This window comes from Dyella silvatica (assembly GCF_026283955.1).
GTDB lineage: Bacteria > Pseudomonadota > Gammaproteobacteria > Xanthomonadales > Rhodanobacteraceae > Dyella_C > Dyella_C silvatica.
This window is the reverse complement of sequence record NZ_JAPDPE010000035.1, coordinates 1-40,746: the sequence shown is the minus strand read 5'-3', so window position 1 is coordinate 40,746 and position 40,746 is coordinate 1. Positions and strand designations below refer to the sequence as shown.

At 61.1% G+C, this 40,746-nt stretch carries 34 protein-coding genes, 1 tRNA gene and 1 riboswitch; of the genes, 14 read left to right on the top strand and 21 right to left on the bottom strand.

Translation table 11 applies throughout. The features are described 5' to 3' along the window. Positions 1 to 2: 2 nt before the first annotated feature. Positions 3 to 1,871 carry a molecular chaperone HtpG gene (gene htpG, locus OUZ52_RS09180; protein ID WP_266158085.1) on the top strand — a complete coding sequence of 623 codons (1,869 nt, stop codon included), beginning with the start codon at positions 3 to 5 and terminating at the stop codon, positions 1,869 to 1,871. Positions 1,872 to 1,981: 110 nt separating this feature from the next. On the opposite strand, the gene pnuC is transcribed toward htpG, so the two are convergent. From pnuC to OUZ52_RS09165, 3 genes are all read right to left on the bottom strand, one after another. After that, positions 1,982 to 2,563, bottom strand: a complete 582-nt coding sequence (gene pnuC, locus OUZ52_RS09175; RefSeq protein ID WP_266158084.1) for a nicotinamide riboside transporter PnuC — start codon at positions 2,561 to 2,563, stop codon at positions 1,982 to 1,984. A 3-nt stretch (positions 2,564 to 2,566) separates the two neighbouring features. Further along, complete coding sequence (locus OUZ52_RS09170; protein WP_425493824.1) at positions 2,567 to 4,762, bottom strand: TonB-dependent siderophore receptor; 2,196 nt, start codon at positions 4,760 to 4,762, stop codon at positions 2,567 to 2,569. A 55-nt stretch (positions 4,763 to 4,817) separates the two neighbouring features. Next, positions 4,818 to 4,914, bottom strand: a riboswitch (TPP riboswitch). Between the two features lie 107 nt (positions 4,915 to 5,021). After that, positions 5,022 to 6,158, bottom strand: coding sequence for a phosphotransferase enzyme family protein (locus tag OUZ52_RS09165; RefSeq protein ID WP_266158083.1), 1,137 nt, complete (start codon positions 6,156 to 6,158; stop codon positions 5,022 to 5,024). Positions 6,159 to 6,254: 96 nt separating this feature from the next. Between OUZ52_RS09165 and OUZ52_RS09160 the strand changes: the two genes are divergently transcribed. Further along, positions 6,255 to 7,157, top strand: coding sequence for an AEC family transporter (locus OUZ52_RS09160; protein ID WP_266158082.1), 903 nt, complete (start codon positions 6,255 to 6,257; stop codon positions 7,155 to 7,157). Position 7,158: 1 nt separating this feature from the next. Here the strand turns inward: OUZ52_RS09160 and OUZ52_RS09155 are convergent, their stop codons facing one another. Then, positions 7,159 to 7,608, bottom strand: a complete 450-nt coding sequence (locus tag OUZ52_RS09155) for a hypothetical protein (RefSeq protein ID WP_266158081.1) — start codon at positions 7,606 to 7,608, stop codon at positions 7,159 to 7,161. 68 nt (positions 7,609 to 7,676) lie between these two features. On the opposite strand from OUZ52_RS09155, the gene OUZ52_RS09150 reads away from it, so the two are divergent. Beyond that, positions 7,677 to 8,102 (top strand): RNA-binding S4 domain-containing protein, encoded by a 426-nt coding sequence (locus tag OUZ52_RS09150; protein WP_266158080.1) that lies wholly within the window; start codon positions 7,677 to 7,679, stop codon positions 8,100 to 8,102. A gap of 65 nt (positions 8,103 to 8,167) precedes the next feature. On the opposite strand, the gene OUZ52_RS09145 is transcribed toward OUZ52_RS09150, so the two are convergent. The 9 genes from OUZ52_RS09145 to OUZ52_RS09105 all read right to left on the bottom strand — a co-directional run bounded on the left by OUZ52_RS09145 (position 8,168) and on the right by OUZ52_RS09105 (position 19,906). Then, entirely contained in the window at positions 8,168 to 9,478 is a 1,311-nt protein-coding gene (locus OUZ52_RS09145) for a carbohydrate porin (RefSeq protein ID WP_266158079.1), read from the bottom strand. A 46-nt stretch (positions 9,479 to 9,524) separates the two neighbouring features. Then, entirely contained in the window at positions 9,525 to 11,048 is a 1,524-nt protein-coding gene (locus OUZ52_RS09140) for a CoA-acylating methylmalonate-semialdehyde dehydrogenase (RefSeq protein ID WP_266158078.1), read from the bottom strand. Between the two features lie 26 nt (positions 11,049 to 11,074). Continuing rightward, positions 11,075 to 11,887, bottom strand: a complete 813-nt coding sequence (gene iolB, locus OUZ52_RS09135) for a 5-deoxy-glucuronate isomerase (protein WP_266158077.1) — start codon at positions 11,885 to 11,887, stop codon at positions 11,075 to 11,077. Then, positions 11,884 to 12,801: a myo-inosose-2 dehydratase gene (iolE, locus tag OUZ52_RS09130; RefSeq protein WP_266158076.1), complete on the bottom strand. Its 918-nt coding sequence runs from the start codon at positions 12,799 to 12,801 to the stop codon at positions 11,884 to 11,886. The genes iolB and iolE overlap by 4 nt, the downstream gene beginning before the upstream one ends. Continuing rightward, on the bottom strand, positions 12,791 to 14,725 hold the full coding sequence (iolD, locus tag OUZ52_RS09125) for a 3D-(3,5/4)-trihydroxycyclohexane-1,2-dione acylhydrolase (decyclizing) (RefSeq protein WP_266158075.1): 1,935 nt from the start codon (positions 14,723 to 14,725) through the stop codon (positions 12,791 to 12,793). The genes iolE and iolD overlap by 11 nt, the downstream gene beginning before the upstream one ends. After that, the gene (locus tag OUZ52_RS09120) at positions 14,722 to 16,692 is read right to left on the bottom strand and encodes a bifunctional 5-dehydro-2-deoxygluconokinase/5-dehydro-2-deoxyphosphogluconate aldolase (RefSeq protein WP_266158074.1); all 1,971 of its coding nucleotides are present in this window, start codon (positions 16,690 to 16,692) and stop codon (positions 14,722 to 14,724) included. Before OUZ52_RS09120 ends, iolD begins: the two co-directional genes overlap by 4 nt. Positions 16,693 to 16,791: 99 nt before the next feature. Continuing rightward, positions 16,792 to 17,622 carry an ATP-binding cassette domain-containing protein gene (locus tag OUZ52_RS09115; RefSeq protein WP_266158073.1) on the bottom strand — a complete coding sequence of 277 codons (831 nt, stop codon included), beginning with the start codon at positions 17,620 to 17,622 and terminating at the stop codon, positions 16,792 to 16,794. A 10-nt stretch (positions 17,623 to 17,632) separates the two neighbouring features. Continuing rightward, positions 17,633 to 18,781: an ABC transporter permease gene (locus OUZ52_RS09110; RefSeq protein WP_266158072.1), complete on the bottom strand. Its 1,149-nt coding sequence runs from the start codon at positions 18,779 to 18,781 to the stop codon at positions 17,633 to 17,635. A gap of 81 nt (positions 18,782 to 18,862) precedes the next feature. Further along, the gene (locus OUZ52_RS09105; protein ID WP_266158071.1) at positions 18,863 to 19,906 is read right to left on the bottom strand and encodes a sugar ABC transporter substrate-binding protein; all 1,044 of its coding nucleotides are present in this window, start codon (positions 19,904 to 19,906) and stop codon (positions 18,863 to 18,865) included. 336 nt (positions 19,907 to 20,242) lie between these two features. Here OUZ52_RS09105 and OUZ52_RS09100 point away from each other — a divergent pair, with 336 nt between their 5' ends. From OUZ52_RS09100 to OUZ52_RS09090, 3 genes are all read left to right on the top strand, one after another. Beyond that, positions 20,243 to 21,109, top strand: coding sequence for a MurR/RpiR family transcriptional regulator (locus OUZ52_RS09100; protein ID WP_266158070.1), 867 nt, complete (start codon positions 20,243 to 20,245; stop codon positions 21,107 to 21,109). After that, positions 21,102 to 22,130 (top strand): inositol 2-dehydrogenase, encoded by a 1,029-nt coding sequence (iolG, locus tag OUZ52_RS09095; protein WP_266158069.1) that lies wholly within the window; start codon positions 21,102 to 21,104, stop codon positions 22,128 to 22,130. The genes OUZ52_RS09100 and iolG overlap by 8 nt, the downstream gene beginning before the upstream one ends. 122 nt (positions 22,131 to 22,252) lie before the next feature. Continuing rightward, positions 22,253 to 23,272, top strand: a complete 1,020-nt coding sequence (locus OUZ52_RS09090) for a Gfo/Idh/MocA family oxidoreductase (RefSeq protein ID WP_266158068.1) — start codon at positions 22,253 to 22,255, stop codon at positions 23,270 to 23,272. 87 nt (positions 23,273 to 23,359) lie between these two features. On the opposite strand, the gene OUZ52_RS09085 is transcribed toward OUZ52_RS09090, so the two are convergent. After that, positions 23,360 to 24,802: a catalase gene (locus OUZ52_RS09085; protein ID WP_266158067.1), complete on the bottom strand. Its 1,443-nt coding sequence runs from the start codon at positions 24,800 to 24,802 to the stop codon at positions 23,360 to 23,362. A 346-nt stretch (positions 24,803 to 25,148) separates the two neighbouring features. On the opposite strand from OUZ52_RS09085, the gene OUZ52_RS09080 reads away from it, so the two are divergent. Next, entirely contained in the window at positions 25,149 to 26,132 is a 984-nt protein-coding gene (locus tag OUZ52_RS09080; RefSeq protein ID WP_266158066.1) for a TolB-like translocation protein, read from the top strand. Between the two features lie 18 nt (positions 26,133 to 26,150). Here OUZ52_RS09080 and OUZ52_RS09075 read toward each other — a convergent pair whose 3' ends face one another. Continuing rightward, positions 26,151 to 26,753 (bottom strand): TetR/AcrR family transcriptional regulator, encoded by a 603-nt coding sequence (locus tag OUZ52_RS09075; RefSeq protein ID WP_266158065.1) that lies wholly within the window; start codon positions 26,751 to 26,753, stop codon positions 26,151 to 26,153. A 120-nt stretch (positions 26,754 to 26,873) separates the two neighbouring features. On the opposite strand from OUZ52_RS09075, the gene OUZ52_RS09070 reads away from it, so the two are divergent. After that, complete coding sequence (locus tag OUZ52_RS09070) at positions 26,874 to 27,503, top strand: glutathione S-transferase family protein (protein WP_266158064.1); 630 nt, start codon at positions 26,874 to 26,876, stop codon at positions 27,501 to 27,503. 76 nt (positions 27,504 to 27,579) lie between these two features. On the opposite strand, the gene mutS is transcribed toward OUZ52_RS09070, so the two are convergent. Then, entirely contained in the window at positions 27,580 to 30,090 is a 2,511-nt protein-coding gene (gene mutS, locus OUZ52_RS09065) for a DNA mismatch repair protein MutS (RefSeq protein WP_266158063.1), read from the bottom strand. Positions 30,091 to 30,225: 135 nt separating this feature from the next. Here mutS and OUZ52_RS09060 point away from each other — a divergent pair, with 135 nt between their 5' ends. From OUZ52_RS09060 to OUZ52_RS09035, 6 genes are all read left to right on the top strand, one after another. Further along, complete coding sequence (locus OUZ52_RS09060; protein ID WP_266158062.1) at positions 30,226 to 30,735, top strand: CinA family protein; 510 nt, start codon at positions 30,226 to 30,228, stop codon at positions 30,733 to 30,735. 123 nt (positions 30,736 to 30,858) lie between these two features. Then, positions 30,859 to 31,893, top strand: coding sequence for a recombinase RecA (recA, locus tag OUZ52_RS09055; RefSeq protein ID WP_266158061.1), 1,035 nt, complete (start codon positions 30,859 to 30,861; stop codon positions 31,891 to 31,893). A 90-nt stretch (positions 31,894 to 31,983) separates the two neighbouring features. After that, positions 31,984 to 32,478: a regulatory protein RecX gene (locus OUZ52_RS09050; RefSeq protein ID WP_266158060.1), complete on the top strand. Its 495-nt coding sequence runs from the start codon at positions 31,984 to 31,986 to the stop codon at positions 32,476 to 32,478. 63 nt (positions 32,479 to 32,541) lie between these two features. Then, complete coding sequence (gene alaS / locus OUZ52_RS09045) at positions 32,542 to 35,181, top strand: alanine--tRNA ligase (RefSeq protein ID WP_266158059.1); 2,640 nt, start codon at positions 32,542 to 32,544, stop codon at positions 35,179 to 35,181. 253 nt (positions 35,182 to 35,434) lie between these two features. Then, complete coding sequence (csrA, locus tag OUZ52_RS09040; protein WP_114847253.1) at positions 35,435 to 35,641, top strand: carbon storage regulator CsrA; 207 nt, start codon at positions 35,435 to 35,437, stop codon at positions 35,639 to 35,641. Between the two features lie 76 nt (positions 35,642 to 35,717). After that, positions 35,718 to 35,810: transfer RNA gene (locus OUZ52_RS09035), tRNA-Ser, on the top strand. Between the two features lie 434 nt (positions 35,811 to 36,244). On the opposite strand, the gene OUZ52_RS09030 is transcribed toward OUZ52_RS09035, so the two are convergent. From OUZ52_RS09030 to OUZ52_RS09010, 5 genes are all read right to left on the bottom strand, one after another. Further along, positions 36,245 to 37,126 carry an alpha/beta hydrolase gene (locus tag OUZ52_RS09030; protein ID WP_266158058.1) on the bottom strand — a complete coding sequence of 294 codons (882 nt, stop codon included), beginning with the start codon at positions 37,124 to 37,126 and terminating at the stop codon, positions 36,245 to 36,247. A gap of 104 nt (positions 37,127 to 37,230) precedes the next feature. Then, a complete protein-coding gene (locus OUZ52_RS09025; protein WP_266158057.1) occupies positions 37,231 to 37,959 on the bottom strand; it encodes a UDP-2,3-diacylglucosamine diphosphatase in 729 nt (242 codons plus the stop codon). 8 nt (positions 37,960 to 37,967) lie between these two features. Further along, positions 37,968 to 38,711 (bottom strand): peptidylprolyl isomerase, encoded by a 744-nt coding sequence (locus tag OUZ52_RS09020; RefSeq protein WP_266158056.1) that lies wholly within the window; start codon positions 38,709 to 38,711, stop codon positions 37,968 to 37,970. Between the two features lie 54 nt (positions 38,712 to 38,765). Further along, positions 38,766 to 40,283, bottom strand: a complete 1,518-nt coding sequence (locus OUZ52_RS09015) for a Ppx/GppA phosphatase family protein (RefSeq protein ID WP_266158055.1) — start codon at positions 40,281 to 40,283, stop codon at positions 38,766 to 38,768. Positions 40,284 to 40,418: 135 nt separating this feature from the next. After that, positions 40,419 to 40,746: polyphosphate kinase (locus OUZ52_RS09010; RefSeq protein WP_266158054.1), on the bottom strand; the 328-nt coding region annotated here is incomplete at its 5' end.

Below are 40,746 nucleotides of genomic sequence, written 5' to 3'. Positions count from 1 at the left end.
GCATGACTGCAACCACTGAAACCCGCAAATTCGAAGCCGAAGTCGCCCAGGTACTGCACCTGGTCACGCACTCGCTGTACTCGCACAAGGAGATTTTCCTGCGCGAGCTGATCTCCAACGCCTCCGATGCCTGCGACAAGCTGCGCTTCGAGTCGATCGCCAAGCCGGAGTTGCTCAGCGGCGACGCCGAGCTGCATATCGACGTCAGCTGGGATCCGGAGGCACGCACGATCACCGTTCGCGATAACGGCGTCGGCATGAGTCGCGACGAGATCGTGGCCAATATCGGCACCATTGCCAGCTCTGGCACCAAGCGCTTCCTCGAAGCGATGTCGAGCGAGCAGAAAACCGATGCCCGCTTGATCGGCCAGTTCGGCGTGGGTTTTTATTCGGCCTTTGTGGTCGCCGACCGGGTTACCGTGCTCAGCCGCCGCGCCGACCAGCCCGCGGCTGAAGGCGTGAAGTGGGAAAGCGACGGCAAGGGCGAGTACAGCCTGGAGCAAGTAGAGCTGGCCGAGCGCGGTACTTCGGTGATCCTGCATTTGAAAGCCGACGAGGATGAGTTCCTCAAGCCGTGGACGCTGAAATCGCTGATTACGCGCTACTCCGACCACGTCGCTTTTCCGATCCGCATGCCGAAAGAAGTCGAAGGCAAGCCGGGCGACGAATGGGAGACCAGCAACGCCGCGTCGGCACTGTGGACCAAGCCCAAGAGCGACATCAGCGACGAGGATTACCAGAGCTTTTATAAAGCGCTGGGTCACGACTTCAACGATGCGCTGGCCTGGACCCACAATCGGGTCGAAGGCAGCCAGAGCTTTACCACGCTGTTGTATCTGCCGGCCCAGCCGCCGTTCGATTTGATGATGGGTGGGCGCGACGAGCGCAAAGGCCTCAAGCTCTATATCAAGCGCGTCTTTATCATGGACGCCGCCGAAGAGTTGCTGCCGAACTATCTGCGTTTTGTTCGCGGGGTGGTCGACGCCGACGATCTTCCGCTCAATGTCAGCCGCGAAATTCTGCAGCAGAACCGCCAGCTCGATCGGATCAAGGCCGCTTGCGTCAAACGCGTGCTCGATCTGATCGAGAAGCTGGCGAAGGACGAGCCGGAGAAATTCGCCACCTTCTACAAGGCCTTTGGCAACACGCTGAAAGAAGGTATTGCCGAAGATCACGCCAATCGCGAGCGCATCGCCAAGCTGCTGCGGTTTGCTTCGACCAAGGGCGAGGGCAGTGCGCAGACGGTAGCGCTGGACGATTACATCGGCCGCATGCCGGTCGGCCAGGACACGATCTGGTACATCACCGCCGACAGCCACGCCGCCGCCATCGGTAGCCCGCAGCTGGAGGCATTCAAGGCCAAGGGTGTCGAAGTGCTGCTGATGTCCGATCGCATCGACGAATGGATGCTGGGCAGCCTCAACGAATACAGCGGCAAGAAATTGAAGAATGTCGCCAAGGGCGAACTGCCGTTGGATGAGGCTGACAAAAAGCAGCAGGAAGAGGCCAGCAAGGCTGCTGAGCCGTTGTTGAAAAAGCTCAAGGACCTGCTCGGCGATCGCGTCTCCGACGTGCGCGTTTCGCCACGGCTCACCGATTCGCCTTCATGCCTGGCGCTGAGCGATTACGAAATGGCGCCACATCTGGCCCGTTTGCTGCGCGAGGCCGGCCACGATATGCCCGAGAGCAAGCCGACGCTGGAGATCAATCCGCAGCATGCCTTGCTCAAGCGGGTCGAGGGCGAAGGCGACGCCGACAAGGCCAAAGATCTGGCGACGCTGTTGCTGGAGCAGGCGGAGATCGCGGCCGGTGCACCCTTGCCTGATCCGTCGGCCTTTGTGCAGCGGATGAACCGGGTGTTGCTGGGTTGATCTTGCGCGCTAGCTTGAGCGAAGTACGCTTCGCTCAAGCTAGCGATGATCGCTGGGGTGAGCCTTGCCTACTCCTTGACGGAGAAAGCCTGCGCTGTTTCGGCCAGCGATTATCTGCCGCGCGCAGCGGCCTGTTGCAAGGCCGCTGCTTGCCGCCAACTGCGCCAGCCCCATGCAGCCAGCGCGATGAAGCCGGTGTAAAGCACGGCGGTAATCGTCAGTGATTTGTACACGTAGACGCCGACATAGATCAGATCCACCGCGATCCACAGCCACCAACTGGCGATATGACGGCGTGCCTGCCACCACTGTGCGACCAGGCTGAAGGCGGTCAGTGCGGCGTCGAGCCAGGGCAATGCGGCATCGGTATAGACATGCATGACGGCGCCCAGCGCCAGCGCGCCGAGCGCGCCGACGGCTAGCTCGACGCATGCGCGTCGCGGCGACAACGCGGTAACCCGAACCCGTCCATCGTCGCCAAGATGCTGTCGCCAACGATGCCAGCCGTAGACCAGGAATACCGCGAAAAGTCCTTGCAGCAAGGCATCGGAGTACAGCTTGGCGTCCATGAAGATGCCGCCGTAAAGCGCGACGGCGATCAGCCCTACCGGCCAGCACCATGGATTGCGGCGGGCGGTAAGCCATACGCCCCAGGCACTGAGCAGCGCGGCGAGTAGTTCCAGCTTGCTCATGAGTTACAGCTCATAGCTCATCGACACGCGCGCCAGTCGCGGTGCGCCTGGAAACAAATAGCTGTCGCCACCCGAACTGCCGGTATCGCGCCAATAGAAACGGTTGAATACGTTGTCGATGCTAAGGCGCAAGCTCAGTTCATGTCCGTTCAAGCGGGTGCGATAGCGCAGGCCGGCATCGAATAGGTTGTAGGCCGGTACCCGCGTGCGCCCACTCGGCGTGGCAGCGTTGGGCGCCGCGTAGCGCCAGCCGCCGAGCAGGCTCCACGACGTCGCAAAGGGCAAGCGGTAATCGGCATAAACGCTGCTGCGCAGCTTCGGCACATTGACCACCTGGTGGCCTTCGTAGCTGGGCGTGCCGGTGTTTTGCGCCCGCGCATTGATCATGCTGATGCTGGCGATGACATGCAGCGAGTCGCTGACGCGGCCGTTCGCTTGCAGTTCGATGCCGCTATTCACCTGCTGGCCGCGCTGCACAAAAGTGAAGCCCTGGCTGGTGTTGTCCGGTTGCGCGTATTGATAGGGCAGGGCGATGCGAAAAACGGCGGCATCGAGTTGCAAGGCATCGTTGACGGCGTATTTCAGGCCGGTTTCCCATTGCCGTGATAGCAGCGGCGGCAGAAAACTTCCGCCATTAGCCGTCCAGTACGGCGCCTGGGTTCCCAGCGCCAGACCCTGCGCATAGCTGAGATAACCGGTGAGCTGGCTGGTGGGTTGCCATAGCAAGGCGGTTTGCGGCAGCCAGTGATTGAGTCGGATATGCCGCTGCGGTGCGCCGCTGGCGTCGTAGTCACGCTCGTCCAGTTGCACAAAACGGCCACCGGCCAGCACTTGCCAGTGCGGGCTTAGGCGAACGCGATCCATCGCGAACAACGCCCGCTGCCAGGTGCTCTGGCGCTGCTGCGAGGGGCCTGGCTGGTTCGGTGATGGCGCGAAATACGGTGGTTCGCCCTGGTCGCTTGGTGCCGTGCCGACGTAATCGTAGACATATGGTCGCTGATTGATGCTGCGGCGTAAGACATCTGCGCCGACGGTGAGGTCGTGGCTGATGGTCCCGGTGTCGAGATGGCCTTGCAACTGCGCGCGCAGCTCATCGTTCTGGCGGGTGTCGTCTGGGCTGCGGAAGTCGTAGACGTCATAGCTGCCATCCGGCGCAAAGAAATAACCAGGCGTGGAGCCACTGGCGCAGGCCGGTGCGTAAAAGCAGCCGTAGGCGAAGGCGACGTTATCGTCGATCACGCTGCGGCTATGACCGGCATCGACACGAGCCTGCCAATCGTCGTTGAACTGGTAATGGAAGCGCGCAGTGATATTGCTTGCGTGAATGCTCACCGGTTGCTGCCACGGCTGATAGCCGAGCATCAGCGAACGGCTTGGATGCGTCGGCAAAACGCTACCGCCAAGCAACTGATAGCCAGAGACCGAACGCTGTGCGCTGGCTTGGTAGTCGGCGTCCAGTTGCAGGGTAGCCTTGGGCGAGATCAACCAATCCGCCGCGATGGCATAGAAATTACGCCGACCGTTGGCGTGCTGTACGTAGGCATGGGTGTCTTCGTACGCGGTGTTGAAGCGCAGGCCGAAGGTGGGGCTGAGCCAGCGGCCAAGATCCAGTGCGCCATAGCGGGAACCATGCGAATCGGTGCCTAGGGTTGTCGTCTGTACGTTAGCCGCACGCTTGCCGACATAGTTGATGACACCGCCGGGGGCGAGCACGCCGGCATCGATGCCGGCGGCACCCTTGAGAATGTCGACTTGCTGGATGTTTTCAAAGGCAATCCGCTGTTCGCCGGTGATGCTGAGATCGTTGAAGCGATAGCCGGTAGCCAGATCCAGCGGAAAACCGCGAATCGCTATGTTCTGGTAGTAGCCGACCGGCGCATAGCTATCGCCCAGCGAGGCATCGCTGCGTGCCAGTTCACTCAGGCCGCGTGGCTGGCGGTCGTCGAGCAGGTCGCGGCTGAGCACGTTGATGCTGGCCGGAGTGTCTTGCAGCGAGGCTTGGCCAAAATTATTGACTTGGCTTTGGCTGACGACATAACCGTCACCGCTGCGCGCTTTCACCATGACCGGGGCCAGTGCAACCGAGGCGGCCGGAGGGGTATTCGCAGTCGTGGTGTTGCTGGCGTCTTGCGCGTGCGTGGCAGCGACTGCGCAAAGCAGGGCCGTGAGAACAAAAGGGGAGTGAGCTTGCCGGGTCATCGTCATCGTTGTGCAAAGAGAACGAAGCGACGGCGAATTGCGTGGAGTGAGGCTCCGCGCAACTGCTAAAGCTCCCTACGCCGGTGCTAACCGGATCAGGTTCCAAGGGACTCTCTCAGCCTGGCAAACGCCTGGCACCCCCGCTTCTAGAGGGCGTATTGAAGCACGGATGCGGTTCGGCTGCCCAAACTTAGGTCATTTCAGCTGACTTCAGGCCCTTCCGTGGCCATCGCACAGGCAGAGACAGGGGAGTCAAGCGTCAGGCACTGTCGTGCAGGGCTTCCAGCAGGGCGTGGCCCTGGGGGCCGCTGAACCAATGGGTATGGCCACACAGAAAGATGTCGTAAGCCACCGCCGTATTGGCAGGCGAACCGGTGATGGCGTGGAAATACTCCACTTCGGACAGCGCAAAATCCACATGCACCACGGGTAGCAGATCGGCTATGAGGTGCACTTGTGCCGCACTGAGCGGGGCGGTTTCCCGATATCCGGACAGCAGCGCCAGCGCGGTTTGCGGATAAGCCAGGGCCTGACCTTGCTCTAGGGTCAGCCATGCAATGGCGTTGCGCTCGATCGCGGTGGCCAGGTCGAACACCGCCCAGGTCGGCGAGGCCAGGCCCAGGTCCAGCACCGCACTGACCGTGGCCTGTGCTCCATGGGTATCCCAATAGAGATTGGAAACATGCCAGTCGTTGTGGGTCCATAGCGTGGTTTCACGCCGTAGCCGAGCGACCAGTGAGGCAGGCCGATGCTCAAACACCGCGCGCAGCTCACGCTGCCAATCGCGGCTACGTAGGTAGTCAGCCAGGCCGGGGCGCTGAGGGAGTTGGCCCGTCAGAGCCGCGACCGGATCACTGGCGGCGATCAGTTCATTGCGTGCGACCAGTAGATGAGTACTGCGTTGGCCCGCGGCATAACCTGCGGCGGCGCGGTGCAGTAGGCCCAGCGCCGCACCGGCTGCGCGCGCATGGGTCAGGTTGTGTAGCGGCGACCATGATTCGCTGTCGCGGTAGAGATCCACACCGACCGCTTGCTCGTGTACTTCGTAAGTCCATTCGCCCAGGGCGATGGCTGTCTCTCCCGCGGCATTGCCGAGTACGCGTGGCACCGCTGCGCCGGCGCGATGAAGATGTTCGATAAAACGATGTTCTTCGCCCAGGCTTGATGGCGTGCGTATGCGCTGGTGATGCCGCTTGACGAAGACGTCGCCGCTGGCGGTTTGCACCAGGCCGGCAGCGGACAGCGGTCGCGGGCTATGCCAGACGATGCCCTCCACGGCACCCAGGGCCGGGTAGCCTGCCAGCAGTCGACCTACCTCGTTGTCGAGCAGCGGCGGCCAGTCCGGCACGACCTGGTCGGCAGCCAGGCCATGCACGCGGTGGTGGGAGTGCGTCATTGCGAGTGAAAGGCAGGGCAGCGGAACAGGCCGCTATTGTCGACCATCACGATGGCTATGCGACGATGCGTGCAGCCAATGCAGTGATGTTTTCCCATGAGTGCTTTGTTGATGCTGTTCGTCTGCCTCAGCCTGGGCGCGCTGGTGCGGCGCTTTGCCAACCCGCCTGCCGGCATTGTGGCGGGGATCAACTGGTGGGTGATCTACATCGCGCTGCCCGCCTTGGTGCTGGAGTTGATTCCACGGGTGAAGTTCGATGGGCAGCTGTGGTTTCCGGTGGCCGCGATGGGCGTCGTCTTCGCCGGCGCATGGCTGCTGTTCGGTTTGCTGGGGCCGTGGCTGGGCTGGTCGCGTGAACGTATCGGTGGATTGATCCTGGTCTGTGGCCTGGGCAATACCTCGTTCATGGGTTACCCGCTGATGGAGGCCATGCACGGCAAAGAAGGTTTGGGGCTGGCGGTGGTTGCCGATCAACTGGGCTGTTTTCCGCTGCTGGCATCGGCAGGCATCGTGGTGGCTTCGCTATATGCCGGGCGCCAAGCGCAGCCGGCGCAAATCGTGCGGCGCAGTCTGAGTTTTCCGGCCTTTATCGCCTTGCTCATCGGCATGGCCGCCGCTGCGTTGGGCGGCTGGTCACCCTTGCTCGACAGCGTATTCGCGCCGATCGGCGCCAGCTTGACGCCGTTGGCGCTGTTTTCGGTGGGGCTGCAATTCAAGCTGCATGCCGATCAGCGGATGGCCGCTGCGGCCAGCCTGGGGCTGGGCTGGAAACTGCTGCTGGCGCCGTTGCTGTGCTGGCTGATCGGCCGTGCGGCCGGGGTGGGCGGCCTGACCCTGACGGTGGGGGTATTGCAGGCGGCGATGGCACCGATGATTTCGGCGGCGATTCTTGCCGACGAGTACGGGCTTGAGCCGGAGCTGGCCAATACCGTGCTGGGTGTGGGCATTGTGCTGTCGTTGCTGACGGTGCCGCTGGGCAATCTGTGGCTAAGAGCTTAGCTCAGCCGTGCGGATGAATGCGGCGGTCCATTGCTTCGACTGCGAGCTTGGCCTCTTTAAGGTTGCAGCCACTGCGTTGCCGATAAAGCTTGATCGCCTCGATCAGGCGCCTGGCGCGTATCTCCGCTTCGATATGGGCATCGCTGATAGGCGTGGGCGAGGGCGGTGGCACCACGCTGTAGGGCATGCCGTGAGGGTGGATATGACGAGTCATCGCTTCGACGGCCGATTTGGCCTCTTTAAGATCGCAACCGCTGCGTTGGCGATAAAGCCGGATCGCCTCCACCGTTCGTTTCGCGCGTATGGCGGCTTCGATCTCGGCATCGGTAATGTCGGTACGCAACGGCTGCGGCAGCGGCTCGTTCGATTTGCGGTAGATGTAGCGAGCAAGCAGAAACCCGGCCACGAAAGGCATGATCCAGGCAAGGGATGGGGTAAGGGTAAAGTCCATGGTCTGCTTGCGTGAGACTAGGTGGCGCGATAATGCCACCGATAAGCCACTTTGGGTTCAACGACAACATGTCTAAGGATGCTGGGTCTAACGACGCTGGGTTCAATAAACTCAGTGAGGTCCGTGCGGACGTCTGGTTATGGGCGGCGCGTTTTTTCAAGAGCCGCAGCCTGGCCAAGCAGGCGATCGAGGGCGGCAAGGTCGATGTCAATGGCGGCGGCTGCAAGCCGGCCAAGGCACTACACCTTGGCGACCTGCTGAAAATTACCCGTGGCGAGGAGCGGCTGGAGGTCGAGGTGTTGCTGTTGGCGGAGCAGCGTGGCCCGGCCAGCGTGGCGCAGACGCTTTATCGAGAAAGCGAGGCCAGCGTGGCTGCACGTTCGGCCTTACAAGAGCAGCGACGCTTGCTTGGCGGAGGTCTTTTCCGACCGTCCAATCGACCGGATAAACATGCTCGCCGTGAGCTGCGCCGATTGAAGGATCAGGGTGAATAGCGCGTCGCCATGATGGCCTCCTTACGCTGTCCGCCGCGAGAAGGAGGCCACCGATAGGCATCAAGCTAGAACGCGACGCTGGTCTTCAAGCCGAACACGAAGGCATTGCTGTTTTGCCGCGTGCCACCCGGGTGCAGGATGTATTGCAGATTCGGGCGCAGGTTGATCGAAGGAATCGGCGACCAGTTGTAGAACAACTCCGAGACGTATTCGTAACCGTTCTTGACCAGCCCCGGCGTAGCTGGATGGAACTGGTTGTACAGGCGCTGATATTCAGCCAGACGGCTATTGGCGTGGCTGGCGCCGATGGCAAAGCCGACCATATCGTTGCTGCGCTCGAACGGGCCTTTGTATTCCATGCCCATGGCGATTTGCCGGTCCGTGGCGGAGGTATCGCGATCGGCCTGGGTGGCATTGAAGAAGACGGTGGTGCCCTTGCCGCCGGCAACGCCGCTGACTTGTTGCTGGAAGTTGAGATAGCCGCCGTAGCGTGAGTCGCGCTTGAGTGCTTCGCCGCCGGTGATCGCCAGTGGCTCATGATTGACGTCGTAGTAGAGGTCCGAGCCGCCGGCGTTGTTATACCAGCCGCCCACTTTGTAGCTGCCGGGCAAGCCGTTGGCGATCGGGGTCCAGCCGAACTCCAGCGGGATCAAGGCGCCCTTGGTGCCGCCGGGGAAATCGGGCTTCCAGCCGTTGCGCCGTGCCCAGCGATCGTTGACGTAGTTCGGATTGATTTGATACGCGCCGATCTGCACATAGGTCTGGTCGGTGGTGTGCAGCTTGATGCGGGTAGCCCACTGGCTGGTCGGCCAGTTCACCCAGTAGTCGCCGACGATATTGCCGGGCGCCGCGCCGCAGAAGGTGAGGTTCTGAAAGTCGCAGGAGAAACTGGCGAAATCCTCGCCCACGGGCAGCCGGCCGATACGCCAGTCGAGTTTGCCGTCGAAGAATTTTTGATCCAGCGCAAAAACGGTCAGATGCCAGGTTTGCCCGCGGCCATACACTTCCTGGATCAGCTGGTTATTGCCGATATTCGCATCGGCGCCCAGATTGCGGCCGTTGCGATTGGTGAGCATCACCTGGAAGGTGCCACCGCTCCAGCCCCATAGTTTTTCCAGGTCGAGGGTGGAACCCAGTTTCCATTGATCGGTGTAGCGAGTGATCTGCTTGGTGCCGCCGGTGAAGTTATGCGCCACTTCGCTGCCGTAGCCAAAGTCGAAGCTGATGCCTTGCTCGGCCAGGCGCGTGCGCGTGCCGTTCCAGTCGCCAAACAAGTAGGGGCTGTCGGTGGCATGGCTTTGCGGCGCTACGGTGAGGCCCAGAAGGGCGAGCAGGCTGCAGGTCACAAGTGGCTTTTTATGCGCTCTCAGATCCATGGCGTGGCTCCGTTGGGGGCTTGATTTCTCGTTGTGGTGGGTTGCTTCAATGGGTCGGCATGGCAAATTGCGCACCGGCGTCGGCCTCGTTGGCCAACCAGCGTTGAGTAACGGCTTTTTGCCGGGTGTAGAAACGCACGGCTTCCGGACCGTGCGCGTGGTGATCGCCCATCAGGCTCTTCTTCCAGCCACCGAAGCTATGGAAGGCCATGGGCACGGGGATAGGCACATTGATGCCGATCATGCCTACTTGGACGCGATGGGCGAATTCACGTGCCACATGACCATCGCGGGTAAAAATCGCCGTGCCATTGCCGTATTCATGCTCGTCGATAAGCTTGAGCGCGCTGGCGAAATCCGGTACGCGTACGACGCACAGCACCGGGCCGAAGATTTCTTCTTTGTAGATGCGCATGTCCGGCGTGACACGGTCGAACAGGCTGCCGCCGAGAAAGAAGCCTTGTTCGCAGCCAGCGACGCGGTGACCGCGGCCATCCACCGCCAATTGCGCGCCAGCGGCCACGCCATCGTCGATATAGCCGGTGATCTTGTCGCGGTGTTGGGCGGTGACCACCGGGCCCATCTCGATCTGTGGATCCATGCCGTCGCCGATGCGCAACGCTTGCACTTTCGGGGTCAGCCTGGCGACCAGGGCATCGGCGGTTTTCTCGCCCACCGCGACGGCGACCGAGATCGCCATACAACGCTCGCCGGCCGCACCATAGCCGGCGCCGATCAGCGCATCGACGGTTTTATCGAGATCGGCATCGGGCATCACGATCATGTGGTTCTTGGCGCCGCCCAAGGCCTGTACACGCTTGCCGCGCGAGGTGCCGCGCGCGTAAATGTATTCGGCAATGGGAGTGGAGCCGACAAAACTGACCGCGCGCACCTTGGGATGGTCGAGCAAGGCATCGACCGCGGTTCTATCACCTTGCACGACATTGAACACGCCATCGGGCAGGCCAGCCTCTTTGAGTAGCTGAGCCAGCAGCAACGCGGTGCTCGGGTCGCGCTCGGACGGTTTCAGCACAAAGGTATTGCCGCAGGCGATCGCCATGGGAAACATCCACATGGGCACCATCGCCGGGAAATTGAACGGGGTGATGCCTACGCAGACACCGAGCGCCTGGCGCATGGTCCAGGCGTCGATACCGTTGGCGATCTGTTCGGTGTATTCGCCTTTGAGCAACTCGGGAATGCCGCAGGCGTATTCAACCACTTCCAGCCCGCGAACCAGCTCGCCCTTGGCATCGGAGAGCACCTTACCGTGCTCGCGGGTGATCGTCGCGGCGAGTTTGTCCAGGTCGCGTTCGATCAACTCCTTGAAGCGAAACATCACCCGCGCGCGCTTTAGCGGTGGCGTTTGTGACCAGGCAGAAAAAGCCGCCTCGGCGGCCTGCACGGCAAGATCGACCTCGTCGGCCGAGGCCAGTGCCACGGCACCAATCACCGTGCCGGTGGCGGGGTTGTAGGACGGCGCGCTGGCGCCATGGCCGAGCTGAAGGCGGCCGTTGATGTAATGACTGATCGGAGCGGCGGCGGTGGTGGGTGAAAGTTGTGCGGACATAGCGGATTCCTGTCGATAAGCGTGATTCAGCGCGGCATCAGCCAGTCGTGCGCCGGATCGTTCTTGAAATGCCATTGGCGATGGGGGCCAGCCATCACGTTGAGGTAGTAGCCGCGATAACCGTGCGGCATCACTACCGGGTGATAGCCGCGCGGCACCATCACGACGTCGTGATCGCCAACGGCCATCGATTCGTCGAGGTCGCGCGCATCGGTGTAGACGCGCTGGAAGGCGAAGCCTTGCGGCGGGTCGATGCGGTGGTAGTAGGTTTCCTCCAGCGAGCTTTCCACGGGAAGGTTGTCGGTATCGTGCTTGTGCGGCGGGTAGCTGGAGGACTGCGCGGCAGGCGTGACGACTTCGACCACCAACAGCGATTCGGCATCTTCGGTTTGCGGCAGGATGTCGCAAACGTAGCGGGTGTTGCTGCCTTGCCCGCGCACCGAACGCAGCATGCTGATGCCTGGGATCAGCCGCGCCGGATAACGGCCTTGCGCCGGCGCCGTGGCAAGCGCGAGTTCGCTGGCATCGTGTGCGCGAATTTCAAAGTGCGAGGAGGGTGGGGCATACAGCGCATCCGGCGAGCATTCATCGAAGACGCTGTGGCGGCCGCCGAGCTTGGCCCAGTGTTGCGGGGCTTGGCCCGGTTCGACCAGGCGTAACTCGATGCTGCCGGTGAGTATCACCAGGCAACCCTCGCGCGTGCCCGGTAGCGTGATTTGCAATGACTCGCCAGCGGCCAGGCGAAAGCCTTCAAAGCCAACGTGTTTCCAGCCCGCCGATTCCGGTGTGACTTTGACGATGTCACGCCCCTGCGGTTGCGCTTTCACCAGCAGTTTCATGCGGCCTCCTGCCGGGCGGTGCCGTCGACCAGCGCGCGCAGGGTGCGATAGCCGAGGCTGGCATAGGCGTAGCTGGGCGCTACGGCGGGGTCTTGCTCGGCCTCGACGATTAGCCAGCCCTGGTAACCGTTCTCACGCAGCAAGCCGACGATGGCGGCGAAATCGATGGCACCGTCGCCGGGTACGGTAAACACCCCATTCAAGACCGCGTCGAGAAAACTCCACTGGCGATTGCGTGCATGGCGGATGATGGCAGGACGCACGTCTTTGCAGTGCACATGGCAGACGCGATCGATGTGCTTGTGCAGTACCGCCAGCGGGTCACCGCCGCCAAAATAGGCGTGGCCGCTGTCGAACAGCAGGCCGACTTCATTGCCGGTGTAGGCCATCGCGCGATCGATATCCTGCGGGGATTCCACATAGGCGCCCATGTGGTGGTGATAAGCCAGCCGCACGCCGTGCTTCAGCAGATACCGACCGAATGCGGTAAGTCGCTCGCCGTAGTGTTTAAAGGCATCGTCGCCGTTGAAGCGTGGCCGTTTGTACAGTGGCACACCGCGCTCACCCTGGATCGAGTCGGCGACTTCGCCGTAGACCATCACCTTGCAGCCGTTGGCGGCAAGCAGGCGCAGATGGGGCTCGACGGCGGCGATTTCTTCTTCGACGCTGCGCTTGGCGAGGCGGCCGGAGTACCAGCCGGACACCACCTCGAGCTGGTAGCTTGCCATCAGCTGGCGCAACGCATCGGGATCGCGCGGAAATTTATTGCCTAACTCAAAGCCTTGATAGCCGATCTCGCGGCCCTCGGTCAGCGCTGTGGACAGCGGGGTTTCACCGCCCAGCGAGGGGAGATCGTCGTTGCTCCAGCTGATCGGGTTGATGCCGATCTTTACTTCAAAGGGATTACTGGCCATCGGTCTTGCCCTGCATGGATGTCGTTTGGTCTGGCGTCGAATGAGATAGCTGATGCTGCTTGGCCTGATCTTGTTTGGCGTTTTCGTATTCGCGCCGCGCCTGGCGCACCGATGCCTGCGTCGAAACCTCGGGCACGGCGACCTCCCACCAACAGCCGCCTGCTTCGGTGGTGCGGCGGTGATCGGTGTCGATGGAGATCAGGTAGGTACGTTTGGCGGCACGGGCGCGTAACAAGGCTTGTTCCAGTTCGGCGATGCCGTGCACATGCTCGGCCTCGGCACCCATGGCGCGTGCATGTGCGGCGAAGTCAATCGCCGGAGCGCCGTCGCTGCCTTGCAGGCAATCGTCCAGCATGTTGTTGAAAGGGGCGCCGCCACAGGCCTGTTGCAGGCGATTGATGCAGCCATAGCCACGGTTATCGAGCACGATGACGATCAGCTTGTGCCCCAGCATCACCGAGGTGGCGATTTCGGCATTTAGCATCAGATAGCTGCCATCACCGAGCATCACAATGACTTCGCGCTCGGGTTTGGCCATCTTTACGCCAAGTCCACCGGCGATCTCGTAACCCATGCAGGAGTAGCCGTACTCCATGTGATAGCCGCCGGGGGTGGCCGTGCGCCACAGTTTTTCCAGTTCGGCGGGTAGGGTGCCGGCGGCGCAGACGACGATGTCGTCGCGGCTGGAGTCAGGGTGTGAGCGTTGCACGGCGCCGATGATTTCACCGTCGTAGGGCAGGGTAGCTTCGGGCAGTTCACGCTGACCGGTAATCGTGCTCACTACGTTGCGCCAATCCTCAGCAGCATGCTCGGCACGCTGACGCCAGTCGTCGTCGCTGTGCCAACCATCAAGCGCCGCTGCCAGTGCTTGCAGGCCAAGCCGTGCGTCGGCGAGGATTTCCAGCCCGCCGCCCTTAAGTGCGTCGTAACTGTTGACGTTGAGGGTGACAATGCGTGCGTGACGATAAAGTGCATTGGAACCGGTGGTGAAATCTTGCAGCCGGGTGCCGACGGCCAGTACCAGATCGGCCTCGGCCAGCAGCGCGTTGGCTGCGGTGGAGCCACAGACGCCGGCCGGTCCCAGCTGCAGGGGATGATTCCAGGCCAGGCTACCTTTGCCCGCCTGGGTTTCGGCAACCGGCACGCCGTGCTTTTCTGCGAAGTTGCGCAATGTCTGGCTGGCGTGGGCGTAAAGCGCGCCACCGCCGGCAATAAGTACTGGCCGTTTCGCCGCACGCAACGCCCGGGCGGCGGCGTCGATCTCATCGTTGGCCGGAGGCGTGGCGCGAAAAGTGTGAATACGCTCGGCGAAAAACGCCGCGGGCCAGTCGTAGGCTTCGGTCTGCACATCTTGCGGCAGGGCCAGGGTGACCGGGCCGCATTGGGCCGGGTCGGTCAGCACCCGCAACGCACGTGGCAGCGCGGTAAGCAGCTGCTCGGGTTTGACGATGCGGTCGAAATAGCGCGATAGCGGACGAAAGCAATCATTGACGCTAAGCGTGCCGTCACTGAAATCCTCCAGTTGCTGCAAAACCGGATCGGGCGCACGGGAGACAAAAACATCCCCGGGCAGCAGCAATACCGGCAGGCGATTCACATGCGCCAGTGCGGCGGAGGTGAGCAGATTGGTGGCGCCGGGGCCGATCGAGGTGGTTACCGCCATCATGCGCCGGCGCATATGAGCCTTGGCGTAGGCGATGGCGGCGTTGGCCATGGCTTGCTCGTTGTGCGCGCGATAAGTCGGCAAACTGCCCTGTTGTTGATAAAGCGCCTCGCCCAGGCCGGCCACATTGCCGTGACCGAAGATGGCGAACACCCCACCGAATAGCGGCACTCGTTCGCCGCTATCGACACTCAGCGTGTACTGCGCCGCCAAATATCGGACCAGGGCTTGCGCCATCGTCAGTCGCAGGGTTTGGCTCATGCCGCGGCCCCCAGGTCTTTGCGTGAGGGCGGCGCTAACGCGGCGTGGCTGCGCGTTTGCCGCCACAGCGCGGCCAGCTCGGTGAATTGTTGGGCCGCGCGGGATACCAGCGCGGCATCGTCGATATCGCCTTGCAGCCAGGCGCGCGCCGGTTCCACGAACAGGCTGCGGCCTACGGCGAAACCGCGGCAGCTGGCGCTGTGTGCGGCGGCGGAGAAACCTTCAGCCAGTTCAGCGAACGGTGCATTGAGGCCGAGCAGCAAGACTCCGCGGCAGTAAGGATCGCGCTCGCTGATCAGTGCATCGATGGCGTGCCAGTCTTGCGCAGGCAGTGGCGCCAGCTTCCACCATTGCGGGCGGATGCCGAGGTTGTAGATACGCTTCATGGCGCGCAGAACGCGCTCACCCTGGCTGGCTTTTGCGTCGGGCCCCAGCGCTGTGGGTGGAATCACTTCGAGCAGCAATTCGTGGCCGCTCTGCTTTACCGCGTTGTAAAGCGTGTGCAGCTGGGTTTCCTGCTCCAGCCGTGACTCCGGTGTGCCATCCGGGTCGAACGGGACCAGGCACTTGACCACATGTTCAGCGGGCCAGTGCAGCAACTGGCTGCCGACTGAGCGACCGTGCTCGAATTCAAGCGGATTGGAGCCGGGCATCTCGACTGGGCGACCGATCCACCAGCCGCGGCCTGTCGCGGCGTGAAGCGCGTCTTCGCCGTAGCTTTGATCGATCAATACACCGACGCGGTTTTTCAGGCCTAGCTCGCGCTCGGTCTGCGCCACGGCCTCGACCAGCAGTTGCTTTAAACGCGGCAAGCGCGATTCGTCGCCGCCGCATGCACGCGCCAGTTCAAAAAACTGGCTGCGATGGTCAAAGGCGAAAATATGCAGATCGTCCCAATGCGGCCGGGCGATGCTGACGCGATGCAGATGCGTCAGTTCTTCATCCTCGTCGGGCCGTTGCAGCCGTTCGGCATGGGCGAGGAAGTAATCCAGCTCGGCCCGGCTCGGCATGGCGGGCGCGCAGCCATGGCGCGATACCACGATGGCACCGCAGGCGTTGGCGTAGGCGCAGCAGCGCTCGATAGCTTGATCGCGCAGCCAGCCGTAGAGAAAACCCGCCATGAAGGCATCGCCCGCACCCAGTACGTTAAGCACCTCGACCCGGCGGCCATGAAAGGTGGGGGCATCATCGATCTGTGCCGGAATGGCCGCTTCGATCACTGTGCAGCCGAGGGCGCCGCGTTTGACCACCAGGGTGGCCTTGCTTACCGCGCGCACGGCCTGCAAGGCAGTGATCAGATGCTCACTGCCGCCGGCGATATGGAACTCTTCTTCGGTGCCGACCACCAGGTCAAACTGGGGCAGGATGCTTTGCAGATGCGCGGTGACACTGTGGTCGGCAACGAAACGGGTTTCGCCATCGCCACGGCCGGTCAGGCCCCACAGCACGGGGCGGTAGTCGATATCCAGCACGGTACGTACAGCATGTTTGCGCGCGTAGCTCAGCGCCTTGCTGCTGGCAGCGTGTACGGCCGGGGTGGAGAAGTGGGTGCCGGTAATCGCCAGGGCGTGGCTAGAGGCGATAAAGTTCTCGTCGATATCCGCTTCATCGATGGCCATGTCAGCGCAGTTCTCGCGATAAAAAATCAGCGGAAAGCTGTCGCGGTCCTTGATGCCCAGCAAGACCAGCGCGGTGAGTCGCTGCCGGTCGAGCTGCACTTGGCTGACATCACAGCCTTCGCGGCTCAGAGTTTGCAGCAGGAAACGCCCCATGTGATCGTCGCCGACCCGGCTTAGCATGGCGGTGCGCAGGCCCAGCCGCGCGGCGCCAAAGGCGGTATTGCCCGAGGAGCCGCCAAGATATTTGGCGAAGCTAGAGGCGTCTTCGAGCCGTGCGCCGGGTTGTTGGGCGTACAGGTCCACTGCAAGGCGGCCAAGGCAGATCAGTTCGTATTTGCGTTTGTTCATGGCGGTAAGCTTGGGCAGGTGGGGTTTTATGTAGGGGTGCAGCCAGTGCGCGAAAATCAGTGAAACGACTATGCGGCGATAATTCGCGGACGCGTGTCGTTACGCTGCGGCACGGCCTTCCAACTCGTCGACCAGGCCTTGGATTTCGGTGCCGCCCGCCATCATGTCGAGTACTTCTTCTTTGCTGACGCCGTTCTTGGCGAATGTGCCCATCGATTGACCACGATTGAGCAAGGTGAAGCTGTCGCCGATGGGGTAGGCGTGATGCACGTTATGGGTGATGAAAATCACCGAAATACCGCGTGCGCGTGCAGTGTGGATCAGCTTGAGCACGTTGCAGCTTTGCTTGACGCCGAGTGCCGCGGTTGGTTCGTCGAGAATCAATACTTTGGCGCCGAAATGAATGGCCCGGGCAATCGCCAGACATTGGCGCTCACCGCCGGACATGGTGCCGATAGGTTGATGGGGCGAGCGTACGTGGATGCCCATTTCAGCGAGCTTCTCAACCGAAACTTTCGCCGCATGTTGCATGTCCATCACCGGGAACACGCCCAGCCATTTGCGCGTGGGTTCGCGGCCGGCGAAGAAATTGCGCGCGACGCTCATCAACGGCACCAGGGCGAGATCCTGGTAAACCGTGGCAATGCCCATATCGAGCGCTTCGCGCGGCGACTTGAAATGCACCTCTTTGCCTTCGATCAAGTAACGGCCGCGGTTGGGTTGATGCACCCCGGCCAGGGTCTTGATCAGGGTGGATTTGCCGGCGCCATTGTCGCCAAGCAGGCAATGCACCTCGCCGCGACGCAAGCGCAGCGTGACGTCTTGCAGGGAAATCACCGAGCCGAAAAATTTGCTGATGCCTTCGAGTTGCAGGATGTAGTCGTCGCTCGCTGCATCGGCACGGTTTGAGTTGTTGGAATTCACAGTCATGTCGATAACCTCACTTGCCTGTGGTTGCGCGTGAGCGGATGTAATGGTTGAACAACACCGCCAGCAGCAGCATGCCGCCGAGGAAAACCCGGTACCAGTCGGAGTCGAAATTGGTATACGAGATACCGATTTGCACGACGCCGAAAATCAAGGCGCCGAAGCAGGCGCCGAGCACCGAGCCGTAGCCGCCGGTGAGCAGGGCACCGCCGATCACCGCGGCGATAATGGCTTCGAACTCTTTTTGCAGCCCGCGATCCGCTGCTGCCGAGCCTACGTCGGCCACTTGCAGAACGCCAAACAGGCAAGCGCAAAAGGCGGTAAACATGAATAGGCTGATTTTTACCCGGCGCACCGGAATGCCGACGTTCTTGGCCGCGTTGTCGTCACCGCCCACCATGTAGATCCAGTTGCCAAATCGGGTGCGCGACAATACAAAGCCCGCGCCTATCGCCATCAGCAACCACCACAGCATGACCTTGGGCAAGCCATTCACCACGGGCTGGCCATTGGGCAATTTGTCGATCAGGCCGAGGTTGGCCAGCCAGCTGAATACACCGTGGCCGGTGGTGCCCTGGAATAAGGCGCGCACGATGGGGTCGGCAGTGACTTTGTCACCCACGCCGCTGACGATAGTGCTGTTGGAGAAATACGTGGATAGCACCAAGGTCAATCCACGCAGGATGAACATAAAGGCCAGCGTGACGATAAAACTCGGCAATTTGGTCCGCACGACCAGGTAGCCGTTGAGCCAGCCCAGCGCCATGCAGCCGGCGAAGGCAAACAGCATGGATGCCCACATGGGCCAACCAAGAAACATCGCTGGCACCGCCATCATCATGCCGGCGAAGCCGATCATCGAGCCGATCGACAAATCGAATTCACCGGCGATCATCAATACACAGGCGCCGACCGCGATGATGCCGAGATAGGCGGCCACCTGGGCCCAGTTCATGACGCCATCGAGATTGAACATGCCGGAATCGCCGGCAAAGATGCCGAACAAGACGAAGACCAGCAGGGTGCCGGCCATCGAGCCGAACTCCGGCCGGTTAAGCAGAGCACGCCACGGCGAAATGCGTCGTACACGTTCGTCGCTGCTTGCGATGGATTTGTCCATTTTGCCATTCATTACGGTCATGCCAGGGGTGGTCACACTCATGGAATCTCTCGCGCTTTCGCTTTGAATATTCGACTGCATCGCTGGCCGGTGTTGCTCGCCGGCCGCTGTGGCTTGAAGGGGTCAGCGATACTGGCCGGCGTATTTCTCGACGGTGCCCACATTGTCTTTGGTGACAAAGGCGGGGCCCGAACTGACGCTGTCTTTTTGGTAGACCGGCGCTAATCCGTATTCCTTCAAACGGGCCTGGAATTTCGGATTGGCCTTGAGCTTGGCGATGATCGTGGCCGGGTCTTTGGTCTTGTCATCATTGGCAATGACCAGTGCGGCAATCGACATATAGCCTTGCAAATACGGCTGCTGGTCGATGGCGAAATTCATCTCACCTTTCTTGATCGCGTCGATGATGGATGGCGACAGGTCGAAGCTGCCGAAATAGATCTTTCCGGCCAGGCCCATTTTCTCCAGCGCCTGGATGGTCGGTTCGGCCGAGTTCGGGCCCAAGGCCAGTACCGCCTGGGTTTTGGGGTTGTTGCGCAGATAGGCGCTGACCTTGCTCGACACCACGGTGGGGTCGACGCCGGTGTCGATCATCGATTTCTTGAAGTCGACGCCGATGGCATCGGCAAAGCCCTTGCAGCGCTGCAGCGAGGCGACATTGGTGGCGTAGTGATTGACGCAGAGAAACGAATTGACGCCAGCGGCTTTGGCCCGTTCGCCGGCGGCTTTGCCGGCGTCGTATTCGGGTTGCCCTATATGCATGATCGCGCCGAGTTTTCCACTTTCTTCCAGCGTGCCGGAATTGAGCGTGACCACCGGAATGCCCTTGGCGGTAACCCGCTTGGCGGGCTTGGACAGCACGTCGTAGTCGGCGATATCGAAAGCGACGCCGTTGTAGTTGCGCGCGGCGGCCTGTTCGATCAGCCGCGCCATATCGGCGAGGTCGCCGTTGGGCGGATTACGGTAGTCGACCTGTACGCCGAAATCCTCGCCTGCCTGTTTGATCGAATTCTTGATGGTGTTCCACCATGAGTCTGAATCGGGTGCATGGCTGATCAGCACATAACGCTGGTTGGCGCGTGGGCCGTCTGCTGCCCATGCGGCGGGCAGGACGACAGCGCCGGTCAGCAAGGCCGCCAACCACAGGGATAGTTTCCGAACATGCATACAAGCCTCCACGGGATGGGTTGGCTGATTGCCGCCAACCGCTATTCGAGCCGTGCCGCGAGCCTGCTGGACCGCAGCGCTGATGGGTTGAGGTCGAGCATAGGAACGCTTTCGGTCATTTTGCAACTTGCATTGCACAATAAAAAAAACTGGAAGAAAAATTCCATGTGGTGCATAAAGGCGTCGCCAGGCGGTGCATTTGCAGGTTCTTGCAGGTGTCCGGGGCGTGGCCGGCAGCGTGTCAGGCGATTCGACAGGTGCTGGAAAGGGCGTGCGAGGCGCTATCGAAAGCAGCCGCCCGGCGATATGGGAATTCACCCGAGGTATGGAGAGATCATGAGCAAGCGAAGTGCGGTCGATGAGTTGCTGCACCGGATCGCCGAGGAGTTCGATACCTTGCCGCGCCAGTTGCAGGGCGTGGCGACCTATCTTGAGCAGCAACGCGCGAACATCATGGTCCAACGCATCAACGAGGTAGCCGACGGCTGCGCGGTGCATCCATCGGCGGTGGTGCGCTTTGCCCAGCGCTTCGGTTACTCGGGTTTCAGCGAAATGCAGGCGGTGTTTCGCAGCACCTATACCGAGGCGGTCACGCCAGCGCATAGCTATCGGCAGCGTATTCGCAAAGTCATCGAGGATGGCGCCGCGCCGATGAGCACGGCGGATATGGCGCTGCAATTCATCGACGCCAGCCGCATCGGCCTGGATGAACTGGCCGGCGAGTTCGATCCCAAGTCATTCGAAGCGGCAGTGGAGTTACTGGTCAAGGCCGAAAACATCTATGTCATTGCCGTGCGCCGCACTTTCAGCATTGCCAGCTACATCGCCTATGCGTTGCAGCACACGCAAAAGCGCGTGCACTTGATTAGCGGTCTGGGCGGCATGTTTCGTGAGCAGATTCGCAGCATCGGTCAAAACGATGCGCTGATTGCCATTAGTTTTCCGCCCTACGGCAAGGAAACCCTTTATTGCGCGCGGGTGGCTCATCAACACAAAGCCAAGGTGCTGGCGATTACCGACAGCGCACTGGGCCCGCTGGCCCGCGATGCCAGCGTGATGTTGAAGGTCAGCGAGGGCAGTGCCTTCGCCTTCCGTGCGCTGACCAGCACGATCTGTTTATGCCAGGCGTTGTTTGTGGCGCTGGCCTACAAACTCGAACTGAAAGTTGAAGAAACGATTCATCCCGGAGAATACGATGACTGAATTTCAAGCAGTGGCAGGGCAGGCAGGCATCATCGAGGTAGCGATGTTCGGCGCTGGCCGCATTGGTACGATTCACGCCGGCAATGTGGCGCGGCACCCGCGGGCCAGGCTGCGCTACGTGGTCGATGTGCATGCACCCTCGGCCACGGCGCTGGCGGCCAGACATGGCGCACAAACCGCCTCGGTGGACGCGGCGCTGGCTGATCCGGCGGTGGGCGCGGTGGTGATCGGCTCAAGCACCGATACGCATGCGGACTTAATCCAGCGCGCCGCCGCAGCTGGCAAGGCGATCTTCTGCGAAAAACCGGTAGATCTCGATGTCGAGCGCGCACGTGCCTGCGCGGCGGCGGTAAAGCAAGCGGGCGTCACTTGCATGATCGGCTTCCAGCGGCGTTTTGATCCGACCTTCGCTGCGCTCAAGCAGCGCCTTGAGGCGGGTGAGATCGGTCAGGCGGAAATGCTGGTGATCACCAGTCGCGATCCGTCGCCGCCGCCTGCCTCCTACATCGCGCATTCGGGCGGTGTGTTCAAAGACATGCTGATTCATGACTTCGACATTTTTCGCTGGATTCTCGGTGGCGAGGCGGTCAGCCTGCATGCTACCGGCGGCTGCCCGAACTTGCCCGAAGTGGCCGCTGCCGGCGATGTGTCGCATACCGCGGTCACCTTACGTACCCGCGACGGCGCGTTATGCCAGATCAACACCTCGCGCCGCGCAGCTTATGGCTACGACCAGCGCTTTGAAGTGCTCGGCAGCAAGGGTTTGTTGCAGGCGGGTAACGTACGCCCGACCGAGGTCGTGGCATGGGGCGAGCAGGCGATCAGCAGCGATAAACCCGAAGCCTTTTTTCTGGAACGATACCGCGCGGCCTACGCGCTGGAAATCGAGCACTTCTTCGATGCCTTGACCCATGGCACGCCAGTGCGTACCACGATCGAGGATGGCATCAAGGCCTTGGAACTGGCCGAGCTGGCGACGCGTTCCTGGCGCGAAGGCAAGGCATTGGACTGCGCGATCTGAGCCGCCAAAGCGGCTGCGGCACTTCGGCGATGGCGGCATCAGGCGCGCTCGAACTCCATGCACTTGGGCCCTATACACATGAACCACAGGCACTCGACATCCTCGCAAGCAGAGAACCCCACATGAGCAAGATTCTGCGCATCGGCCTGGCTGGTCTGGGCCGCCTCGGTCGTCGCTATGCCGAAAACCTGGCACGCAGCGTGCCGCGTGCACGCCTGGATGCAGTGTGCAGCCCGATCGAAGAAGAGCAGCAATGGGCGCGCGACGCGCTGGCGGTGTCGCGCAGCTATGCCGATTACACAGCAATGTTGGCCGACGCCGAGCTGGACGCGGTATTCCTGGTAACGCCGACGTCGTTGCATGCCGAGCAGATCGAGCAGGCGCTGGATGCCGGCAAGCATGTGTTTTGCGAGAAGCCGTTATCGCTGGATCTGCCGACGTGTCGTCGCGTGGTGGAGCATGCCAGACAACATCCGGTGCACCGTGCCATGGTAGGTTTCGTGCGACACTTCGATGCCAGTTATCGCGAGGCCAAGGCGCATATCGAGGCGGGCGGTATCGGCAAGCCTTTCATGGTGTATTCGCAGACCGCCGATTTACTCGATCCCAGCGGAGCCTTCGTCAAGTTCGCGCCGTCCAGCGGCGGTTTGTTCCTTGATTGCAGCGTGCACGATATCGATCTCGCGCGCTGGTTGCTGGGCCGCCCGGCGGCCAAGCGGGTTTATGCGATCGGCACGGTGGCGATGTATCCGCCATTGGAGGCTATCGGCGATATCGACAATGGTGCTGCTGTTTGTGAATTCGTCGATGGCAGCATGGCGATGTTTTATGCCTCGCGGACCCAGGCCCATGGCCACGATACCCACACCGACATCATCGGCACCGCGGGCAAGCTGAGCGTGGGGCGCAATCCACGGCTGGACCGGCTGGAAATCGCCGACGCCTATGGCGTACGCAGCCTGTCCACGCCCAGTTTTTTCGAGCGTTTCAGCGAGGCGTTCCACGCGCACTGCGTGCATTTTGTCGATGCGGTGCTCGATGGCACGCCGTTCGATCTGACGCTGGAGGATGCCGCCGAGGCGACCCGTATCGCCATCGCCTTGCGCGAGTCGCGGCAAACTGGTCAGCCCGTCGCGCTGTAGTGCCACGAAAAAAGCCCCGGCATGCTGTGCCGGGGCTTTTGCTGGCTTGTTCACCAGCCGAATTGGCTAGTCGCGCTCAGCGTTTACTCAGAGCTTGAGCCCCAACGCTTTTGCCACGCCTTCGGCATAAGCCTTGTCGGCTTTGGCGAAGTGACCCAGCTGCCGGCGCACGATTTCTTCGGGTACGCCGTGCATCGCCGCGGCAATATTGCCGAACAATTGCTGCTTCTGGTCGGCGCTCATCAGGCGGAACAGATCGCCAGCCTGGCTGTAGTCATCGTTGCCATCGCGGTGGTTGTAGCGATCGGCGTCGCCGGAGATTTTCAGCGGCGGCTCTTTTACCGACGGATCTTCCACCGGGCCGCCGAACGAGTTGGGCTCGTAGTTGACGCTGCCGCCGCCGTTACCGTCGAAACGCATGGCGCCATCGCGATAATAGTTGTGCATCGGGCAACGCGGGCGGTTGACCGGCAACTGCTCGTGGTTGCCACCAAGGCGGTAACGCGCCGCATCGGCATACGAGAAGATGCGGAACTGCAGCATCTTGTCTGGGCTATGGCTGATTCCGGGTACCACGTTGGCCGGCGAGAAGCTCGATTGCTCGACCTCAGCGTGGTAGTTCTCTGGATTCTGATTGAGTTCCAGTACGCCCACTTCGATCAGCGGGTAGTCCTTGTGCGGCCAGATCTTGGTCAGGTCGAATGGGTTGTACGAGGTTTTCTCGGCATCGGCCTCTGGCATCACCTGCACGTACATGGTCCAGCGCGGGAACTCTTTGCGCTCGATCGCTTCGTACAAGTCACGCTGATGCGATTCGCGATCGTCACCGATGACTTTGGCCGCGTGCTCGTTGGTCCAGTTCTTGATGCCTTGCTGGGTCTTGAAATGGAATTTCACCCAGTGCCGCTCACCCGCCTCGTTCCAGAAACTGTAGGTGTGACTGCCGAAACCATCAATGTGACGCAGACTGGCGGGCAGGCCGCGGTCGCTCATCAAGATGGTGACTTGATGCAGCGATTCGGGCGACAGCGACCAGAAATCCCACATCGCCGTCGCATTGCGCATATTGCTGCGCGGATCACGCTTCTGCGTATGGATGAAGTCAGGAAATTTATACGGGTCACGCACAAAAAATACCGGCGTGTTGTTGCCGACCAGGTCCCAATTGCCTTCTTCGGTATAGAACTTCAAAGCGAAGCCGCGTACGTCGCGTTCGGCGTCGGCCGCGCCACGTTCACCAGCCACGGTAGAGAAACGCAGCAACAACGGGGTTTTGCTGCCCGGCTTGAATACCTTGGCCAGTGAGTAACGGGTGATGTCGTGGGTAATGCTTAGCGTGCCGAGCGCCGCCGAACCCTTGGCATGCACCACGCGCTCGGGAATGCGCTCGCGGTTGAAATGAGCGTGCTTTTCGAACAGTTGATGATCCTGCACCAGCAGCGGGCCACGCGGGCCGGCGGTGAGGCTGTTCTGATTGTCGGAAATCGGCGCGCCTGCGGCGGTAGTGAGGGTTTTGCGATCGCTGCTCATGGCTGGGTTCCTTGCTGGCTACTGAGTGACAAAGGGGGCTGGCGACGGGGTGCGAGGGTCAATGTACGCATATGAAGGCATGGAGTGAATTCGATTGATTCAATCTAGTTCATAGTCAGTGGCTATCAATAGCTTGTTCTCTGCCTGCTGGTGCCTATAGATGGGCTGGCTGCGCGGTGAATTCGATCAGGGTAACGACCGGGTCGTATGCACAGAGTTCACGACCGGCATGGCTGAGACCTCGGATGGATCGGAGTAGGGGGAACGAATGGCATATGCAATGGCAGGCGATGTGCAAGAGGATGCGCACTTCGCGCAGCAGCAGGGCGCATCGAGGAGTCGGTAGATGATGTTGTTCAACAGACTTGGTTCGGCACTCTTGATCGCCCTGGCATTGACGGCGGCCTCTGCGGCCTCTGCGGGTGAGCTGTTTGGTTCCGGGGTGGTCTCGACCGGGCTGCAGGAGACATCGGCAACGTTCACGCCGGATGGTAATACCCTTTATTTCATGCGTTCGGATTTCAGCGAATCGGATACGACGATTCTCGAGTCGCATCGCCATGGCACGACATGGTCGACGCCGCAGGTGGCCTCGTTTTCAGGTGAATGGCATGACTCGGAGCCAGCCCTGTCGCCGGATGGCAAGCGCTTGTTTTTCGTCTCTAACCGGCCGGTCAAGCCCGGTGATGCACCGCTGCTGGCCGAGATGGGCGGCCAGCATTTTTCCGGTGCCAACCTCTGGTACGTAGAGCGTCAAAAGGACGGAAGCTGGGGTGCGCCGGTACATATCGATGGCGAATTGAATCGTGTGCCGATGGTTTACAACCCGTCGGTGGCCAAGAACGGCAACCTGTATTTTTCCGCCCATCGCGAAGATGCCGGCAACGCTTATCAGATCTACGTGGCGAAGCGTCGTGGCGACGGTTTTGCCGCGCCGGAGCGACTGGATCTTGGCGATATCAAGAACAACCGGATGGATCCGGGTATCGATCCCGATGAGCGTTATCTGGTGTATGCCGGTGATGAGGGCGATTCGCTGGGTCGGGCCGATATCTACATCGTGTTTCGCCAGCCCGATGGGCACTGGGGTAAACCCGAACACCTGGGTGGCGATGTGAACAGCGCGGCGCTGGAAAATGCGCCTTCGCTGGGGCGAGCTTTTGGCGAACTGTATGTATCGAGTTCGCGTCGCGATGAAATGCATTTTCCCAAGCCGCGCGATAGCTACGAGTCGATGCAGAAAACGCTGAACTCGCCGTTGAATGGCTCACGCAATATCTGGCGTTTCGATATTTCCGATGTACTGCGCCAGCACGGTATCGATCGTTGATAGGTTGCTGATCGGCGTTTAGCCGATCAGCTCCAAAGCGAGCGCCTGAGTAGCTTCGCGGATTTCGTTGCGAAATGCTTCGTCGTCGAAAGTGCGGGCCAGCACCATGCCGCCGACACATAGCGCCGCGACGGCGAGCCCTCGTTGACGTGCCTTGTCCGCTGGCCGTTCATCGGGCTGATCCGCGGGCAGGCCACAGGCAAAAATGCCCGCCATGCGCTCGAGCAGGTTGTGATAAGCCTGTTTCACGCGTGGACTGGCCCTGGCCGCGTCAGAGGGTAGGGCGATCATCGGGCAATGGTTATCGATATCGTCCAGATGTGAACGCGACAAATAGGCGCGGATCATTTGTTGAGCAAAGGCCTTGCCACGTTGTGAGGGGTCAAAGTCCACCTCTTCCCAGCGATCGGCGGGATTGAAGTTCTGGTAGGCATTGACCGCTTCGGTGAACAAATCTTCCTTGGTCTTGAAGTGGTTGTAGAAGCCGCCGCGAGTGAGGCCGGCATGGCCCATGATTTCGTCGATAGAGACGCTGACAAAGCCCTTGCGATTGAACAGTTCGCGTGCGCATTCCACGATGCGTTCCCGTGTTTTCTGCTTGTGCTCGGTGGTGTAAGGCATGGTTCGCTCCCGGTGACCGCATAAGCCTAGCGGGTCATCAGAATATGTTCTTGAACATATGTTGCTTGCTGACAAACTGGCCAGGATTACTTCACGTCAGTTCCCTCAGGAGATAGCTGTATGAAGCTTTACTACTCAGAAACGCTCAATCCGCGCAAGGCTTGTGCGGTCGCTAAATACCTCGGTTCGCCGGTGGATTTTGTACGGGTTGACCTGGCTCGCGGCGAGCACATGAAAGCGGATTACCTGGCGCAGAATCCCAATGGCAAAACACCCTTGCTGATCGATGGCGATCTGCGGCTGTGGGAGAGTGCGGCGATCATGACGCATCTTGCAGTGAAGGCCGGCTCGGATCTGTGGCCGCGCGATAGTGCTCAGCAGGTGGAAGTGATGCGTTGGTTGTCGTGGGATTTATCGCATTTTTCGCGTCATGGCGGCATGCTGTATTTCGAGAACTACATCAAACAGCTTTTGGGCTTGGGCGATACGGATGCGCATGCTGTGGCGGAAGCGAACAAGTTCTTCAAGCGCTTTGCCGGCGTGCTCGATGCCCATCTGGCCAACCGCCGCTATTTGGTGGCGGAGAAACTCAGCATTGCCGATTTTGCGGTGGCTACCGCGCTGCCATGGGCGAAAGAGGCTAAGCTGCCGTTGGAAGGCTTTAATCATGTGATTCGTTGGCACGATCAGCTAATGGAGCTGCCAGCATGGCGTGAGCCTTTTCCAACCCCGGTTCCAGTTGCGGCTTGATTTTGCCGGTAAGGGACGAGGGTTTTACGGCACACCCTCCCCCCAATCCCTGGGGGAGGGTTTTGTTGCCTCGCTGTTAAAGCAACGCTTTCAGCCGATATAGCGCTTCCAGCGCCTCGCGCGGTGCCATGGCGTCGGGGTCGATCGACTCTAGCGCCCGCTCAACCGCCGAAGGTGCCGCTGGGGCGAACAGACCCAGTTGCGGCGAGCTATCGGCCGTGCTGGCATGGGTAGTCGCGGCGTGCGCATGCATGCCGCGTTCCAGCTCGGCCAGGGTGCGCCGCGCATCGGCTATCACTGATTTCGGCAGGCCGGCCAACGCGGCGACTTGCAGGCCGAAACTGCGATTGGCGGGGCCTTCCTTCACCGCATGCATAAACACCAGTTGCTCGCCGTATTCGACCGCATCCAGGTGCACATTGGCGATACTGGTGTATTCGCTGGCTAGTTCGGTCAGCTCGAAATAATGCGTGGCAAACAAGGTGTAGGCACGGCTGGTTGCGGCCAAATGGACGGCCGCGGCACGTGCCAGTGACAGGCCGTCATAGGTGCTGGTGCCACGACCGACTTCGTCCATCAAGACCAGACTGTGTTCGGTGGCATTGTGCAGGATGTTGGCGGTTTCGCTCATTTCCACCATGAAGGTGGATTGGCCACGTGAAAGATCGTCGCCGGCGCCGATGCGGGTGAATACCCGGTCGATCGGCCCGATCACCAGCATGCGGCGATGATTGTCGTCGAGGCGCAAGTCATTCGGCTCAAATGGTTCGTCGCGGACCTTCTCGACTACCGGATGGCGGCCGCGCTCGATGGCGATGCCTGGCTCATCGGTTAACTCCGGTGCGCTCCAGTCCAGGGTGCCGGCGCGCTCAGCCAGATTGGCCAGCACGTCGAGTTCGGCCATGGCATTGGCGGCGGCCTTCAGCGGCTCGAGTTTTTCCGTAAGGGTGTCGAGCAGGGCTTCGTAAAGCGCGCGTTCGCGCATCAGCGAACGCTCTTTGGCCGATAGCACTTTGTCTTCGAAGTTTTTCAGCTCTTCGGTGATGTAGCGCTCGGCGTTCTTGGTGGTTTGACGGCGCGTGTAATGCGTGGGGGCCTTGTCGGATTGCCCCTTGCTGATCTCGATATAGTAACCGTGCACACGGTTGTAGCCGACTTTGAGCGTGCTGATGCCGCTGGCGGCTTTTTCGCGTTCTTCCAGCTCGACCAGATACTGATCGGCGTGGGTGGACAGGCGACGCAATTCATCGAGCTCGGCATCGTAGCCATCGGCGATCACGCCGCCATCGCGCTGCAATACCGGCGGCTGCGCCACAATGGCGCGATCGAGCAGGGCGGCGCTGTCGGCATGGTCGCCAATGGATTCGACCAAGGCATGCAGCAACGGGCTGTCCAAGGCGGCGATGCGTGCGCGTAAGGCGGGCGCCGCGGCCAGGCCGTCACGCAGTGTGGACAGGTCGCGAGGGCGCGCTGAACGCAGCGCGATGCGGGCGAGGATGCGTTCCAGGTCGCCAATGCCGCGCAGTTGCTCACGCAAACCTTCGTAGCAACGGTTATCGATCAGTGTGCCGATCGCCTGATGACGCCGACGCAGCAAATCACGCGAACGCAGCGGACGATTCAACCAACGGCGCAGCAGGCGCGCGCCCATCGGGGTGACGGTTTCGTCCAGTACGCCCAGCATGGTGTGTTCGGTGCGGCCACTAGGGTGAGTGTCCAGCTCCAGATTGCGGCGGGTGGCGGCATCCAGTGCAATGGTTTCGCTGGCGCTTTCCAGCGCCATGCCGGAGATGTGCGGCAGCGCGCTTTTTTGGGTTTCTTCGACATAGCCGAGCAGACAGCCTGCGGCGGCGATGGCTAGCGACAAGCTTTCCACGCCGAAACCACCGAGATCGTGTGTACCGAAAAAGCGATTCAGCTCGCGCCGGGCGGCATCTGCGTCGAAATGCCACGGTGCCCGTTTGCGCAAGCCGGGCAAGCTGCTGACCAGCTTTGGCCAGGCGACGTCTTCGCCGACCAGGGTTTCCGCGGGCTGCAGCCGCGCCAGCTCGGCGGCGAGCGCCTCGGCGCTGGGTACCTCGCTGAGCAGGAAGCGGCCGCTGGATAAGTCGACCCAGGCCAGGCCATAGGCCCCGGCTGGCCCGGCGGCGATAGCCAGTAGCAGGTTGTCGCGGCGCTCTTCCAGCAGCGCGGCATCGGTGACCGTGCCGGGCGTGACGATACGCACCACTTTGCGCTCAACCGGGCCTTTCGAGGTGGCCGGGTCGCCAATCTGTTCACAGATAGCCACCGACTCGCCCAGCCGGACCAATCGCGCCAGATAATTTTCTGCGGCGTGATACGGCACGCCAGCCATTGGAATCGGCTGGCCGCCCGATTGCCCACGCTGAGTCAGGGTGATATCGAGCAGTCGCGCCGCTTTGCGTGCGTCGTCATAGAACAGCTCGTAGAAGTCGCCCATGCGGAAAAACAGCAGCACGTCGGGATGCGTTGCCTTGGTAGCCAGGTATTGCCGCATGAACGGCGTGTGTTCCTTCACCGGATGAGTTGGGGCGGCATCGGTGTGAAGGGGGGCAGAATCGTTCATGTATCCAGGCTGGCGAGGGTGAGCTGCGTATTGTGGTTCACCCTCGCCGGGTTTGCACGGCGTAGGCAGCGCAGACAGCTGCGGCGATTTCCGCTACAACCATGTCTATCCCCGTTGACTTATCTGGTCCCCACGATGTCTGTGCTTGCCCATGTTCCTACCGATGCTGATTTAGAGTCCCTTGCTCAGGCGCTGGGCGTGCTGTTGCGCACTTCGCGTGAACGCCTGGTTACCGCAGAAAGCTGCACTGGCGGCTGGATTGCCAAGGCGGCGACGGATATCGCCGGTTCCTCCGATTGGTTCGATTGCGGCATCGTCGCCTATAGCTACGAGGCCAAGCAGGCGCTGCTTGGCGTGCGCCCGCAAACACTTGAAGTGCATGGGGCGGTAAGCCGTGAGACGGCGATGGAAATGGTTTCCGGCGCACTGGTCACCGGGGCCGGCGTGGCCGTGGCGGTTACTGGTATTGCAGGCCCTGGCGGCGGCAGTGAAGACAAGCCGGTAGGCACGGTATGGATCGCCTGGAAGCGTCGAGGCGGCTATGCCCGCGCGGAAGTGTTTCTTTTTGCTGGTGATCGTGATGCTGTGCGGCGACAGACAGTGGCGCAGGCGCTCGTCGGCGTGAGGGATATGCTGACGGCATAATCAGCCTGCGCCAGCTGCCCCGGCCCGGCAATGTGGGATACTTTGCAATCAGCAGGTCGCAGCCCGTGAGATTCACTCCGGGCATCATGCATTCCATTCACAGCCACTCCAGGATTCACGACGATGGATGACAACAAGCGCAAGGCGCTCTCTTCCGCTCTCGGCCAGATCGAAAAGCAGTTCGGCAAGGGTGCCGTCATGCGTTTAGGTGACCGCGTCGGCGAGGCAATCGATACCGTCTCCACCGGTTCGCTGGGCCTGGATATTGCCCTTGGCATCGGCGGCCTGCCACGTGGCCGCGTGGTTGAGATCTACGGCCCGGAATCGTCCGGTAAAACCACCCTGACCCTGCAAGTCATCGCAGCCTGCCAGAAGGCCGGCGGCACGGCGGCGTTCGTCGATGCCGAGCACGCCCTGGATCCGAGCTATGCCGAAAAGCTGGGCGTCAATGTGGACGATTTGCTGGTTTCGCAGCCCGATACCGGCGAGCAGGCGCTGGAAATCGCCGACATGCTGGTGCGTTCTGGCGCGGTAGACGTGGTGGTGGTCGACTCGGTCGCCGCGCTGACGCCGAAGGCCGAAATCGAAGGCGAAATGGGTGATTCCCACGTCGGTCTGCATGCTCGCCTGATGAGCCAGGCTTTGCGCAAGCTCACCGCCAACATCAAGAAATCGAACTGCCTGGTGATCTTCATCAATCAGATTCGTATGAAGATCGGCGTGATGTTCGGCAGCCCGGAAACCACCACCGGCGGTAATGCCTTGAAGTTCTATGCTTCGGTGCGCCTGGACATTCGCCGCATTGGCGCGGTGAAGAAGGGCGACGAGGTGATCGGTTCGGAAACGCGCGTCAAGGTGGTAAAGAACAAGGTGGCGCCGCCATTCCGTCAGGCGGAGTTCGAAATCCTGTACGGCGAAGGCACCTCGCGCGAAGGCGAAATCATCGAGCTGGGCGTGGCGCAGAACCTGATCGACAAATCGGGCGCCTGGTACAGCTACAAGGGCGATCGCATCGGCCAGGGCAAGGAAAACGTGCGCCAGTTCCTGCGCGACAACCCCGCCATTGCCAACGAGGTCGACCTTGAGCTGCGCAAGCGCTTGTTGGTGACTGGCGGCAAGGGTGCCTCAGCGTCGGAAGAGGTTCTTGCCGAAGCGTAAGTCCTGGCTTGCTTGCCCGATCTCGCTGCGGGGTAGGGGCGAGCCCCTGCTGGCTAGCCCTCTCATCTTCGTGCGGAACAGCTCAACCCCATGAGCCGGCAACGCGACAAATCGGGTGATGAAAAATCCAAGCCCAGCGCTTATGACAAGGCGCTGGGCTTGCTTGCGCGTCGGGAACACTCCCGCCGTGAGCTGAAGCTGAAGCTGCGCCAGCGTGGTTATGAGGGTGAAGAGGCCGGGGCGGCTTTGGACCGGCTGGGTGAGCAGCGCTATCAGGATGACGACCGCTTTGCCGAGGCGCTGGTGCGTAACCGTTCGTCCCAGGGCTATGGCCCGCAACGGCTGCGTGCTGAGCTGAAAAGCCACGGGCTGTCCGATGCCCGCATTCGCGAGTTGCTGGATGCCGCCGAAATCGACTGGACCGCCTTGGCCGCAGCTCAATTGCGCCGCCGTTATGGCAGTGCCGCCAGCGCCGACCCAGCCGAACGCGTGCGCCGGGCGCAATTTCTCTTGCGTAGAGGCTTTGCCGCCGCCACAGTACGGAATGTTACCCACGCCGAAGTTGACGAAGCTGCTGACGATTGATCGCGGTACCGTCATGGCGTGGCCTTCGCAGCTATCCGCCACGATTCGTATGACTCATTCCGCATGAAAACCGCCGAAATCCGTTCGACCTTCCTCGATTACTTCCGCTCTCAAGGCCACACCATTGTGCCGTCCAGCTCGCTGGTGCCTGCGAGCGATCCGACTTTGTTGTTCACTAACTCGGGCATGGTGCCGTTCAAAAATGTGTTTCTCGGCAGCGAGAAACCCGGTTATGTGCGCGCCGCCGATGTGCAGCGCTGCCTGCGCGCCGGTGGCAAGCACAACGATCTAGACGCCGTGGGCTATACCGCGCGCCATCACACGTTTTTCGAGATGCTCGGCAACTGGTCGTTTGGCGACTATTTCAAGCGCGATGCGATCCGCTACGCCTGGGAGTTGCTCACTGAGGTCTTCAAGCTGCCGAAAGACAAGCTCTGGGTTACCGTCTACCACACGGATGACGAGGCCTACGACCTTTGGCACAAAGAGGTCGGCGTGCCTGCCGACCACATCGTGCGGATCGGCGACAACAAGGGGGCGCCTTATGCGTCCGACAATTTCTGGCAGATGGCCGATACCGGCCCCTGCGGTCCGTGCACTGAAATTTTCTACGATCACGGCGCGGATGTTGCCGGTGGTCCGCCCGGTTCGCCGGATGAAGATGGCGACCGCTACATCGAAATCTGGAACCTGGTGTTCATGCAGTTCGATCGTGCGCCGGACGGCACGCTATCTCCACTGCCGGCGCCATGCGTGGATACCGGCATGGGTCTTGAACGCCTGGCCGCCGTGCTGCAGCACGTGCATTCCAACTACGAAATCGATTTGTTCGCGCATCTGATCCGGGTGGCGGGTCAGCTGACCAAGACCGACGATCTGGCGAACAAATCGCTGCGCGTGATTGCCGATCACATTCGCGCTTGCTCCTTCTTGATAGTCGACGGCGTATTACCGTCCAACGAGGGCCGTGGCTACGTGCTGCGGCGGATTATCCGCCGTGCTTTGCGCCATGGCTGGATGCTTGGCGTGCGTGGCGATTTTTTCTGGGAGATGGTGCAACCGCTGGTCGAAGAGATGGGCGATGCCTATCCTGAACTTGCCGCCAAGCAGGCCTTTGTCGAAGAGGCCTTGCGGGCGGAGGAGCTGCGTTTCGGCGAAACGCTGGAGAACGGCATGCGCTTGTTCGACGCCGTTGCCGGCAAAGCCGAGAAGACCATTCCCGGCGTCGATGCGTTTCGTCTCTACGATACCTATGGTTTTCCAGTTGACTTGACTGCGGATATCGCACGTGAGCGCGGCCTGTCCGTGGATATGGACGGCTTCGAGCAGGCCATGAAGGAGCAGCAGGAGCGAAGTCGCGAAGGCGGCCGCTTCGAGGCCAAGGGCCTGATGCCGGCTGAGCTGGCCAGTCAATTGAAACCCACGGTATTTCTTGGTTACGAGTCGTTGATCGGTCAGGGACGCAAGGTCGTCGGTATCGTTCGCGCGGGGCAGCAGATCGACCATCTGGTCGAGGGTGAAGAGGGGCTGGTTATTCTTGACGGTACCCCGTTTTATGCCGAATCGGGTGGTCAGGTAGGCGATGCCGGCGCGTTGTCGAATGCCGCGGGTCGCTTGACTGTCGCCGACACGATGAAGATGGGCGGCGTGTTCTTCGGGCACGCTGGCCGCTGGCAGGGGGCGCAGCCGTTGCGCACCGGCGATACGGTTGACGCAAGTGTGGATGCCTGCCGTCGCCAGGCGATTGTGTTGAATCATTCAGCCACCCATTTGCTGCATGCGGCTTTGCGTAAAGTGCTGGGTGAACATGTGTCGCAGAAGGGCTCGCTGGTTGCTGCTGAGCGCCTGCGCTTCGACTTTTCGCATTTTAAGCCGATGAGTCGCGATGAGTTGGCGCAGGTCGAGTTGATGGTCAACGACGAAGTGCGTCGCAACGTGTTGGCCGAAGTACATCAAATGGGCTACGACCAGGCGATCGATTTCGGTGCGATGGCCTTGTTCGGCGAAAAATACGGCGACGAAGTGCGCGTATTGAAGATGGGTGATTTCTCTACCGAATTGTGCGGCGGCACGCATGTTGGCCGCACCGGCGATATCGGTTTGTTCAAGATCATCAGCGAGGCCGGCGTGGCATCCGGGGTGCGCCGTATCGAAGCGGTGACCGGTGCGGACGCCCTGGCCTATGTGGCCGACGAAGAGCGTCGCTTAAGCGAGCTGTCGCAGTTGCTCTCCAGCAACGGTGACGATGCCATCGACAAGCTGCGCCAGTTGTTCGATAAGCAGAAAAAACTAGAGCGTGAACTGGAGTCTCTACGCGCCAAGGCCGCTGGTTCAGCCACGGCAGACCTCGCCACCGCGGCGCATGAAATCGACGGCATCAAGATCATCTCCGCCCGACTGGAAGGATTGGATGCCAAGGCTTTGCGCGACAGCGTCGATCAACTTAAACAGCAACTGGTTGATTGCGTCGTGCTGTTGGCGGGAGCCACCGACGGACGCGTTTCGCTGGTAGCTGGCGTTCATGGAAAGGCGTTGGGCCGGGTCAAGGCTGGCGAAGTGGTGGCCCACGTGGCCGCACAGATCGACGGCAAAGGCGGTGGACGCCCCGATATGGCGCAGGGCGGCGGTACCGATTCGCCCGCGTTACCCGGTGTGCTGGCGAGCCTGCCCGCCTGGGTCGGCGCACAAATGCATGGCTTATAACTTGGTGAATAAGTGTTTCTGTTCGGGCGGGAACGCATTGCATAGGGCGCTTCCGCTCGGCTAGTATCGTCCGAATGTCGGCCCACTGGTTGCGGTGTGCCGCCCGGCAAAATGTCTCCCGGGACATTTTGTCTGTGAGCCGGGGAGGGCCTTGCGCCTTCGAAGGAAAATTCGGACAGCCAGGCGGTGATGCTCAGGGGTGAGGCATCGCGGGTTGCTGGCCTTGACCAATAGCATTCATGGAGTGGCAAACATGTTGATTCTGACCCGCAGGGTCGGTGAAACCTTGATGATTGGTGACGAGGTGACCGTTACCGTCTTGGGTGTGAAGGGCAATCAGGTGCGTATCGGCATCAATGCTCCGAAAACCGTGGCCGTGCATCGTGAAGAGATCTTTGACAAGATCAAGAACGAGCGCGAACAGGGTGGCAGTACTCCTGGCAACACTGGCGAGCACTGACTATCAATTAAGGCTTTACCTTGATCGCGCCGGTCAGTATGCTTACCGGCTCCGCAGCAATGCGGAATAACAAATCGGAGAGATGCCCGAGTGGCCGAAGGGGCTCCCCTGCTAAGGGAGTATAGGGTCAAAAGCCTTATCGAGGGTTCGAATCCCTCTCTCTCCGCCAGATACGCAAAAAGCCCCCCTAGTGGGGCTTTTTGCGTATCTGGCGGAGAGACGGTGGTGGACGAACCCTCCGTTCGACGAACTTGTCAGGAACAAATTCGGACAGCCGCAGGCTGGCCCCGTAGCGCTCCGCGCGAAGGGGTGAGGCCCATGGAAGGGCCGAACAATCCCTCACGTCACGCAACCGGCAACTCCATCGCGCCGAGGCTTTTGCGTATGGCGGAGAGACGGTGGTGGACGAACCCTCCCGTTCGACGAATTTGTCAGGAACAACTTCGGACAGCCGAAGGCTGGCCCCGTAGCGCTCTGCGCGGAGGGGTGAGGCCCATGGAAGGGCCGAGCAATCCCTCGCGTGACGTAATCGATTACGACATCAGCGCTGGCATTTTTGCGTGTCTGGAGAAAAGTTATGGACGGCTGAAACAACGCCGCGATTTACTTTCTTTGCCGCAACCAAGCATCCAAAAAAGCCAGTACATGCACCGCGTAATCGTTACCAGCATGGCGATACAGGTCGACATGCTCCGCTCCATGCACGATCCACAGCTGCTTGGGTTTGGCTGCGGCAGTAAAGATCGATAGCGATTCATCCATGCGTGTATGGCGGTCGTGATCGCCTGCGATCAATAGCTTGGGCGCGGTGATATACGGAATCTTGTCGATAGGCCGTAGCTCTGCTGCAGAAATACCTAGGTGAGGCCGAAGCGTGGCGAGCAAGGCGGGTGCCAGCCATCGGCCCATGGCGCCTGCATGAAGTGCCAGGCGATCATTCAATGCTTGTTCGATAGTCGGATAGACCTGCTCCAATACCATCGCATCGACCTTGATGGCTGGCTCTGCAAGTAGGACAGCCGCTGCGCCCATCGACGTTGCGATGATGCCTATGCGTTCATGCGGGGCGAGTCGGCGCAATTGCTCGACGGCGGCTTGGGCATCTTGCGATTCGCGGTAACCGAAGCTGATCGCCTGCCCCTGGCTTTCGCCTGATGCCTGGAAATCAATCAGCAGGACGCTATAGCCCGCCGTCCGCAGGAGTCGGGCACGATCGAGCATGGATAGGCGATTGGCTCGTACGCCATGCAGCAGCAAGACCGCTCCATGTCCCGCTGTGCCTGCCATGAACCATCCATGGATAAGCGAGCCTGAGTTGCTGGCAAAGATCACTGGCTGGATGGGCAGATCGTCCGGCGGCGCGCCAATAGCGCGTTGGGCCGGGTGGATGAGCAGAAGTCCGGCGCTCCAGGCGCCAGCGATAGCAAGCGTCGCCATGGCCAGCACACCATAGGCGGCCCAGCACAACCGATTTCTCTTTTTCACCGCCGATCCCATGCCTGTGGCTTAGTTTCGGCCACTCAGCGCGTGAGCATGGGATGCGGATCGGCCTCGCAATCGGCCTTGGTGAGGAAGAACAGTGGCAATAGTCAGCCGGTGGGAAGGCCGTGTAGCTCGGTGGCTTCGGGGGTTACTCGCAATACGGATCCCTGCTCGTACCAGTCGCCAAGGACGATGCGCTCGGCTGCATGTCCGTCGAGTGCGAAACGATGGCTGGCTGGCCGATGAGTATGTCCATGGATCAGGCGGGTGATATTCGCTGCGCGCATGGTTTCAGCGACGGCATTCTGATTCACATCCATGATGGTTTCCATGGTGCTGCCGGTATGCGCGCGACTGTCTTCGCGAGCCTTGGCGGCAAACGCTCGGCGTGCTTCGAGCGACATGGACAGAATCTGTGCTTTCCATTGCGGGGTGCGCACTTGCTTGCGTACGGTTTGATAAGCGATGTCATCGGTGCATAGCAGATCGCCATGCATGAGCAACGTCGGGCGGCCGTATATGTCGTGCACCACGCCGTCCTCCAACAGCGTAAGGCCCGCGCGGCTGGCGAAATCCTCGCCCAGCAGAAAATCGCGGTTACCCACCATGAAATACACCGGCACGCCGCTATCGCTCAGTGCACGGGTGGCTAGGGCGATGCGTCGTGGCAGTTCGGCGTCATCATCGTCACCGATCCAGGCTTCGACCAGATCGCCAAGGATATACAGTGCATCAGCGTTGCGTGCTTCCTCGCTGGCGAGATAGCGCTCGAACAATCCGGTGATGTGTGGGCGGCTAGCGTCGAGATGAAGATCGGCAATGAACAGCGTGGTCATTTGCGGCGTCAATCCTTGGCTTTGGCACGCTTCTTAGCGGGTTTTGCAGGCATTGGAGCGGGAGCGCTGGATGCTGGCGCAGGCGCCTTGGTGCTGGAGGATGGGGGTGGCGCTTCTTCACCGACGACATTGGCGCTGTCGATCGCAATAAGCGGATTGGGCACATCCCCCGCAAACGGACCCAGGCCGCGGGTAGGTAGGGCGGCGATCTTGTCGACGACCTCCATGCCTTTTATCACTTTGCCGAACACGGCATAGCCCCAGGTCAGGCCGCTTTGATTGCCGACATAATCCAGCCGACGATTGTCGACCAGGTTGAAGAAAAACTGCGCGGTGCCTGAATTGGGATCGCCGCCACGTGCTACGGCGACGGATCCGCGCACGTTGGGCAGGCCATTGTCTGCTTCGCTGGGAATGGCGGAACGGGTGCGCTTGGGTTGCAAGTCACGGGTGTATAGGCCGCCCTGCACTAAATAGCCCGGAATAGCCCGATGAAACACCGTGCCATTGTAGAAACCATCGCGTATGTACTGCAGAAAATTCGCCGCGCTTTTCGGTGCCTTGTCGGGATACAGCTCCAGCGTGATATCGCCCTGCGATGTATGCAGCACCACTTGCGGGTGTGTAGTGGCTTCTGTCGTGGCGGTGGTCGCTGCAGGTTTTGCGGTCTGCGCGGTCAGCGCCATCGGCAGAATAAGCAGCAATAACGCGAATGAGAGTCGTGGCATGGCTAATTGGGCGGCTTGTGACATGCGGGCATGATACGCGGCTGCGCTGAGGGAACCTATTGGCGCGCAACGGAAGATTCAGATAGTGACCAGATCCAGTCGCGGCCCAAGCTCGGACATCGGCGCGCGCTCCTGCTCCAGGTCGGCCTCGGTCAGCGGGTGCTGCTCAAGCCACACGGCGGGCACTGCCAGACGTAGCCGTTGGCTGGTGGCGGTCAGGCGCATGGGCGGTAGCGATTCGGCCCGACGCGCCCGGCGAATCAGCACGGCCAGCCGCAGCAGCGCGGTGATATGGCGGGCCAGCAGGCGGTAACGCTGAGGCAGGGCGGAAAATAAGGTTTTATCCGGTTTACGTCGATGCGACTGGATGATCGCCGCCAGCAGCTGTTGCTCTTGACGCGAGAAGCCGGCCAGATCGGCATGGCGCAGGATGTAGGCGCCATGATGGTGATGCTGGCTATGCGCGATGGCCAGGCCGATTTCATGGACACGAGAGGCCCAGGACAGCCATTCGCGAGCCTCCAGGTCCATCTTCCAGGCTTTGGCCACTTGGTCGAACAATAGCAGCGCAGTCGATTCCACCCGGCGCGCCTGCGCGCGGTCTACGCCATAGCGCGCGGCCAGGGCATCGATACTGGCGGTACGCGGATCGCTGCCGCCGGCTCGGCCGAGCAGGTCCCACAACAGCCCCTCGCGCATCGAGCTTTCACAAATGCGCAGGCGCTCGATGCCAAGCGCGGCAAAGGCCGCTTCGAAAATTACCACGGCACCGGCAATGACCGGGGCGCGGTCTTCGGTGAGGCCGGGCAGCTTGAGCGTGCTGATCTGGCCTTGCTCGATCAGTGCTTCACGCAGCAGGGCCAAGGCAGCCGGGGTGATGCCGTCGTCAGAGAACTTCATTGCCTGGACGACCGAGCCGATAGCTTTGGCCGAGCCGGATGAGCCGTAGGCATCGAGCCAGCCAGCTTCGCGGTAATCCTCGGCGAACTGTTGCAATAACACGCCAATTTCACCGCGGGCGCGTTGCCAGCGTTTGCGGGTGATTTTGCCGCCGGGGAAAAAACGCAAGGTGGAAGCGATACAGCCGGCCTGCACGCTTTCAGTTTGCAGCGGGGCCAGGCCGCGGCCGATGATGAATTCGGTACTGCCGCCGCCGACATCGATAATGAGCCGGTTTTCACGCGAAGCGGGCAGGTCGTGCGCGGCGCCCAGGAAGATCAAACGGCCCTCTTCACGGCCGGAGACAATTTCTACCGGATGCCCCAAAGCCGCTTCGGCCGCGGTCAGGAAGGCCTGTGGCGATGCCAGGCGACGTACGGTGTTGGTCGCGACGGCACGAACGCGTATGGATGGCACGCCAGCGATGCGTTGACCGCAGCGGGCAAGGCAATTGAGTGCACGGGCGCGGTGCTCGGCATCGAGCGTGCCATCGGCGCGGAGGCCGGCAGCCATGCGCACGGTTTCGCGCAGGCGGTCGATGACGCGAGGCTCGCCGTGTTCCATACGGGCAACGACCATATGAAAGCTGTTGGAGCCCATGTCCACGGCGGCGATCAGCTCGCCGTCCTTGATCTGTATCTGATCGCCTTGGCTCATGCGTGAGCGTGAGGGCGAAGCTTTCATGGCTTCTTTTACTTGCCGCCGGTGCTGGCGCCGAGCCTGGATATGGTTGCTATGGCGCCATCGCGCAGCGACCTTCAGGGCAGGGTGAGGTGTTGTTCTTCGGTGGTTCTAGGCCCCTTTCAGGCAAAACTTGTCCAGCAGCGTTTGCTGTGCGTTGTGCGGCGCGGTGTCGCCAGGCTGCGCGCGGGTGTAATGACCGTCGCTGTTGAGCAGCCATGCCTGCGCGTTGTCGGCCAGGTAATTGGCCAGTGTCTCGTCATAAACCCGCTCGGCTAGTGCGGGGTCGAGAATCGGAAAGGCCACTTCGATACGCCGCATCAAATTGCGTTCCATCCAGTCGGCGCTGGCGCAGTAGGTTTCCGCCGAGCCATCGTTGGCAAACCAGTAAACCCGGCTATGTTCGAGAAAGCGCCCGACGATGGAGCGCACGCGAATG

Coding starts and splice junctions, on each gene's coding strand:
- htpG (WP_266158085.1), top strand. CDS start 3: ATGACTGCAACCACTGAAACCCGCAAATTCGAAGCCGAAGTCGCCCAG.
- pnuC (WP_266158084.1), bottom strand. CDS start 2,563: ATGAGCAAGCTGGAACTACTCGCCGCGCTGCTCAGTGCCTGGGGCGTA.
- OUZ52_RS09170 (WP_425493824.1), bottom strand. CDS start 4,762: ATGACCCGGCAAGCTCACTCCCCTTTTGTTCTCACGGCCCTGCTTTGC.
- OUZ52_RS09165 (WP_266158083.1), bottom strand. CDS start 6,158: ATGACGCACTCCCACCACCGCGTGCATGGCCTGGCTGCCGACCAGGTC.
- OUZ52_RS09160 (WP_266158082.1), top strand. CDS start 6,255: ATGAGTGCTTTGTTGATGCTGTTCGTCTGCCTCAGCCTGGGCGCGCTG.
- OUZ52_RS09155 (WP_266158081.1), bottom strand. CDS start 7,608: ATGGACTTTACCCTTACCCCATCCCTTGCCTGGATCATGCCTTTCGTG.
- OUZ52_RS09150 (WP_266158080.1), top strand. CDS start 7,677: ATGTCTAAGGATGCTGGGTCTAACGACGCTGGGTTCAATAAACTCAGT.
- OUZ52_RS09145 (WP_266158079.1), bottom strand. CDS start 9,478: ATGGATCTGAGAGCGCATAAAAAGCCACTTGTGACCTGCAGCCTGCTC.
- OUZ52_RS09140 (WP_266158078.1), bottom strand. CDS start 11,048: ATGTCCGCACAACTTTCACCCACCACCGCCGCCGCTCCGATCAGTCAT.
- iolB (WP_266158077.1), bottom strand. CDS start 11,887: ATGAAACTGCTGGTGAAAGCGCAACCGCAGGGGCGTGACATCGTCAAA.
- iolE (WP_266158076.1), bottom strand. CDS start 12,801: ATGGCCAGTAATCCCTTTGAAGTAAAGATCGGCATCAACCCGATCAGC.
- iolD (WP_266158075.1), bottom strand. CDS start 14,725: ATGAGCCAAACCCTGCGACTGACGATGGCGCAAGCCCTGGTCCGATAT.
- OUZ52_RS09120 (WP_266158074.1), bottom strand. CDS start 16,692: ATGAACAAACGCAAATACGAACTGATCTGCCTTGGCCGCCTTGCAGTG.
- OUZ52_RS09115 (WP_266158073.1), bottom strand. CDS start 17,622: ATGACTGTGAATTCCAACAACTCAAACCGTGCCGATGCAGCGAGCGAC.
- OUZ52_RS09110 (WP_266158072.1), bottom strand. CDS start 18,781: ATGAGTGTGACCACCCCTGGCATGACCGTAATGAATGGCAAAATGGAC.
- OUZ52_RS09105 (WP_266158071.1), bottom strand. CDS start 19,906: ATGCATGTTCGGAAACTATCCCTGTGGTTGGCGGCCTTGCTGACCGGC.
- OUZ52_RS09100 (WP_266158070.1), top strand. CDS start 20,243: ATGAGCAAGCGAAGTGCGGTCGATGAGTTGCTGCACCGGATCGCCGAG.
- iolG (WP_266158069.1), top strand. CDS start 21,102: ATGACTGAATTTCAAGCAGTGGCAGGGCAGGCAGGCATCATCGAGGTA.
- OUZ52_RS09090 (WP_266158068.1), top strand. CDS start 22,253: ATGAGCAAGATTCTGCGCATCGGCCTGGCTGGTCTGGGCCGCCTCGGT.
- OUZ52_RS09085 (WP_266158067.1), bottom strand. CDS start 24,802: ATGAGCAGCGATCGCAAAACCCTCACTACCGCCGCAGGCGCGCCGATT.
- OUZ52_RS09080 (WP_266158066.1), top strand. CDS start 25,149: ATGATGTTGTTCAACAGACTTGGTTCGGCACTCTTGATCGCCCTGGCA.
- OUZ52_RS09075 (WP_266158065.1), bottom strand. CDS start 26,753: ATGCCTTACACCACCGAGCACAAGCAGAAAACACGGGAACGCATCGTG.
- OUZ52_RS09070 (WP_266158064.1), top strand. CDS start 26,874: ATGAAGCTTTACTACTCAGAAACGCTCAATCCGCGCAAGGCTTGTGCG.
- mutS (WP_266158063.1), bottom strand. CDS start 30,090: ATGAACGATTCTGCCCCCCTTCACACCGATGCCGCCCCAACTCATCCG.
- OUZ52_RS09060 (WP_266158062.1), top strand. CDS start 30,226: ATGTCTGTGCTTGCCCATGTTCCTACCGATGCTGATTTAGAGTCCCTT.
- recA (WP_266158061.1), top strand. CDS start 30,859: ATGGATGACAACAAGCGCAAGGCGCTCTCTTCCGCTCTCGGCCAGATC.
- OUZ52_RS09050 (WP_266158060.1), top strand. CDS start 31,984: ATGAGCCGGCAACGCGACAAATCGGGTGATGAAAAATCCAAGCCCAGC.
- alaS (WP_266158059.1), top strand. CDS start 32,542: ATGAAAACCGCCGAAATCCGTTCGACCTTCCTCGATTACTTCCGCTCT.
- csrA (WP_114847253.1), top strand. CDS start 35,435: ATGTTGATTCTGACCCGCAGGGTCGGTGAAACCTTGATGATTGGTGAC.
- OUZ52_RS09025 (WP_266158057.1), bottom strand. CDS start 37,959: ATGACCACGCTGTTCATTGCCGATCTTCATCTCGACGCTAGCCGCCCA.
- OUZ52_RS09020 (WP_266158056.1), bottom strand. CDS start 38,711: ATGTCACAAGCCGCCCAATTAGCCATGCCACGACTCTCATTCGCGTTA.
- OUZ52_RS09015 (WP_266158055.1), bottom strand. CDS start 40,283: ATGAGCCAAGGCGATCAGATACAGATCAAGGACGGCGAGCTGATCGCC.